The 49,799-nt window shown below is 44.4% G+C and carries 51 protein-coding genes and 1 pseudogene; 10 read left to right on the top strand and 42 right to left on the bottom strand.

Going from position 1 to position 49,799, the window contains the following annotated elements; genetic code table 11:
• Nucleotides 1-307: 307 nt before the first annotated feature.
• A complete protein-coding gene (locus tag ABC336_RS31920) occupies nucleotides 308-736 on the bottom strand; it encodes an Ada metal-binding domain-containing protein (RefSeq protein WP_413242762.1) in 429 nt (142 codons plus the stop codon).
• Nucleotides 737-865: 129 nt separating this feature from the next.
• Here ABC336_RS31920 and ABC336_RS31915 point away from each other — a divergent pair, with 129 nt between their 5' ends.
• Nucleotides 866-1,828 carry an arsenic resistance protein gene (locus tag ABC336_RS31915; protein ID WP_413242671.1) on the top strand — a complete coding sequence of 321 codons (963 nt, stop codon included), beginning with the start codon at nucleotides 866-868 and terminating at the stop codon, nucleotides 1,826-1,828.
• Nucleotides 1,829-2,002: 174 nt separating this feature from the next.
• Here ABC336_RS31915 and ABC336_RS31910 read toward each other — a convergent pair whose 3' ends face one another.
• The 6 genes from ABC336_RS31910 to ABC336_RS31885 are packed head-to-tail and all read right to left on the bottom strand — an operon-like array spanning nucleotide 2,003 to nucleotide 5,965.
• Nucleotides 2,003-2,434, bottom strand: a complete 432-nt coding sequence (locus tag ABC336_RS31910; protein ID WP_413242670.1) for a protein-tyrosine phosphatase family protein — start codon at nucleotides 2,432-2,434, stop codon at nucleotides 2,003-2,005.
• Nucleotides 2,435-2,447: 13 nt separating this feature from the next.
• On the bottom strand, nucleotides 2,448-2,912 hold the full coding sequence (locus ABC336_RS31905) for an ArsI/CadI family heavy metal resistance metalloenzyme (RefSeq protein WP_413242399.1): 465 nt from the start codon (nucleotides 2,910-2,912) through the stop codon (nucleotides 2,448-2,450).
• 23 nt (nucleotides 2,913-2,935) lie between these two features.
• The gene (gene trxB / locus ABC336_RS31900) at nucleotides 2,936-3,883 is read right to left on the bottom strand and encodes a thioredoxin-disulfide reductase (RefSeq protein WP_413242669.1); all 948 of its coding nucleotides are present in this window, start codon (nucleotides 3,881-3,883) and stop codon (nucleotides 2,936-2,938) included.
• A gap of 17 nt (nucleotides 3,884-3,900) precedes the next feature.
• A complete protein-coding gene (gene arsC, locus ABC336_RS31895; protein WP_020616230.1) occupies nucleotides 3,901-4,320 on the bottom strand; it encodes an arsenate reductase (thioredoxin) in 420 nt (139 codons plus the stop codon).
• Between the two features lie 24 nt (nucleotides 4,321-4,344).
• The gene (locus ABC336_RS31890) at nucleotides 4,345-5,637 is read right to left on the bottom strand and encodes an arsenic transporter (RefSeq protein WP_413242668.1); all 1,293 of its coding nucleotides are present in this window, start codon (nucleotides 5,635-5,637) and stop codon (nucleotides 4,345-4,347) included.
• 16 nt (nucleotides 5,638-5,653) lie between these two features.
• The gene (locus ABC336_RS31885) at nucleotides 5,654-5,965 is read right to left on the bottom strand and encodes an ArsR/SmtB family transcription factor (RefSeq protein ID WP_413242667.1); all 312 of its coding nucleotides are present in this window, start codon (nucleotides 5,963-5,965) and stop codon (nucleotides 5,654-5,656) included.
• 238 nt (nucleotides 5,966-6,203) lie between these two features.
• Between ABC336_RS31885 and ABC336_RS31880 the strand changes: the two genes are divergently transcribed.
• Nucleotides 6,204-6,797, top strand: coding sequence for a response regulator transcription factor (locus ABC336_RS31880; protein WP_413242666.1), 594 nt, complete (start codon nucleotides 6,204-6,206; stop codon nucleotides 6,795-6,797).
• A gap of 132 nt (nucleotides 6,798-6,929) precedes the next feature.
• Here ABC336_RS31880 and ABC336_RS31875 read toward each other — a convergent pair whose 3' ends face one another.
• The 13 genes from ABC336_RS31875 to ABC336_RS31815 all read right to left on the bottom strand — a co-directional run bounded on the left by ABC336_RS31875 (nucleotide 6,930) and on the right by ABC336_RS31815 (nucleotide 19,901).
• Nucleotides 6,930-7,256, bottom strand: coding sequence for an ArsR/SmtB family transcription factor (locus tag ABC336_RS31875; protein WP_413242665.1), 327 nt, complete (start codon nucleotides 7,254-7,256; stop codon nucleotides 6,930-6,932).
• A gap of 599 nt (nucleotides 7,257-7,855) precedes the next feature.
• A complete protein-coding gene (locus ABC336_RS31870) occupies nucleotides 7,856-8,332 on the bottom strand; it encodes a C40 family peptidase (RefSeq protein WP_413242761.1) in 477 nt (158 codons plus the stop codon).
• A gap of 141 nt (nucleotides 8,333-8,473) precedes the next feature.
• Nucleotides 8,474-9,124 carry a response regulator gene (locus ABC336_RS31865; protein WP_413242760.1) on the bottom strand — a complete coding sequence of 217 codons (651 nt, stop codon included), beginning with the start codon at nucleotides 9,122-9,124 and terminating at the stop codon, nucleotides 8,474-8,476.
• A gap of 12 nt (nucleotides 9,125-9,136) precedes the next feature.
• Nucleotides 9,137-10,204 (bottom strand): flavin-containing monooxygenase, encoded by a 1,068-nt coding sequence (locus tag ABC336_RS31860; RefSeq protein ID WP_413242759.1) that lies wholly within the window; start codon nucleotides 10,202-10,204, stop codon nucleotides 9,137-9,139.
• A 259-nt stretch (nucleotides 10,205-10,463) separates the two neighbouring features.
• Nucleotides 10,464-11,123, bottom strand: a complete 660-nt coding sequence (locus tag ABC336_RS31855) for a M56 family metallopeptidase (protein ID WP_413242758.1) — start codon at nucleotides 11,121-11,123, stop codon at nucleotides 10,464-10,466.
• On the bottom strand, nucleotides 11,120-11,542 hold the full coding sequence (locus ABC336_RS31850) for a BlaI/MecI/CopY family transcriptional regulator (RefSeq protein ID WP_413242757.1): 423 nt from the start codon (nucleotides 11,540-11,542) through the stop codon (nucleotides 11,120-11,122). The genes ABC336_RS31855 and ABC336_RS31850 overlap by 4 nt, the downstream gene beginning before the upstream one ends.
• A 24-nt stretch (nucleotides 11,543-11,566) precedes the next feature.
• Complete coding sequence (locus ABC336_RS31845; RefSeq protein ID WP_413242756.1) at nucleotides 11,567-11,983, bottom strand: disulfide oxidoreductase; 417 nt, start codon at nucleotides 11,981-11,983, stop codon at nucleotides 11,567-11,569.
• Between the two features lie 16 nt (nucleotides 11,984-11,999).
• Nucleotides 12,000-12,680, bottom strand: coding sequence for a DsbA family protein (locus ABC336_RS31840; RefSeq protein ID WP_413242755.1), 681 nt, complete (start codon nucleotides 12,678-12,680; stop codon nucleotides 12,000-12,002).
• Nucleotides 12,681-12,706: 26 nt separating this feature from the next.
• Complete coding sequence (locus tag ABC336_RS31835) at nucleotides 12,707-13,789, bottom strand: copper resistance D family protein (protein WP_413242754.1); 1,083 nt, start codon at nucleotides 13,787-13,789, stop codon at nucleotides 12,707-12,709.
• A 2-nt stretch (nucleotides 13,790-13,791) separates the two neighbouring features.
• Nucleotides 13,792-14,424 (bottom strand): copper resistance CopC family protein, encoded by a 633-nt coding sequence (locus ABC336_RS31830; RefSeq protein WP_413242753.1) that lies wholly within the window; start codon nucleotides 14,422-14,424, stop codon nucleotides 13,792-13,794.
• Nucleotides 14,425-14,638: 214 nt separating this feature from the next.
• Complete coding sequence (locus ABC336_RS31825; protein WP_413242752.1) at nucleotides 14,639-16,774, bottom strand: heavy metal translocating P-type ATPase; 2,136 nt, start codon at nucleotides 16,772-16,774, stop codon at nucleotides 14,639-14,641.
• Between the two features lie 192 nt (nucleotides 16,775-16,966).
• Entirely contained in the window at nucleotides 16,967-19,555 is a 2,589-nt protein-coding gene (locus tag ABC336_RS31820; protein WP_413242751.1) for a heavy metal translocating P-type ATPase, read from the bottom strand.
• Nucleotides 19,533-19,901: an ArsR/SmtB family transcription factor gene (locus tag ABC336_RS31815; protein WP_413242770.1), complete on the bottom strand. Its 369-nt coding sequence runs from the start codon at nucleotides 19,899-19,901 to the stop codon at nucleotides 19,533-19,535. Before ABC336_RS31815 ends, ABC336_RS31820 begins: the two co-directional genes overlap by 23 nt.
• 253 nt (nucleotides 19,902-20,154) lie before the next feature.
• Between ABC336_RS31815 and ABC336_RS31810 the strand changes: the two genes are divergently transcribed.
• Genes ABC336_RS31810 through ABC336_RS31800 form a run of 3 tightly spaced genes read left to right on the top strand, consistent with a single transcriptional unit; the run spans nucleotide 20,155 to nucleotide 22,651 of the window.
• Nucleotides 20,155-20,889, top strand: a complete 735-nt coding sequence (locus ABC336_RS31810) for a metal ABC transporter ATP-binding protein (protein WP_413242769.1) — start codon at nucleotides 20,155-20,157, stop codon at nucleotides 20,887-20,889.
• 2 nt (nucleotides 20,890-20,891) lie between these two features.
• The gene (locus ABC336_RS31805) at nucleotides 20,892-21,734 is read left to right on the top strand and encodes an iron chelate uptake ABC transporter family permease subunit (protein ID WP_413242750.1); all 843 of its coding nucleotides are present in this window, start codon (nucleotides 20,892-20,894) and stop codon (nucleotides 21,732-21,734) included.
• The gene (locus tag ABC336_RS31800; protein ID WP_413242749.1) at nucleotides 21,731-22,651 is read left to right on the top strand and encodes a metal ABC transporter substrate-binding protein; all 921 of its coding nucleotides are present in this window, start codon (nucleotides 21,731-21,733) and stop codon (nucleotides 22,649-22,651) included. The genes ABC336_RS31805 and ABC336_RS31800 overlap by 4 nt, the downstream gene beginning before the upstream one ends.
• 100 nt (nucleotides 22,652-22,751) lie before the next feature.
• On the opposite strand, the gene ABC336_RS31795 is transcribed toward ABC336_RS31800, so the two are convergent.
• The 11 genes from ABC336_RS31795 to ABC336_RS31745 form a co-directional block, all read right to left on the bottom strand.
• Complete coding sequence (locus ABC336_RS31795; protein WP_413242768.1) at nucleotides 22,752-23,459, bottom strand: cytochrome c biogenesis CcdA family protein; 708 nt, start codon at nucleotides 23,457-23,459, stop codon at nucleotides 22,752-22,754.
• A gap of 71 nt (nucleotides 23,460-23,530) precedes the next feature.
• Nucleotides 23,531-23,989, bottom strand: a complete 459-nt coding sequence (gene lspA, locus ABC336_RS31790; RefSeq protein ID WP_413242748.1) for a signal peptidase II — start codon at nucleotides 23,987-23,989, stop codon at nucleotides 23,531-23,533.
• Between the two features lie 82 nt (nucleotides 23,990-24,071).
• Nucleotides 24,072-24,788, bottom strand: coding sequence for a response regulator transcription factor (locus tag ABC336_RS31785; RefSeq protein ID WP_413242747.1), 717 nt, complete (start codon nucleotides 24,786-24,788; stop codon nucleotides 24,072-24,074).
• A gap of 327 nt (nucleotides 24,789-25,115) precedes the next feature.
• On the bottom strand, nucleotides 25,116-26,051 hold the full coding sequence (locus ABC336_RS31780; protein WP_413242746.1) for a F510_1955 family glycosylhydrolase: 936 nt from the start codon (nucleotides 26,049-26,051) through the stop codon (nucleotides 25,116-25,118).
• Between the two features lie 96 nt (nucleotides 26,052-26,147).
• Nucleotides 26,148-26,723, bottom strand: a complete 576-nt coding sequence (locus ABC336_RS31775) for a YdhK family protein (protein ID WP_413242745.1) — start codon at nucleotides 26,721-26,723, stop codon at nucleotides 26,148-26,150.
• A 157-nt stretch (nucleotides 26,724-26,880) separates the two neighbouring features.
• Complete coding sequence (locus ABC336_RS31770) at nucleotides 26,881-27,342, bottom strand: C40 family peptidase (RefSeq protein ID WP_413242744.1); 462 nt, start codon at nucleotides 27,340-27,342, stop codon at nucleotides 26,881-26,883.
• Between the two features lie 169 nt (nucleotides 27,343-27,511).
• Complete coding sequence (locus ABC336_RS31765) at nucleotides 27,512-28,585, bottom strand: sensor histidine kinase (RefSeq protein ID WP_413242743.1); 1,074 nt, start codon at nucleotides 28,583-28,585, stop codon at nucleotides 27,512-27,514.
• Nucleotides 28,582-29,274 (bottom strand): response regulator transcription factor, encoded by a 693-nt coding sequence (locus ABC336_RS31760; RefSeq protein WP_413242742.1) that lies wholly within the window; start codon nucleotides 29,272-29,274, stop codon nucleotides 28,582-28,584. The genes ABC336_RS31765 and ABC336_RS31760 overlap by 4 nt, the downstream gene beginning before the upstream one ends.
• Nucleotides 29,275-29,408: 134 nt before the next feature.
• On the bottom strand, nucleotides 29,409-30,035 hold the full coding sequence (locus ABC336_RS31755) for a nitrite reductase (protein WP_413242741.1): 627 nt from the start codon (nucleotides 30,033-30,035) through the stop codon (nucleotides 29,409-29,411).
• Between the two features lie 40 nt (nucleotides 30,036-30,075).
• Nucleotides 30,076-32,502 carry a heavy metal translocating P-type ATPase gene (locus ABC336_RS31750; protein WP_413242767.1) on the bottom strand — a complete coding sequence of 809 codons (2,427 nt, stop codon included), beginning with the start codon at nucleotides 32,500-32,502 and terminating at the stop codon, nucleotides 30,076-30,078.
• Between the two features lie 45 nt (nucleotides 32,503-32,547).
• Entirely contained in the window at nucleotides 32,548-32,748 is a 201-nt protein-coding gene (locus ABC336_RS31745; RefSeq protein ID WP_413242740.1) for a cation transporter, read from the bottom strand.
• A 137-nt stretch (nucleotides 32,749-32,885) separates the two neighbouring features.
• Between ABC336_RS31745 and ABC336_RS31740 the strand changes: the two genes are divergently transcribed.
• Complete coding sequence (locus ABC336_RS31740) at nucleotides 32,886-33,215, top strand: four-helix bundle copper-binding protein (RefSeq protein WP_413242739.1); 330 nt, start codon at nucleotides 32,886-32,888, stop codon at nucleotides 33,213-33,215.
• A gap of 48 nt (nucleotides 33,216-33,263) precedes the next feature.
• Here ABC336_RS31740 and ABC336_RS31735 read toward each other — a convergent pair whose 3' ends face one another.
• Complete coding sequence (locus tag ABC336_RS31735; RefSeq protein WP_413242738.1) at nucleotides 33,264-33,593, bottom strand: metal-sensitive transcriptional regulator; 330 nt, start codon at nucleotides 33,591-33,593, stop codon at nucleotides 33,264-33,266.
• Nucleotides 33,594-33,688: 95 nt separating this feature from the next.
• Between ABC336_RS31735 and ABC336_RS31730 the strand changes: the two genes are divergently transcribed.
• Nucleotides 33,689-34,864, top strand: coding sequence for a GDSL-type esterase/lipase family protein (locus ABC336_RS31730; RefSeq protein WP_413242737.1), 1,176 nt, complete (start codon nucleotides 33,689-33,691; stop codon nucleotides 34,862-34,864).
• A 568-nt stretch (nucleotides 34,865-35,432) separates the two neighbouring features.
• Here ABC336_RS31730 and ABC336_RS31725 read toward each other — a convergent pair.
• The 6 genes from ABC336_RS31725 to ABC336_RS31700 all read right to left on the bottom strand — a co-directional run bounded on the left by ABC336_RS31725 (nucleotide 35,433) and on the right by ABC336_RS31700 (nucleotide 40,064).
• Complete coding sequence (locus ABC336_RS31725) at nucleotides 35,433-35,819, bottom strand: HAD family hydrolase (protein ID WP_413242736.1); 387 nt, start codon at nucleotides 35,817-35,819, stop codon at nucleotides 35,433-35,435.
• An 825-nt stretch (nucleotides 35,820-36,644) separates the two neighbouring features.
• Nucleotides 36,645-37,184, bottom strand: coding sequence for a copper amine oxidase N-terminal domain-containing protein (locus tag ABC336_RS31720; protein ID WP_413242735.1), 540 nt, complete (start codon nucleotides 37,182-37,184; stop codon nucleotides 36,645-36,647).
• Between the two features lie 178 nt (nucleotides 37,185-37,362).
• A complete protein-coding gene (locus tag ABC336_RS31715; protein WP_413242734.1) occupies nucleotides 37,363-37,800 on the bottom strand; it encodes an AbrB/MazE/SpoVT family DNA-binding domain-containing protein in 438 nt (145 codons plus the stop codon).
• Nucleotides 37,801-37,980: 180 nt separating this feature from the next.
• Entirely contained in the window at nucleotides 37,981-38,592 is a 612-nt protein-coding gene (locus ABC336_RS31710; protein WP_413242733.1) for a recombinase family protein, read from the bottom strand.
• 215 nt (nucleotides 38,593-38,807) lie between these two features.
• Nucleotides 38,808-39,467 (bottom strand): hypothetical protein, encoded by a 660-nt coding sequence (locus tag ABC336_RS31705; RefSeq protein WP_413242732.1) that lies wholly within the window; start codon nucleotides 39,465-39,467, stop codon nucleotides 38,808-38,810.
• 48 nt (nucleotides 39,468-39,515) lie between these two features.
• Nucleotides 39,516-40,064 carry a matrixin family metalloprotease gene (locus ABC336_RS31700; protein ID WP_413242731.1) on the bottom strand — a complete coding sequence of 183 codons (549 nt, stop codon included), beginning with the start codon at nucleotides 40,062-40,064 and terminating at the stop codon, nucleotides 39,516-39,518.
• Nucleotides 40,065-40,399: 335 nt separating this feature from the next.
• Between ABC336_RS31700 and ABC336_RS31695 the strand changes: the two genes are divergently transcribed.
• Nucleotides 40,400-40,945: an RNA polymerase sigma factor gene (locus tag ABC336_RS31695; RefSeq protein WP_413242730.1), complete on the top strand. Its 546-nt coding sequence runs from the start codon at nucleotides 40,400-40,402 to the stop codon at nucleotides 40,943-40,945.
• A 114-nt stretch (nucleotides 40,946-41,059) separates the two neighbouring features.
• Here the strand turns inward: ABC336_RS31695 and ABC336_RS31690 are convergent, their stop codons facing one another.
• The 3 genes from ABC336_RS31690 to ABC336_RS31680 form a co-directional block, all read right to left on the bottom strand.
• Nucleotides 41,060-41,956 carry a hypothetical protein gene (locus ABC336_RS31690; RefSeq protein ID WP_413242729.1) on the bottom strand — a complete coding sequence of 299 codons (897 nt, stop codon included), beginning with the start codon at nucleotides 41,954-41,956 and terminating at the stop codon, nucleotides 41,060-41,062.
• A gap of 362 nt (nucleotides 41,957-42,318) precedes the next feature.
• Nucleotides 42,319-42,681: a hypothetical protein gene (locus ABC336_RS31685; protein ID WP_413242728.1), complete on the bottom strand. Its 363-nt coding sequence runs from the start codon at nucleotides 42,679-42,681 to the stop codon at nucleotides 42,319-42,321.
• Between the two features lie 148 nt (nucleotides 42,682-42,829).
• Nucleotides 42,830-43,309 (bottom strand): M23 family metallopeptidase, encoded by a 480-nt coding sequence (locus ABC336_RS31680; protein WP_413242727.1) that lies wholly within the window; start codon nucleotides 43,307-43,309, stop codon nucleotides 42,830-42,832.
• Between the two features lie 342 nt (nucleotides 43,310-43,651).
• Between ABC336_RS31680 and ABC336_RS31960 the strand changes: the two are divergent.
• A pseudogene (locus tag ABC336_RS31960) lies at nucleotides 43,652-45,714 on the top strand (copper-translocating P-type ATPase).
• A 37-nt stretch (nucleotides 45,715-45,751) separates the two neighbouring features.
• The gene (locus ABC336_RS31660; RefSeq protein ID WP_413242725.1) at nucleotides 45,752-47,929 is read left to right on the top strand and encodes a spermidine synthase family protein; all 2,178 of its coding nucleotides are present in this window, start codon (nucleotides 45,752-45,754) and stop codon (nucleotides 47,927-47,929) included.
• A gap of 32 nt (nucleotides 47,930-47,961) precedes the next feature.
• On the opposite strand, the gene ABC336_RS31655 is transcribed toward ABC336_RS31660, so the two are convergent.
• On the bottom strand, nucleotides 47,962-49,566 hold the full coding sequence (locus tag ABC336_RS31655; protein ID WP_413242724.1) for a multicopper oxidase family protein: 1,605 nt from the start codon (nucleotides 49,564-49,566) through the stop codon (nucleotides 47,962-47,964).
• Between the last annotated feature and the right edge of the window lie 233 nt (nucleotides 49,567-49,799).

Here is a 49,799-nt window from a genome sequence, read left to right as displayed (position 1 = left end):
CATTTAGTTGTAATATGCAAGTAATTTCGAGTAAATCCCATGTCAATGTCATATACTCATTATTTTCATGGGCATATGAATCGAATCTTCTCAGGAAAATAGTTGTAAAATACAAGTGTTATTGGCATAAAGTTTACCCCTGTGACATACGACACGAACCAGATTTGCCATCCTTTCGTATCGGCAAGTAATTTAAAAAAGGCCTGATGTGGTTTTGCGCCGTATCAGCAGCTGCAATCATGGCTTGGGTTTAGTGGTCCATTTAGTTGTAATATGCAAGTAATTTCGAGTAAATCCCATGTCAATGTCATATACTCATTATTTTCATGGGCATATGAATCGAATCTTCTCTGTAGCCGATCTCATAAGCGATTTGTGTCGTAGACAACTCCTGTATCCGTAATAAGTTCTTTGCTCTTTCAATCCGAACATCATGCAGATATTGCAATGGACTGATCCCTAGTAGTTCTTTGAAGGTCCGTTGGATATGAGAAGAGTTTCTCTCCAGTATTTCCGCCATGCTTTGCAACGTTATTTTTAGCTCATAATGGGAATGGATATAGTCTTTCGTTTTTTCTCGCTCCTGATCATAGAATAGAACGACATTTTTAGGGTTTGGCGTTCGGGATGTACAGGAAGGTCTGCAAAACGTCCCAGTCGTAATTAAGGCATAAAAGAACTGGGGGTCATATTGAGCATTGCAAGAAATGATGGCCTGCCACTCTTCATTTGTCAAGCTTCTACCCTCCCTTTTCAATTGAACCTCAAGATTATGAAAGCTTCTGCCTTGCCAGACCTATAAACTAAATCTCATACCGGTTAGTTGTGCACAGCTGCCTCTATCCCAACTGAAAGAGGTTTGAACATGAGCTTACTCGAAAAGTATCAAACGTTTCTAATTTTGCTGGCGGTTGGGCTCGGGCTCTTACTGGGTCAACTGCCATTCATAGGGCACCATGCTGAAAATTTGATTATACCATGTCTGGTCTTCATGTTGTACGGCTTGTTTTTAAACATCCCACTTCACCAATTTAAAGCGGCTTTTCGTAACATCAAATTTCTGGGTCTAAGTAGCATACTAAATTTTTTGTGGACGCCTTTGCTCGCCTGGTTTCTCGGGTGGATCTTCCTGGCCGACCATCCAGCATTGTGGATTGGCTTTATCATGCTCATGGTCACTCCTTGTACAGACTGGTACTTAATGTTCACAGGAATTGCCAAAGGCAATGTAGCTCTGTCGGCTTCCATCCTGCCCGTTAATTTAGTCTTACAGGTACTGCTGCTCCCCGTTTATTTAATGATTTTTGCTGGGACTATCCAGACCATTCCGTTAGCTACCCTGACCGAGAGTGTGCTCGTCGTCCTCGTGATCCCATTTGTACTGGCCCATACTACGCGCTTCCTCTTGAGAAACAAAGAGTCAATACTGAACAACAAATTGGGGCCGTTTTTCTCGTCTGCACAAATCATCTTTCTATGCCTGGCCATTTTGGCCATGTTTGCATCGCAGGGTTCAATTCTAGTTGACAATGTGGGAGCCATCTATGTTTTGATTCTCCCGGTTCTATTGTACTTTGGCATTAATTTTATCGTAGGCTTACTGACAGGAAAATTGTTTAGGTTACCATCAGCGGATGCAATCAGTTTAAATTTAACTATTGTTGCACGAAATTCGCCAGTTGCTTTAGCTATAGCAGTAACGGCTTTTCCTGACCAACCCTTGATATCATTAGCCTTAGTCGTCGGACCATTAATTGAATTGCCGGTACTTGCTGTGATCACTCAAGGTCTCTTATCTTTGTATCATAATAAAAAACAGAAGGCGTAAACAGGCTAGCCCCTGAGGCGCTAGACGGCTTGTCAAGAACGGAAAGCTTGTTGCTCGCAGTGAGCTGCAGCCTCGTTCAGCAAAAGCATTATAAAGCTACTTAGGCATTTAAAAAACTTATGAGAAAAAAGAAAAATGGCCGCGTCTTAAGACGACGGCCACCTCACCCTGCCTTTAGGACTCAAACAACTTTTGTAATGCTTCCCGTTGAGGTTCGCGAATCTGAATGACAGGCCGAATCTCTTTTGCGATACGCTCTGCTTCTTCGATGGAAGAGGCTTTTCCTAACGCTATTAATGTGCCTATTGAGACAGCACCTGTACGGCCCTTTCCACCACCGCAATGAAATCCGACCTTCTTGCCTTCCCGATAAGCCGTCACAACCTGATTAATGGCCTCTTGAAACAAATCTTCTTGCGGTGTTTCCGCGTTGTCTCCAATACCAACCCTGATCCATGTCGCATCCGTTTCCGGGTAGGCGCATTCGGTTGCTTCTTCACGAAGATCGACAATAACTTCACACTTTTCATCCAAAACCATATCTTTAACGTCGGCCGCGCCACCCATGAAAATCCGATCCTCTATTAGTGCATGATACGTCTTCATCGTAAATACTCCTTTACTTCTTCTGAAATGATGTGAATTCAACCGATACAGGGGCCGCAGGGGGAGCGCAACAAAGGGACAGGTCCCGAGGATCCCCTGCAGACTCAAACTCAGAATCCTCTTTGGTGTAAAAGATCTCCCACGCGTTTCCATCAGGATCATAGACCCACACTTTGTCTTGAACAGCATAACAACACGTTGTGTTCATCTCATCAATAGTCAATAGTTCCGATTGCCGGAGACGTTCTCCCATCGCGAGAACATCTTCGGTAGTATTCACTTGGAAACCCAGGTGGTTTAATACACCATTTTTCTCAAACGGTCGGACATTCAAAGAGAAATGTAAAGCTGGTTCATCCAATTCAAATTTGGCATAGTTATCTTTGATCTTTACAGGTTCTACCCCAAAGAAGTTTCGATAGAAGGTTAGCGACTTTTCCAGATCCGTACAATTCACAGCCACATGCATGCGTTGAATCATAACCGTGTTTCCTCCCTTGTTTAGAGTGTTATACTCCAGTCATGTACACGATTGCCCTCCAGAAATTTCTCGACATCCAGCGCAGCCATGCAGCCCGATCCGGCTGCGGTGATCGCTTGGCGATACGTATGATCCTGGACGTCCCCACAAGCAAATACACCGGCTATATTCGTTTCTGTCGTCCCTGGCTTAACGAGGATGTATCCTGTTTCATCTGTCTGTAGCTCATCACCCAGGAAGCCTGTGTTCGGGGTATGGCCAATCGCAACGAATATGCCGTCCGTTTGAATGACTTTCTCTTCACCGGTAGTGGCATCCTGTCCTTTTAAACCAACCACGCCGTGTTCGCCAGCGAGCACTTCGACTGGGATGGTGTTTAATGCCCACTCAATTTTAGGGTTGGCTCGTGCGCGATCTTGCATAATCTTTGAAGCGCGCATCTCATTTCGACGGTGGACGACGGTTACCTTAGCGGCAAACTTTGTTAGAAAGTTGGCTTCCTCCATGGCAGAGTCACCACCGCCAATGACAACAATCTCTTTCCCTCTAAAGAAGAAACCGTCGCAGGTTGCGCATGTGCTAACGCCGCGGCCAATATTTTCTTTCTCTCCCGGAATGCCAAGGAGTTTTGCTGAAGCACCGGTGGAGATGATTAACGATTCTGTTTGCAAATCACCCATGCCGTCTACCGAGAGGGTAAACGGTCGATTCGTAAAGTCAACGCTGGTCACCCATCCCCGATGAAACTCAGCACCGAATCGTTCCGCTTGTTTACGCATATTATTCATAAGTTCAGGCCCCATGATTCCATCAGGAAACCCCGGGAAATTCTCGACCTCGGTCGTAAGGGTCAATTGTCCGCCTGGTTCAGGCCCCTCAATCACAATGGGCTCAAGATTGGCACGGGCCAGATAAATGGCAGCCGTCAAACCGGCTGGTCCTGTTCCGATAATTACTGCTTTATGCATCGCGAACCCTCCCTACTTTATTCTCCTTCAGCAGCAAATCGCTGGATACGTGCCTCAATCTGGTCTCGAACTCGTTGAAACACTGCCCATTTCTCCTCGTCCGTGCCGGTTGCTTTAGCGGGGTCATCGAATCCCCAATGATATCGTGTCACATGCGGAGGGGTCATCGGACATTTGTCGTTTGCATCGCCACAAAGCGTAATAACGACGTCTGCTTTATTCAAAATCTCCGGATCAATCACATCCGAGGTTTGCTGGCTTATATCGACGCCCTTCTCTGCCATGGCTTTAACCGCCTTGGGGTTTAATCCGTGTGCTTCAATACCTGCGCTATAAACGTCATATTCTTCACCGAGATGTTGATGTCCAAAACCTTCTGCCATCTGACTGCGGCACGAATTACCAGTACAAAGAAAGTAAACGATTTTTTTATTCATGTGAAAGTCTCCTCTTGAATGAATTTAGTTGATGATCCAAAGCCATAACGACAAAGCGGTCAAAGTAATGAACAAGGTAGGCACGGTTAAGATGATGCCAACTCTAAAGTAATATCCCCATGTTATTTTCACGCCTTTGCGTGAGAGCACATGCAGCCATAACAGGGTAGCTAATGAACCGATGGGCGTGATTTTTGGTCCGAGATCCGAACCAATGACATTGGCGTAAATCAAGGCTTCTCGAATGATCCCCTCTGTTCCTGTCCCTTGGATTGCAAGCGCGTTGATCATCACAGTTGGCATGTTGTTCATGAAGGAAGAGAGCACGGCGGCAATAAAGCCCATGCCGATCGTAGTCACATACAAGCCTTGGTCGGCGACTTGTTCAATGATCTGACCTAACTGATCGGTGAGACCTACATTGCGCAAGCCATAAACAACGACGTACATACCAATGGAGAAAACAACGACAGACCATGGCGCCTCTTTGATGATCTTTGTTGTGGCAACTGCCTTACTCCCCCGAGCTGCGATGATAAAAAGTATCGAGACGACCATGGCAACGATCGAGACGGGGACGTGAATAAATTCACTGACGAGATAGGCAACCAATAACACAGCTAGAATGATCCAGGATAAGCGAAAGAGTTGGTGATCTTTAATCGCTTCCCGAGGGGCTCGTAAATGCTTCACATCATAGTTTTTCGGAATGCTTTTTCGGAAGAAAAGATACAAGACGATAATACTTGCCGCTATAGAGAACAGATTCGGAACAATCATGCGCGTCGCATACTGTACAAAACCGATGCCAAAATAATCGGCAGAGACAATATTGACCAGGTTACTGACGATGAGCGGCAGTGATGCCGTGTCGGCGATAAATCCGCTGGCCATAATAAACGGTAAGATCATCCGCTCGTCAAACTTTAGCGCCCTTACCATCGATAATACGATCGGTGTTAGGATAAGAGCTGCACCGTCGTTCGCAAAGAAAGCAGCAACCAATGCGCCAAGCAGAACGACATAAATAAACATCAAGGTGCCATTGCCTCGGGCTAGCCTGGCCATATGTAGGGCAGACCATTCAAAAAAACCAATTTCGTCGAGAATAAGTGAGATGAGAATGATGGCTACAAAGGCCAGCGTCGCATTCCATACAATCAATGTCACATCCTGGACATCACTGAAACTAACGACACCAAAGAGCAGGGCAAGAACGGCACCACCTGCTGCAGACCAGCCAATGTTCAATCCTTTTGGCTGCCAGATGACGAAAATTAACGTCACAACAAACAATATCGACGCAATGATTAACATAAGTCCTCCTTAACAGCTAACAGCTTTCTGACTGAAATTGCATGGCTTGGTGTTTCATCGATGGAACATCATTTAAAATGTCGGATATATAAGGTTTGTTATCACGGTTTATGGCATAGTAAATCCACTGGCCTCGCCGTGTTTCGCGGACCAAATTACCGGTCTTTAACTTACGTAAATGCTGGCTAATATTAGGTTGTGTGGACTCTAATGCAGCTGCAATGTCACAGACACACATCTCTTTTTCTTTGAGTAGCGCTAGTATCATTAATCGCGTTTTGTCAGACAACAGTTTCAGTTCTTCAACCATAGCAGCATAACTAAGCATGGTACTCCCCTCCTATCCCATATATCGCTTCTAATTTCACCTTTATTATACTCATATAATTATATAAGTAAAGGTTTATATGTAAATCGGAGATGAACAATTTTTAAACGGACAGGATGCACACCTAATTGGTGAGCCGTTCGAGAAAAAGGCTTAAAAGATAATTAACTTGTCATTCATATAATAACATGTTTATATATTGATATAAGATATTTCAAGAAAGGCGGTCTGAATCATCATGCTAAAGGTACTCTTGGTTGAAGATGATTTGTACTTCTCCTCCTTCGTTCAACAAGTGTTAGAACGTGAAGGCCTTTATGATGTTGAGATTGCTAAAACGGTTGAAGATTCCTGTCAAAAGATGATTGAAAACAAGTATGATCTTATCATTTTGAATATAACGATTGGCGGAGGGAGAATGGGTCTTGATATGCTAAGGTCTCTTCGGTATCGAAGCTTGAGCGTCCCTGTTTTAATTCTTTCCATGTATGACCGGGAACCGGAGGTAATTGAGGGGCTAATAGCGGGAGCAAATGATTATTTAGCGAAGCCTTTTAGCGTGACGGAGTTGCTCGGAAAGATTTCGAACCTCAATTCAAGGTCCGTTTGTTTTAAGCAACCTAAATGGGCTTCTAAAACTGGATCAACCCGTGGGATAGTTATTCATCCCGAGTTGCCTGCAATTGAAATCAAAGGGGTCACTGCTCCTCTGCGGCCGATTGAATACGAATTGTTCATAAAACTCGCGAGGCAACAGGGGGTCATCTTATCCCAGGAACATTTACTACATAGTGTTTGGAATAGTGATTTTATGGCGGGAACAGAAATATAGAGATTCATATTAGCTCATTAAGCCGTCGCTTGGCTCACTTTCAGGAAGCTATTCGTATTGTATTTTTTCGCGGCGGTTATCGCTTTATGTGCAATGGACCGTGGTGTCATATAAGACACAAGAGCAGTTAAATTAGTCGCATGCGGTTGCTGCAAGTTGCTGGTCCAGCCATTCCAGCTTTTCGGCTTGAGAAGGAATGCTTTCAAGTACGTCCTTCACGTAAGGTTTTTCTTCGAGGCTTAGGGAGTAATACACCCATTTGCCTCTCCGATATTCGTTTAGAAGTCCGCCGGCCTTCATTTTCCTCAAATGCTGGCTTATGCTAGGCTGTGACATCTGCATAATATCGACAAGATTACAGACGCAAAGCTCTCTTTCCTTAAGTAACCCCAGAATGGTTAATCTTGATTTATCGCCAAGGAGTTTGAATGTCTCAGCCATTGTATCCAAAGAATCCATGTGGAACACCTCCCTAAAGTACATAATTATATAATCTAATTATAATATATTGTAAACCATTAAATCTAATTACATCTGGATAGGCCTCACAAACGTGCCATAAATTAAGTTAGATCTCCCCCGTCATTTAAAAGAACGGTGATCAGGTATGTCTTAGATGATTATTTGCACGACACCAGCATCTGTGGCAATCACCTCAATAATTAGTGCAACCGTTTATTTATTGTCCATAATCCCGGTCACAGGCGGATAGCGCAAAAACACTAATTGCTATGAGAATTAACACTAATTTGTTTTTCGTTTTGTATGACACCTCATAGTTTCAGTACAATAGCGTGGGACCTCCCCTTTTTTTTTGCAGGGCCATCTACGGTGCTATCTATAAATAAATCTTTGTTCCTGGACCCTGATAACGTCCTCTGGACATGTTATGCAAGAATATAATACGAAGGCAGTTCACTTTTGCTTTCTCACCAGTATACAACAAACCCAGTAACTGCGCGGTACTGGGTTTGTTTTTACTCTCTATTCTTTTTGCCGATCTCTCAGTTAAGACACTACTTGCTCTTAAACAACAACAGCAGCTTGGCTTTTTTAATTCACTTTAGTTCCATCATCTTAATAAAGGTGCTTTCTGTAACGACTCGTCTTGCAGTTACGTATCGTTTCTCAAAGTAACTATCGCTCAGTCTACTGATTGTAACTCCTTTGCTTGAAGAAGAGTGCGCAAATTTTCCTTCCCCTATATAAATGCCAGCATGAGAGATTCCTTTTCCACTTGTGTTGAAGAATACGAGATCTCCATGCCGTAGGTCTTTTTTATTTACTTTATCCCCGACCTGAGCTTGTGTACTAGAGGTTCTTGGCAATTTGACGTCAAACTGATTGAAAATATGTAATATAAAACCGGAGCAATCGAATCCTTTAATTGATGTGCCTCCCCATTTATATGGAGTTCCAACGACTTCTTGAATGAGATCTGCAAGCTTTGTGGGCTCCGACTTCTCCGCGAGTGCACTCCCTCCACTAACCAAAAAGATCACGCAGGATAAAAAAACAACAAATTGCTTTCTCAAAAACAACTTCTCCTTTCACTGCCTTTTAGAATCCACGTCAAGGCAATTTTTATACTACGATACATAGTTTAATTCAACAAAAAGTGACCTGTTCCTCCAGCATACAGATTAGAATGCTTTCATAATCTAGTTAGTGGCGTTTCATCTGCCAAGCCACCCCTTTTCAAAGGCATAACGCGTCAACTGTACTCTATTAATCAATTGGAGTTTATGCATGATGTTTTTGAGATGGTTTTTGACGGTGTGTACAGAAATGCCCAAGATATCGGAGATATCCCTGTTAACTAAACCTTTTGTTACCAGACTAAGAATTTCGGTTTCACGTTGGGTTAATGGGTTAGTGCTAGAATCAGGACCCTCCCTTTGACTAAATTCCTTCATAATGTGAAAAGTAAGTTCTTTTGTCAGCTGCGCTTCATCAACAACGACCGCTTTCAAATACTCGAGCCATGACTCTGGTTTTAAATTTTTCATTAGATACCCCTGCGCGCCTTTTTTAAAAGCATCAAAGAAATGCGTTATGTCGTCAGAGACCGACATGATGACAATTTTCACAAAAGGGTACTTTTCCTTGATTCGTTTTGTTGCTTCCAACCCGTCCATTCCAGGCATTTGAATATCCATCAGAATTAGATCTGGCTTCCATCGCTCAGTTAGAACGATGGCTTCCATGCCGTTACCTCCTTCAGCTACGATATGGAATGAGGGTTCACTGTTCAATATGGCGCGTATCCCTTTCCTGGCTTGCACGCTATTATCGATGATGAGGACTTGAAAAATAGAACCTCTCATAACGACCCTTCCTCACTTTCCCTCTTGGACTTCTGCGGAATGAAGATGCTTCATCAAATAATTCGCATCGTCCCCGACCCCACCTATTAATGCGGACCCACGACGATGAAGCCAAGGCAGCCCGAGAAAATAAAGACCCTTTACTGGACTTATCCCTCGATCATGTAATGGTTTACCCTGATCATCGAGCGCTTCGGAAATATGAAGCCATTTATACTCTGCAATAAAGCCCGTAGCCCAAATGACATTGGCAACTTGAGCGCTGCTTCCGTCTATAAATGTGAAACGGTCATTATCCGCATGATTTGTCCTAGGCTTTAATTTGACTGCACCTTGAGCGGTTAGCTTTTTTAACTCTTTACCGAAAATAGGGTCAGGCCTTTGACTGAGCCTTTTTCCGATAGGTGATTGGATCGAGGCATCTAGTAAGCCTAATCTCTTAAACCACCAAAAGATACTTTTCCCCATTAAATCCAAAGGAAAATACTTGATTTTATGACCAACTGAGAGCAATACTTCATGTGTGTTAGCCAACTCAACCGCAATTTGTGCACCTGAGTTACCGCCTCCTACCACAAGAACAGGACCGGCCTTTAACTGGTTCGGATTATGATAGTTAGATGAGTGCAACTGACAGACGGAATCAGTGAGAGATGCCGCTAACTTCGGTACAAAAGGGGTCTGGAATGGACCGGTAGCAATAATAACTTGTTTAGCAGTATATCGGGATTGATTGGTTTCAATATAAAATTGATTATTTATCTTCTGTAATTTAACGACTTGAGTATTGAGGTGGACCGGTAACTCAAATGTTTCAACGTAATGTTTTAAATAATCAGCGATTTCATCCTTTGTAGCATAACCCTCCGGGCTGCCTTTCAAAAGTAAACCTGGTAACGAACTATACCAGCGTGGAGTAAATAACACCAAAGAGTCATAACGATTTCGCCATACCTCTCCAATCTCAGCTTCTTTACTTATCAGTAAAAAATCTTTTTTCTGTTGTTTCAGATGATAAGCCATAGACAATCCAGCTTGTCCGGCCCCAATGATTAAAATATCGATATAAATTTCCTTCATGCCGGTTCACTCTTTCTAAAAAGATTAAAGGGTTAGCATCACTAACCCTAAATTAAGGATTACATACAGTACCCGAATAAAAAAATCATCATAAATAACAACACAAGACTTGAAATAATGAGATTGAAGCGACTCGTGACTCGAATATCCAACTCTGAATTCAAGTTAATGAGTTGTTCGATACGGTAATTTACAGCGGTATCAGCAAAATGAATTGCGCTTCCAAATCGTAAAGGTTTGGATTGGCTTTTGACCAGCGCTAGTAAAACTCTTGCAATAGGTTCTTCACTTTCATACGTTTGATTGCGTAACGATCGGCCAATAGTTCCATCCATATTTCGTAATAGCGTGATAGATCTTTAATCAAAGGGATGAATACAAATCCTGTGCTTACTACTTTCCATATAACAGATTGAAGTGGATGGTGAGACCGACAATGGTATAGCTCATGGTACAGAATCGCACGAACTTCTTCATCCGAAAAGCGGCTCAGGACCCCAGTCGAAATGACGATACGACAGTTGAAGATACCGTATGCCATGGCTGCAAATGCTGATTCTTTGATGACGATAACCTGGGTTGAGGAGGCATCGAGCCGCCGCGTCCATAAGGCAGAGCGTTCTGGGTCAGCTACAGTTGAGAGGTAACGCGATAACTTATAATGAAGTATGAATTGTTCAATGAGGCTAAACACAACCACTGCACTAAAGAGAATCATCGCTATATTGAACAGATGCTCCATGATGAGATGTTCTGTAAAGAGGGTATGCACTACCGTTCTCCAGCCATTCGATCCCTCGGCAAAGTTGGGCATATCACTTAGCTGATGATTGATGCGCAACCCCATTTGAACCAAAACCCAACTCACCAATAAAAAGTTAAGCGTCAGCACCCATTTTAGTTTTAAAGGCATATTCATTTCTTTTTGAGCTCATTGAGCCGGTTTTCTAATTTTGTGATCAACTCCGGATTTGCCGAATCCAGTTGATCGATAAAATGATTGACGATCACAGGTCCAAAGTCTTCGATTAGCCCCTCTGCTACGACTCTCGTCTGCTCCAAAATGAATTGTTCTTCCGTTTGAATAGGGTAGAAAAAAGTTAATCGATTTCGGCCGCCGCCGGTTGTTTCTTTCCTCAGGATACCCTTATCCGCCAATCGAATCATAACGGTCATAACGGCGTTTAATGATATGGCAGCCCTATCGTTCAAGAGTTCATGCGTCTGCTTAATCGTCATCTTCTCGTGCTCCCACAACGTTTTCATGACTCTCGCTTCCAGTGATCCAAAAAAACGGTGTAAGCCCTCTTCATTGACGTTCAGCTTTTTTATTCTCATCTTTCGAACCCTCCGCACCACGATTTAGTTAGACGGTCTTCTTCCAATCACCAGTAAGACGGTAATAAGGACAAAGCCCATCCAAGCCAGGAACGGAATCGTTATAAAACCGAACCAGTTAATATATTGTACATTACAAGGTACACCTTGTGTACAAGGCTGAATGGCATCAAGCCACGGAAGCTTCTGTTTTAAGTAATGATAAGTGGAGACGCCAATGCCGATTATGGATAAAGGGAGAACATATTTCTTGCACTTGTCATCGTCAAAAAAGGCGGCCACGCCAAGGATAATGCTTAGCGGATACATGAGTATTCGTTGAAACCAGCATAACTCGCAAGGGATAAAACCTCGAATTTCACTGAAGTAAAGACTGCCCAATGTTGCAGTTACTGCAACGAGCCAGGCTAAGTAGAGATGGTACTGTCTTAACAGCTGCATAGGCTTGTCTCCCCTCTCATTCTGTTTCTTGCTCGATAGCTTGCTTAATGGCCTCATAATCAAACGGGTTGGCAATGACAATATTGTTTACCACAATGGTCGGTGTTTGTTGAATGCCAAATTTGTCAACTTGTAGCTGATCTTGATCAAGCTTGTCTTGAATTTCACTGGATTTCAGATCGTTCATGAATTTGTCCGCATCAAGATCGGAGACAGTAGCTTCCGCTACTTCAAGCACTTTGGACTCCGTCACCCACAGGTCATCGTGGCTCACTTGCGTCGGCTGCTCGTCAAACAAGGCTTTGTGGAAGTCCCAGAACTGCTCGGGATAGTCCAGGTAGATGACCTCGCTTGCTTGAGCAGCGAGTTTTGATTCTTCACCATGGAACAAGGTATTAATATAGGAGAACGAAGCGAGTCCGGTGTCAATGTAATCCTGCTTTAGTAGTGGCCATACCTGTTCTCCCCATGCTTTGCAAGATGGGCATTTGTAATCTCCAAATTCGACAATGGATACCTGGGCGTTCTCATCCCCTGCGAGCGGTTGACCTTCTATCGATGGTGCTTCGGCAAGCGGCTGCTCGCTACTGTCTTCTTCGGTATTGCCTGCTTGATTAATGGCGAAAATCGCTCCGAAGAGCACAATCACGATTAACGTATAGATAACAAGAGATCGGTTTTTACGATTGGATTTCATACTACACCTCCAAAGAAATTGTGTTGCTAAGAAACAATAAGCATTGCCCCATAGTAGAGAATGGCTGCACTGATAAGCGACCACATCACAGCAAATGCGGGTTGGCGATTCTTTATACTGATCGCTGCAGCGCTAAGAGGAACCAGGGCTGCAACAAACATGCTGATCGACATGGTATTCAGAGAAATTAGCAGGTCCGACTCCGGATCCAGTTGGCCGCCGCTAAACCACAAGTAAAGCGGTGATGCCGGCGATTCGTTAAGGGTATCCGAAACATCATGAGGGGCCGGCTGTTGGTTCATAAACCCTGTCACGGTAAAAATAAGGATCAGAATGAAACTCTCTGTTTTGGCCCAAATCTGCGGTCGGAACTGTGGATCCTTCTGTAATCGATGCTTTACCCAGAAGCCATTGGCAATCGCAAATAATGCCAGCGGGACAAGAAGAATATGCTTGATGAGCAGCGCTTGACCGTACGAAAGCTTCCAGGCGTTTACATACTCCGGTGCGATGCCGTTCGTGAGAACAAATCCAGAGGAAGCAATTACGAGCATACAAAGGATCGCCAAGGGGTGGTACCATCCCAGGAAGGATGTCCAATGCCTGGTGGGCTGTGGATGCCAACCAGCTAGTAGCAAGGGGCCGGCCCATAAAGCCACAGCCCATATATGCAAGGTTTGAGCGATGACTCCCCACGAACCGTACCACGAAGCGATATGGCTGGACCAACCTTGGGCCAGGATCAAGAGTACAAGGCAGAGCAGCATCCCTTTCAAAGCTTGAGGATGACCGGTTCGGCCATGTACATAAGCGAGGCACCCCAGGACAATGGAAGCCACCAAGGTGAAGATAAAGATCCTGCCCTCATTGAAGCTGAACAGCACTTGCTGGAACGTCAACAGCCAACCGACATCATCCCCAAAGAAAGAAACAATCCGCAAGATCGGGAAGAATGAAAAGAAACCAATGCCAAGTGATGCAAACAAGGCAAAGCGCGAGGAGAGATTAGACACGGGACGGTAGGCTTCAGGAACCAGATATAGCAGGACATACCCACAGCCGATAGCAAAGCTGAGATACAGGAACGGCTCTGCAAACCAAAACCACATGATTACTGGCGCCTCCTCATGCCGTTGGCAATGAAAACCAGTGCTAATGCAGTAATGGCTACAATCAACCACGGGACGACGGTAGTCGTAATTGTATTTGCGGTAACCGTTCTCGTATCATTAGCCTGCTCAGCTTCAACAGCTTCTGATCGTTCCGCAGCCGGCTCATCCACAACAGGTTCATTTGCGGGCTCCTCCACAGATGGGAGCGGATCCTCTTCGGGTTCTGCCGGAGTTGCTGGTTCTTCGGTAGTTCGAACGGTAAAACGGTACGATCCTTCGATTGGATGACCGTCACGGCCAACGATTTTCCACTCAACGGCATAATCACCCGCCTGTAATGGATTCTCGACCGTACCACTCATCCTATTATTGTTAACCAGGATCTGTCCGATCTCTACTTCATTCCCGTCGGAACGAATTAGTTTGAAATTGCTGAGGGGCTCTACTTCGGTGTTAAATATCATGCTGATCTCAGATAGACGATCTGTAATGACATCTCCATCTTCAGGTGTTGAAGATTCCAATCCGGTATGAGCCATTGCAACTTGCGAAAACAGCGTTAATGCGAGGCTGCATGTCATAACCATAACCATACAGCGAAACGCGGCGCGAACCCTCGTCCTCTTCTTCAAAACGAACCACACCTCATCTTAACTTTATTGCTAATTAAACTATTAATTGTAGTTTAATATGACGATTTAAGTATATCAAATCATAAAGAAAAGCTTAAGATGGAGATGTTTCAAATTAGGGAATATTTCGAAGCAATTCGAACCTACCAGTGCAGTGAAACGCAAAGAGGCTTCCGAAATCCGCAGTCAAATGCGTTCTTCGGAAGCCCTAGCTTTAGAGACCCGCTTTCGTTTTCAAGACACGCATTGCATTAACGACCGCCAGGACAGTAACGCCGACATCTGCGAATACCGCTTCCCACATCGATGCGACTCCGAAGGCACCCAATACGAGAAATAACCCTTTGACGCCCATGGCGAACATAATGTTCTGCCATACGATACGTCTGGTTCTTTTTGCAATCTGGATCGCTGAAGCCAGCTTGGATGGCTCATCCGTCATGATTACAATGTCCGCCGCTTCGATCGCTGCATCTGACCCCAGACCGCCCATCGCTATTCCGACATCCGCTCTAGCCAATACCGGCGTATCGTTGATTCCATCGCCAACGAAAGCAATCTTTTCTTTTTTGTTTTTCTGAAGGTCGAGTTTTTCGATCTCTTCTACCTTATGTTGCGGCAGCAGCTCGGCGTGAACCTCATCAATCCCGAGCTCCTGACCGACTTTGTCGCCCACAGCCTTTAAATCGCCGGTCAGCATGACGGACTTGCGGATGCCCAGCAACTTCAAAGCTTTAATCGCTTTTGCAGAATCGGGTTTGATTTCATCTGAGATGACTAGATACCCGGCATATTCACGATCAATTGCCACATACACAATGGTCCCTAGCTCATAAGAGGCGGCGAAGGAAATATTCTCCTGCTGCATGAGCTTTCTATTACCGGCCAACACTTCTTTTCCTTCCAGCTGAACCTGGATGCCGTGTCCGGAAACTTCATTGTATGCTGTAATTTTATTCTCATCCAGCTCTTCTCCATAGGCCGTACGGATCGACTGAGCAATCGGGTGATTGGAATGCATTTCGGCATAGGCGGCAAGCCGTAGTAGCTCGTCTTTGCTCATCTCGTTCTCGGGATGAATGCCGGTAACCGTGAACACCCCTTTGGTCAGCGTTCCGGTTTTGTCGAATACGACATACTTGACATCATTGAGTGCTTCAAGATAATTGCTGCCTTTGACAAGAATACCGTTGCGTGATGACGCCCCAATCCCACCGAAGAAACCGAGCGGTATGGACACAACAAGCGCACATGGACAGGAAATAACAAGAAAGACCAATGCCCGGTAAATCCAATCCGAAAAAGTAGCGGCTTCGAAGAGCAGCGGCGGAACAATTGCCATCAACGCGGCGATAATGACAACCACCGGCGTATAAACCCTTGCGAACTTTGTGATGAAATTTTCGGTCGGCGCTTTTTTACTGCTTGCGTTTTCGACCAGGTCCAAAATTTTAGATACAGTCGATTCGCCAAAGCCTTTCGTCACTTCAACTGTCAGTACGCCATTTTTGTTGATAAAACCGCTCAGCACGTCCTGACCCGGTTCGGCATCGCGAGGCACGGATTCTCCTGTTAGTGCAGAGGTATCCATCGCGGAGTACCCTTCCACTACTCTCCCATCAAGAGGAACGCGTTCTCCTGGCTTAATGACGATGAGCTGACCGACTTGCACGTCTTCAGGGTTAACCCGTTTTGTATCGTTTCCCGTCTTCAGGTTGGCATAGTCCGGTCTGATATCCATCAGTTCGCTGATGGATTTTCTCGACCGGTTGACAGCAATGCTCTGGAACAGCTCGCCCACTTGATAAAACAGCATGACTGCCACGCCTTCAGGATATTGTTGAATGGTAAAGGCACCGATTGTGGCAATACTCATCAAGAAATTTTCGTCGAATACTCTGCCGCGAGATATATTTCTGACTGATCGAAGCAAAATATCGCCGCCAATAATCAGATAGGCTGCAAGAAAAATGACGAGCTCCAGAGCTCCATCGAGCGGCCCCCACACGCCGGTAGCGAAAAATAAGGAACCAATAATCAAGCGGAAGACCATTTTTTTAGTACCGGTTGCGCCATGATCATGATTGTCAGCCGATGATTTGCGGTCCCCTTTGTGAATCATTTCAATATGCGGCTCCAGCTCTTTGATTCTTCGGCTTGCTTGATCAATAAGTTCACTCTCTTGGTCCTTTGGCATTTGCATGGTTAATGTCTTTGTGGCAAAACTAACCGAACAGTCTTCAACGCCATTCATTTTCTTAAGGTTGCTTTCAATCTTCATGGCGCAATTCGAGCAGTCCAGCCCCTCCAAGACGAATGAGCGCTCGACTGATTTTGAGGATGCTTCCATAATCAAACCACCATTCATTTATAAATATGATCACTTGTTCATGTATTTGATTATATCTTTATATTTTCCTATCGTCAATTCCCCAAATGGCTTTGCTTTAGTATGGGACCGTTTCATGCTCGATATACGAAAATGTGTTTAATAAAACAAATAACAGCCAAGAATCCTGCTTCTTGGCTGTTATTAATAATTTTAGCTGCGAACACGCAGTAAACGCATACTATTAAGAATAACGATTAACGCAGCGCCGGTATCGCTTATAACGGCGAGCCACAGCGTGAGAATATCCGGAAAAATCAGGATAAGCGCAACTGCTTTAATGATTAGCGAAAACCAAATGTTCTGTTTGATAATGCGCAGCGCCTTTTTGCTCAGCTTCACGGTGTGCGGCAGTTTCTCCAGATTATCGGCCATCAACACGATATCAGCAGTCTCCATCGCCGTATCTGTGCCTGCTCCTCCCATGGCAATACCCAGATTCGCAGTTGCAAGAGCCGGTGCATCGTTGATCCCGTCCCCCACCATGGCCACAAGATGACCTTCTCCTTGGAGCTGCTTGACGGCCTCAACTTTATCTTCGGGAAGCAAGTCAGCGAAGTACCGGGTGACCCCGGTCTGTGAAGCGACCGTCCGAGCTGTACCCTTGTTATCACCGGTCAGCATCACGATGTCCTTCACTCCGGTACGTTTCAAGGTATCAAGCGTGCCGGCTGAAGTAGCGCGTACGGTATCGGCTACCGCTATGACCCCGGCGATTTTGTGCTGGGTGCCTATGATGACAATCGTATGCCCATCCTCTTGGAGCGTGGATAGCCGAGATTCAACAGCCGACAGATCTGCGCCAAGCTCTCGAAATAGCTTCGCATTACCTGCGTAGTATTCCTCATCGTCAACACTTGCGACGACACCCTTTCCGACAAGATTTTTGAAGGTATCACCTTGCTTTGCACCAATTCCCTGCTGGTCTGCAAAGGCGACTACAGCTTTGGCAATCGGATGGGTAGAATAGGCTTCAAGCGTTCTGGCGATGGACAGCAGCTCTTTCTCGTTCGCTTCAAGAGGAATCACCTGCGTAACCTTCGGCTTCCCTTCAGTCAAGGTGCCTGTTTTGTCGAAAGCGATGGCGGATATACGGCCAGCAACTTCCAGAAAGGCACCGCCTTTGATTAAGACGCCATTGCGAGCGGCATTGCCGATGGCCGAGACGATCGCTACGGGTGTAGAAATAACCAAGGCGCATGGACATGCGACAACGAGCAGTTCCAATCCTCTGTAGAACCAATCTCCCCACGTACCGAATCCCAACAAAGGTGGAAGTACCATCACAAGCAAGGCAAATACAAAAACAATGGGCGTGTAAATGCGTGCAAATTTGTCAACGAAAGCTTCCGTAGGGGCTTTTTGCTCTTGCGCTTCTTCGACAAGATAAATGATTTTGGCCAGTGTCGTATCCTCAGCCAGCTTGGTTACGCGAATCGTCAGAGAACCATGCTCATTGATTGTTCCGGCATAAACCGAATCGCCTGGCTGCTTGTCGACGGGAATGGATTCCCCAGTAATCGGCGCCTGATTGATGCTGGACTCCCCATCGATAATCTCGCCGTCCAACGGAATTTTGTCGCCGGGTCTAATGACGATCAATTGACCTACGGACACGAATTCTACGTCAGTCTCTACCAGCTGCTCCCCTTTTTTCACCAAGGCAACTGGTGGTGCGAGATCAATCAGGCTCCGGATGGAATTTCTCGTTTTTTCAATCGATCTTGTTTGAAGCGCGTTGCCCAGCGAGAACAACCACACAACGGTCGCGCCCTCAAACCATTCTCCGATCAATACAGCCCCAATGACCGCCACTGTCATTAACACATTCATATCGAGCGATCGGCTCTGAACGGCGTAAAAGGCACTTCTAGCCGGTTTGTATCCGCCGATTACGATTGAGAGTGCATAGAGGAACGTCATCAGCGCGGGTTCCATGCCAGTAAACGATCCCCCAAAGCCAGCAAGCAAGAAAATGCCAGCGAGGATAACAGTATTCATCCCGGACTTTTGAGGCTTGATTTCTCTTGCTTGGCGTTTGGAAAGTAAAGAAGCCTCGAAGCCAATTTTCTTAACCTCCGCCACAATGTTATCTACCGGATTATCGTGATCAATCGTCATTTTTCCGGAAGAGAAATTGACGCTTACACTTCGTACGTCCGGAAACTGTTGCAGGTGATTTTCAATGGTTAATGCGCAGGAGCTGCAATCCATTCCTTCTACCCGATAAGTTCGAGATTTGGCATTACTCTCAAGTCTGTCGAGCCCATAGCCCAGTTTTTTCACGGTTTCCTGAAGTGGTTCAAGGATGGAGTCATCTAGTGAATACACTTGCATCTTACCTGTACTGTAGTGGACGCGAACCGAAGACACGCCAGCTATTTGTTTGACGGCTTTTTCGATGGTTGTCGCGCAAGCCGAGCAATCCATACCATGGACAAGAAATTCATGTTTTGGGTTGGTGTCTTTACCTGCCTCCGGATTAGCACTTGACTCGAGAGGGTTTTCCGTTTGACAGCAGGCATCCTCGCAGGAAGACGATGGCTTTACTTCTAGCATCGTGAACGGCTTTTTTATTTTGGCCTGAACCGGTTCTTGGCTGCAACATCCATCCTTACATGTCGAGTCGGCCTCAGGTGCCGTTAACAATGTCAGTTCGCGTTTGAACGAAGGCTTTGCTTGATCCGTGTTGCAGCATGAATCAGATTGACATTGCCCTTTATCTTGCTTTTGCTCCTTCATTCGCCTGTCTCCTTTGTGATGCTGAGCAGCAGTCCCATTCGTTATTTTTATCGCAAGCCGCGACTTCCTGCTCCACTTGATAAAACACCGCATCCATAACGGATAACAATTGCGCAATTTGCTCATTTCTCAAACTATAGTAAACGTATTTCCCATCCTGTCTGGAAGAGATAATTCCGCATCCCCTCAAACAAGCCAGGTGTTGAGAGATATTGGATTGATTGGCCTGCAAGTCCTGAACGATTTGGGAAACTGTTTTTTCTTGCGTTTTTATACAGTCTAGGATTTGGAGTCTTGTTTTGTCCCCGAAGCCGCGTATGAATTTTGCTTTTACATCACAGGCCATGAATTCCAACGATTCTTACCTCCGATCCAACATATGATTAAACTCTAATATGTCTAATATATTAGTCACCTCTAATTTGTGTGTCAAATATATTTTTATTTTGGGTAGTACTTGACAGAAATCCTAAAGCGGATTTATAGTTAGCTCAAAATGTTTCCCTAGGTAAAAACTTTGGCCTGTACCCATAACAATTTGCCACAAGAAACTTAAATCACTGCTTTACGATATGAGAAAAAGAGGCGATCAAGTGATGATTCAAGTGAGAAATCTTAATGTTGATTACTTTGGTAACCCTGCTCTGCAGGACATTGATATTGACATCCCACTCGGTTACTCAATCGGTATTATTGGACCGAACGGAGCAGGTAAATCCACCTTTATTAAAGCATTGCTCGGCGTAATCAAGAAACGAACCGGATCCATACTGGTCAACGGTTCTGATATCGTACGATCAAAAAAAAGTATTGCTTACGTTCCTCAGAAGAGTGAAGTCGATCTTACGTTCCCGATTACGGTTCGGGATACGATTCTGACAGGTACCTATCCTAAGCTCAAACCTTTTCATATCCCCGGCAAAAAAGAGAAGGACCTTGTCGATCAATGCATGGAAATGGTAGATATCGGAAATCTTGCGAAGAAACAAATCAGTAATCTATCGGGGGGGCAGCTTCAACGAGTTTTTATAGCCCGAGCTCTTTCCCAACAGGCAGACATTTTCTTTCTTGATGAACCGTTCGTAGGAATTGATTTGGTCAGCGAGAAAATTATTGTTGATCTGCTCAAAAAACTTCGAAAAGACGGGAAAACCATTCTTATCGTCCATCATGACCTGCATGAGGTCGAAGAGTATTTTGATAAAGTGTTGATTCTTAATAAACGATTGGTCGCGTTCGGTGAGGTTACAACCACCTTTACCAGTCAAAATATTCAGTCGGCCTATGGCTCCTCTTTAGGCAAGGTGCAAATTAAAGGATTGGGAGATGCTTAAGCATGATTGATTCGCTAGCGATCGCATTGAATGTGCCCGTATACGCGCTGAATGCAGGGTTATCCGCTATTATCCTAGGTGTTGTATCGGGGGTATTAGGAAGCTTTATCGTGCTCCGAAAAATGTCTTTGATGGGTGATGCATTGTCTCATGCCGTTTTGCCTGGCGTAGCTCTTTCATACATCCTGGGAATTAACCTCCTCCTGGGGGCTTCCTTATTTGGTTTATTAGCCGCCATTTTAATTCAATTTATAACGAATCGCAGCACAATTAAAAGCGACACGTCCATTGGCATTATTTTAAGTTCGTTTTTTGCACTTGGCATTGTTTTGATTACATTTGCTCAAAGTGGGTTGGATCTCACACACATTTTATTTGGCAATATTTTGGCCGTGCCCAAATCAGAATTAATGCAGTCGTTTATTATCATGCTCGTCGTTATTGCCGTCGTAGGCTTATTTTACAAGGAACTTTTAATCAGCTCATTTGACCCCGTAGTCTCAAAAGCATACGGCTTAAAGACCAATTTTTATCATTATCTTTTAATGATGCTCCTGTCCGTTGTAACGGTTTCCTCCCTTTCTCAGGTCGGTATCGTACTGGTTATCGCGATGCTGGTGATACCAGCCGCTACCTCCTATCTATGGACCAATAAATTGCTACACATGATTATGTTGGCTGCGTTTTATGGAGCATTGTCAGGTGTCACAGGCGTATTAGTCAGCTTCAATTACAATTTGCCGACAAGTGCAACGATCGTACTCGTAGGTGTAACTGGTTTCGGGATTTCTTTTATCATTTCGCCCAAAAATAATTTTTTCAAGAAAGGATTAAAAACACAATGAAAAATAAAACGGTGTGGTTCATCACAATGAGTATGCTGTTTTTATCCGCTTGCTCGAACGGTAACAACAGCACGGAATCCTCAGAGGGCAAATTAAAAATCGTGGCAACCTATTCGATTATTGCTGATATGGTGGAAAATATCGCTGGTGAGAATGCAGACGTCTATAGCATGGTGCCGATTGGTACAGACCCTCACATGTATGATCCGTTGCCGCAGGATACACAAAAAGTATCCGAAGCTGACCTGGTGTTCTACAACGGCCTTAATCTCGAAACCGGGAAAGGGTGGTTTCAGAACCTGTTAGAAGTAACAAATAAAAAAGAGGTCGCCTTTATGGTATCTGAAGAAGTGTCACCGATGTACCTAAGTGAGGAAGGAAAAGAATCAGAAGAGGATCCGCATGCTTGGCTTGACATTCAAAATGGGATTAAATATGTAGATGTCATCACTAAGCAACTGATTGAAGCTGATCCGGACAACACAGCTTACTATCAGCAGAATCAGGCGGATTACGTTGCACAGCTTGAAGAGACTGATCAATATGCTAAAGATGTCATTCAGAGCATACCTGAAGAAAAGCGTATTTTAGTAACCAGTGAAGGAGCTTTTAAGTACTTTGCAAAAGCCTATGGCTTTGAAGCCGCTTATATCTGGGAAATCAATACGGATAGTCAGGGTACTCCAGAACAAATGAATAGCATTATTAATATCATTAAGAACAATGATATCCCTGCCTTATTCGTGGAGACAAGTGTTAACCCTAAAACCATGGAGACTGTTTCTAATGAAACAGGTGTACCTATCCATTCAACCATTTTTACGGATTCATTGGCCAAAAAAGGTGAGGAAGGCGATACCTATATAAGTATGATTAAGTGGAATATAGATAAAGTGATGGAAGGCCTTTCTTCATAAAAAGGTAATCTGTGAATAAATAGATGCGTTCCAACGGTTTCTCTCGGAGCGCATCTTTGAACATTTTCCACAGGCAGAAAACGATTATTTTACTAGAATCTCAGCCTATCCACGAAGGCGCAAACTGGTTCAGCCATACGCTAAGGCGAAACATCTGGTCAGTAAACAATAGAATGCCCATCAGAATCATCACACCGCCGCCAATCTTCATAATGGTTGACGAATATTTCAGAATCCACCGGGTAGAGCCGATAAAAAACGCCAATACGAAAAACGGTATTGCAAAACCAAGGGCATAAGCAGTGGTCAACTCAAACCAGGTGCCTGGATTCGTAGCGGCCAGCAACAGTATAGCGCTGAGTATAGGTCCTACGCATGGTGACCAACCAGCCGAAAAACCAATGCCGAAGATCACAGAACCCAAATAGCTTTTTTTACCGAGCTGCACACCAATCTTCCGTTCCTTCATCAAAAACTTCGGCTGAAAGAAGCCGATCAGCACTAACCCCAGGATAACAATCATAATCGCCGAGATCTGCCGGATCAGCTGCTCATAATCCCTGAAAAAGTCGCCGAATGCACTCGTGCCATAGCTGAGCGTGTAGAAGACGATACAAAAGCCGATCATGAAGAAAAAGGTATGTACCATCGTGCGTATCCGAACCTCTCGAGTACGCCGTTCAGCTTTGAGATCCGCAACCGAAATGCCAGTAATATAGGAAAGATAAGATGGGTAGAGCGGTAAACAGCAAGGGGAGATGAACGAAAGGAACCCAGCCCCTAAGGCCAGCCAAATATTCAAATCCACAGGTAAATCCTCTCCTTCTATTTTAATAATAGCATCAAGACTTAATGTTTGGTTCTGCAACTCAGTTCGTGTCAGCTCCCCTCCATTCTTGATCCCATTATTGTGGCCAGCATAATGATAATGACACCGATCACGATAAAGATATCCGCTATATTAAAGATGGGGTAATTAATCCACTGAAAATCAAACATATCGACAACTTCTCCTCTAAATGCACGGTCAACAAAATTTCCCGATGCCCCGCCTATCACACACGCTAAGCCATATGATAAAAACTTTTTCTCTTGATGAACGCGCCGAAGAAAGATAGCCATCCCGATGATGACGATTGTAGTAAAAACAAGAAAAAATACCCGTTGATTTTGAAGAATGCCAAATGCCGCTCCCTTGTTCCGATGAGAAGTGAGGTGAAAGACGTCCGGTAATATTGGAATACTATCTCCTAATTTCATATAGTTAACAACTATCCATTTACTCAACTGATCAATCCCTAAAGCAAAAAAAGATAGTATAAAGTAATATCGCAACATCAAATTAGCCTCCGAGTTAACTCGATATAGATCCAAATTAATATACTATGTTTTGTAGTTTAATAATGCAAAATAAAAAGCCCTATTCAGGTAACTTTAACTTATAGCCGACGCCCCAAACGGTCATTATCATTTCAGCTGCGTCCGGAGAAACTCTTCCCAGTTTTTCTCGCAATCGCTTTACGTGTGTATCTACTGTCCGCGGATCCCCAATGTAGTCATATTTCCAGACTTCCTTCATCAATTCTTCTCGCGTACTTATCCTGTTTGGCACGCGGGCTAAGAAATGCAATAAATCAAATTCCATTGGCGTCAAGTTCACCTCGTACCCCTCTGCTTTAACTCGGTGTGCATCACGATCTATAACCAGGTGAGGAAAGATAATATTATCTTCATCCTTGTTTAATTTGGCCTGATAAGCGGTTACTGTCGCGCGGCTTAGAATGGCTTTAATCCGATATATGACTTCACGAGGACTAAAGGGCTTAGTGACATAATCATCCGCTCCTGCCTCAAATCCCTGGATGCGATTTATTTCCTCATTTTTTGCTGTGAGCATGATGACAGGCGTCCTCTTGACTTGTCTTAACCTGTAGCACACATCATTACCGTCAAGGCCGGGGAGCATGACATCAAGCAGAATCAAATCAATGTCGCATTCAATCGCCATTTGGAGCGCAGAATGACCGTCTGTTGCCTCCACGATTGAAAATCCTTCCTTCTCAAGATACATTCTGAGTAACTGTCGTATACGATCCTCGTCTTCGACGATTAGAATACGAGCAGTATTTATAATCATAGATTACACACCTCCTAAAAGATTCAAAGTGGCACCAAATCAATGGTAACATATGAGTACATGCTCATTCAATTAGGTCAAACCGAATTAAATGTGACAAGCCTGGGTTTTGGTACAAGCCCCCAAGCTATAAGCTGCTTTCGGTACACCTATCGGAGGCAGCTTATTTAGTCATCGTTGCGGCCAGTGTTGGTCGTAAAATTGAATATGCGGACAATTTGAGATTACTTGGTCTTTCTGTTTGAATGGATCGTAAGCTTGTTCACATAGTTATTTTATTAGTACTGGTCAACAGCCCCAAGGAAAACCTTGGAGCTGCATTTTTTATTATTCACTTGGGTGGTTTAGTGGTTGCCCTTGATTGGCGATCTTCATCCACGTAGCCCCCTGATCCTTGGAGAGATATACATCGCGACTAAAGGTAGTAAACACCAGCTCCTTTGCATCAATGGGACTGATGGCGATATAAGATGGTGCCTCCTCGATTAAATCCGGGATGTTTAATTCTTCTTCAAGTGCATTTCCAGACAACATTTTGAATATAACGCCCTCGTCTTCTTGATAGCTTCCGACATACAATTGACCGTCTAAGCTATACGAGATGGCTGTTACGGGAATGTCTGCAATTTTTTCAAACTGGTTGCCGTAATCGCTGGACACATATAAGGCTTCTTCCGTACCTACCGCGACAATCGCATCATCAGACGGGTGTACAGCAAGGGCAATCGGTTCTTCCGTCAGTCCATTCATTTCGCTTTGCATCCAATTCTCTGCTTCATCCTGTGTATAATACAAACCGATTGTTTCCAGCCTTACATTCGGTTCCGGATTGAAAACATAGATTGAATTGCTCATATACGAAGCGCTTAACAGATGGAAATCAATTTCCCCATATAAATCAAGATGCTCCAAGGTCTGCCCTTCATCAGTACTCTTTACGATACCAAGCGGATTTTTCAAATCTGAATCTAAGGACGGATGTCCGCTGCTGTAAAACCCACCGTCGACCATCGCGAAACCCATGTAATCATGTTTGTCTCCAGGAACTTCATCCCATGTTCCCTGAGAAAACATTTTCAATCCGTCATGAGCCGGAATATAAATCTGTTGCCCATCTGAAGTATAGCCTATGCCATGAATGTGGGGCAGGATAACAGGCTCATTCTCCTTACCTTGCGTGGAACATCCGGCTAAAAAAAGAGTGATCAGTACGATGAAGAATGTCCATTTCCGTATAACAAAATCATTTCTCGCTTGAACCATATGTCCTTTCAATTCCTCTCTTTGTTTTAACTTTCACCAATATTAAAAAACCATAAAAACACCCCACCTAGCGAGTGTTTTATGGTTTTCATTTTTCTATGGTAATGCCAACTCATCTTCCGTTACCCACTTATGGTTTTTCACTTCTTCCCCGGTTGTCGTTAAAATGAAATCAACCATGTAGGCCTCCGTTTGATCTGCGGAATCGATCGTCGCTGTAGCGCCTTCCATGCCGCTCATATGGTCAGCCTCCAGAATCACTTCATCGCCGGGCTTGAACGGTTCGCTGCCTGCATCTTTGATTTCTTCATGGACAACCCACTTATGATCCGTTACCCGTTCACCGCCGGTTGTAGGGGTGTAAGAAACAGTGTATACTGTCGTGTCATAAGCACCTACAATCGTAGCTACCGCATCTTTCATGCCGCTCATATGCGCATCTGTAATGACCGCCTCGCTTCCCACAGGGAAAGTCGGATTGGAGGCTTCTTGCAACCCTTCCGGAACCTCGCCTGAACTGGAATGATCCATGTCGGCATGACCGTTATGCCCACCATTTTGCATCCCATTGTTTACATTGTTCGGTTCATTTCCTACGTTGTTATTCGCATTACCGCATGCACTTAAGACCAATGTGGCCACGATACTTAGTAAAACCAACATTTTTTTCATTTCCTGTCGCTCCTTTATCGGAATGGATCTCTCAACTTCCAAAGTGTCCCCTAATTTTTTCTCATCATACAATGTGACTTCGCTTTATTATATCGTCCCCCTTCCCAATGAGAAGTGAGGACTGAAATTTCCCCAATAGGCTTGTCCAATTCTTGGACTAAATAAACTTACTCATTGATTTTTCTGCCACTGGACGCCGGGCGCTTACATACGTTTTAGCCCAATAACTTTGAGACAGGTTGCTAACAGTGACGCCTTTACTACTGGAGGAGTGCGCAAACTTTCCATCGCCGATATAAATTCCCGCGTGAGAGATTCCTTTGCCCGTAATATCAAAAAATACAAGGTCTCCTGGCTTTAAGTTCTTTTTAGCAACTGCAGAACCTACTTGAGCCTGTGTTTTAGATGTTCTTGGCAGTTCCACGTCAAACTGTTTGTAGATGTAGAGTATAAAACCGGAACAATCAAATCCTTTGGTGGTAGTACCACCCCACTTATATGGCGTTCCTTCTACTTCATTTACCGCTTTTGATAGCTTGCTCGTGCCAGCAGATACGGTCTCGAAACTAAACATAAAAAATATCACAACACTTAACACGGATAAAATAACTTTTTTCACTATTGTTCTCCTTTCGATGCCTGTGAGGCTAACCTTGGGGTTCCAGTGAATTCTCTCTAAGATTCATTATCGCTCCCTCTTCTATGCCCCATAAAATTTTTCGTCACCCTTTCATAGTTTGCTACATGCCTAATCTACCGTACACTTTTGAAGAACTTGTGTAGATCCATTAAATGATTTTGGGAAGTTGAATCGTAACGGTTGTTCCCTGCTCGCTTTCTACTTGAATAGATCCGCCATGAGCAGCAATGAGTTGTTTCACAATGGTTAAACCGAGTCCACTTCCCCCGGTTCTTCGGCTTCGTGATTTGTCTGTCCGGTAAAAACGCTCAAACACGTTTGGTAGGTCTTCCGGAGGAATCCCAACCCCCGAATCTTTTACCGCAATTTGAATTGTCGCATTTTCTTCTCCTGCCCAGATATACACTTCGCCATGATTGGGTGTAAATTTAAGCGAATTGCTTAGCAAATTCACCAAAACCTGAATCATCCGGTCATGATCAATGAAAACCCGAATATCTGGATCGACTGAATAATCCAAACGAATATGTTTCTCCCGATATGACGCATCGACTAGATGGACAGCCCGTTTAATGACCTCAACAAGGCGAACTTCCTTTCGCACTAATTGAAAACCAGGTGATTCAAGCTGGGTTAAATCCTCCAGTTCGGCGACCAATTCGGTTAAGCGCTCAATTTCTTCATAACAGGTATGAATGCGTGCCTGGGTCGGCTCCCAAATGCCGTCTTCAAGCGCCCGCATGTGGCTTTTCAGAGTTGTCAACGGCGTTCGCAATTCATGGGCAATATTTTCCGTCATCGTCACGCGTAGCTGTTCCTGGTGCTGTAGCTGCGCCGCCAAAGTATTGATGGATGCTCCCAACTCGGTCATTTCGTCTTTGCCAGAAAGAGAAACACGGGCATGCCACTGGCCAACTGTCATCTCTTCGGCCACATGCTTCATATGTACGAGTGGGGACGAGATCCGCTTCGCTACATAAAAACCAAGCACGATCGCCAGTACAATGGCCACCAAACAAGTCCAGAGAATCGTTTGCAATAGGGCTAACTCCAAATGGTAATTCAGCTCGATTAATTCATGATCCATGACAGTCGCTTGCGTTTGATACATCTGAAAATGATAGTGTGTAGTGAAAATAAGAATCACACTTGAAACGAGAACAATACCCGCAGCGATTCCTATAATAATGAATGCAAACCTCGTATAGAGTCTCCGATTCATGACGTTCCACCTGTAAATCGGTATCCGAAACCGTATACAGTCACAACATAAACCGGATTCTTCGGGTCGCTTTCAATTTTGTGGCGGAGATTTTTCACATGCTGGTCAATCGTACGGATATCGCCTCCAAAATCATGACCCAAAACGCGCTCAATCAGCTCGTCCCTTGAAAAGCATCGTTGTGGATATTTGGCCAGTAAAAGCAAAATTTTGTACTCGTTGGGTGTCAAGTTCACCAGCTCATCTGCGCGAAAGACTTGTTGCTTCAGGGAATCAATCATCAATTCGCCTTGATTAAACGATAAACGGTCGGCTAGCAGCACATCATCATCTGATCGCCGTAATATCGTTCGAACCCTTGCTACGACCTCTCTCGGGTCAAAAGGCTTTATAACATAATCGTCCGCACCTACCGCTAATCCTTCAATGCGATTACTTTGAGATACTTTAGCTGTGAGCATAAGGATGGGAACGGAATGAATTTCCCGGATGGCCTGACATACTTCTTCACCCTCCATATCGGGTAGCATTAAATCCAGAATCACAAAATCCACCGGTTGACTGCGGACACACTGAAGAGCTTCCTCCCCTGTCTCCACGTCAATCGTCCGGAATCCTTCGTTTTGTAAATAGGATCGGATAACCTCGCGAATATTTGCTTCGTCATCAACAATTAAGATGGTTTTCATGACGATCCCTGCCATTCCTTTATATTGTCACTCTTACACGATAAAAAGAGAAAAGGATGGGCGTGTGCCATCCTGTTCGAGGAACATGTTAGAAAGTATATCGTTCCTCTGATGTATCCATTTATTCTGAGCCTTCACTCTACCGATTCAACAATCTCACGCAACCGATCCAACGTCATTCGATCCGTGTAACGTGCATAGGTTTCTTTCTTTTTACCGTTTTGTTGAAAGTCACGAATTAAGATTAAAAGAATAGGATTAAGCTGATCGGCCGTCAATCCAGACAACAAGAGCTGCGCAAGCCGCGCTTTTAACCCTTTTGCTTCTCCACCTACATAAAGATCGAATGTATCCCTCATTTTCACCACAGCAATGTCTTTGAGCAGTGGCTCGCTTGTACCTAGCGCACACCCTGCATAACCGATCTTTAGGGGACTTGGAACGGGATGACCGACAACCACCTGATCCAGTGTTTTGGCAACGTCTAGTCCGGCTTCTTGCTCCCCACGACAAAAGTTGCAAGCTATGAGGTTTTTCGTGTAAAATCCGGCTTCCTGCACATCCAATCCTGCTTGACGCAATTGTTGTTTGACCTCTTCTATTCGCACTTCATCTACCGCTACATATAGCTGTTTGAAGGGTGTCATTTCAATTTGAGCGTCAATACCCACGATCTCGCCTATCAAGGCAAGCTGACGGGGCTGAAACAGTGTGCCGCCTACACCGAATCCAGGTGTGACGGCAAACTTTTTCAGTGCCATGTGAATGCTCTCCTCTCTTTTTAAATTTAGATCTATTTTGTTAAAGTTTTACCCGTTGGAGTCTCAAGGCGTTAAGAACAACCGACACAGAGCTGAAGGCCATCGCCGCACCCGCCACCCAAGGGGCAAGCAGTCCAATGGCAGCAATAGGGATACCCGCCGAATTATAAGCCAACGCCCAAAACAAGTTTTGGCGAATATTGCGCATTGTCTTACGACTCATAAAAATCGCATCCGGAATACTGTTTAGGTCGCCGCGCATCAAGGTAATATCGGCGGCTTCCATGGCGACATCGGTTCCTGTCCCAATTGCCATCCCAATATCGGCCATCGCGAGCGCCGGGGCGTCATTGATACCATCGCCTACCATCGCAACTTTCTTACCTTGTGCTTGCAACTTCTTCACTTCTTCAGCCTTACCTTCCGGCAGCACTTCGGCCAATACCTGTTCGATTCCGACTTGGCTAGCAATGGCTTGCGCGGTGCGCTCGTTGTCACCGGTAATCATGATGACTTCCAGTCCCTGACGCTTCAATCGTGCAATGGCCGCTTTCGATGTTTCCTTGATCGTATCTGCGACAGCCACCATACCGGCATATTGACCCTCAATCGCAATCAGCATGGCGGTTTTTCCGTTATGCTCCAACTGAGTCATATCCTCAAAAGCCTGTTCCGCGTCCACGTCGTATTTTGCCATCAAACGTCGCGTACCGGCAAGGATCTCCTTGCCTTCTACCACCGCACGAATCCCGTATCCCGGAATGGCTTCAAATTCACTGGGTTCAGGCAGTTCGATGCCGCGTTCTTTTATACCTTCGACAATGGCTTCGGCAAGCGGATGCTCCGAACTTTTCTCCGCAGAACCCACAAGTCGCATTAGATCGGCTTCCTCAATGCCTGCGGCAAGCACATCGGTCAATTCAGTTTCACCCTTGGTGATCGTTCCGGTTTTGTCCAAAATAATCGTCTCGATTTTATGCGTGGACTCCAAATGCTCGCCGCCTTTGAACAGTACGCCGCCTTCTGCGGCACGTCCAGAGCCAGCCATGATAGACGTTGGCGTGGCCAAGCCAAGCGCACACGGACACGCAATGACGAGGATCGCAATGGTTTTTTCTAGTGCACCGCCGAAATCGCCGGGCGTTACAAGGAAGTACCATACCGCAAAGGCAACAATCGCAATCACGACAACGATCGGAACGAAAATACCGGAAATCTGGTCGGCTACGCGTTGAATTGGCGCTTTGGAGCCCTGGGCTTCTTCCACCACTTTAATGATTTGAGCCAATGCTGTTTCCTTGCCGACTTTGGTTGCCTTCATTTTTAAGCGCCCGTTTTTGTTCACCGTTGCACCAATGACATGATCGCCCGGTCGTTTCTCAACCGGCAGACTCTCGCCCGTAAGCATGGATTCGTCTACTGCGGATGTGCCCTCCATGACTTCACCATCCACCGGCACTTTTTCGCCCGGCTTCACCAATACAACATCACCAGTCGTTACTTCATCAAACGGAATCGACATTTCTTGTCCATCTCGTATAACCAGCGCGGTTTTTGCCTGGAGTCCCATCAGCTTCTTAATCGCTTCGGAGGTCCGGCCTTTCGCTTTAGCTTCAAACCATTTCCCGAGTACGACCAACGTAATAAGAACGGCGCTTGTTTCAAAGTACAAGTCCGGATGTTGGTGCCCAGCGTGAGCAGAGCCTATATACTCGAAGGTTAGATAGATGCTGTAAAAATAAGCAGCCGACGTACCCAGTGCAATCAGCACGTCCATATTGGCACTTTTATTGCGCAACGCTTTATACGAGCCAACATAAAAAGGCTTCCCGATATAAAACTGTACCGGGGTTGCCAGGATTAGTTGAAACCATGGGTTCATAAAAAGATCCGGCATGTAAATCCATGTGGTAAACGAAAAGTGGGTCACCATCGACCATAACAATGGGAAAGAAAGGACGGCTGAAATCAAAAAATTACGGCGATAGCGGGCAATATCTTTTTGACGATGATCTTCTCCCCCGGCCTGCTCCTGTTTTGGCTGTGCCTTATACCCTAACTTTTCAATGCGTTGCTGCATATCCGACACCGCGACATCTGAAGCATTGTACTCCACATGTGCGGTTTCCATTGCAAAATTAACGGTAGCTTTTGTAACCCCCGGCATCTTGTTAAGGCTTTTTTCGATCTTGGTTGCACAAGCGGCGCAGGTCATGCCGGTCAGCTGTAAATCGATTTCGTCTTTCACTGTTCCATAGCCAAGCTTTTGAATATTCTGTTCCATTCGACTCATGTCCGTTTGAGAAGGATCAAAAGTTACTGTGGCTCGTTCCATTGCAAAATTCACATTCGCTTGTTTGATTCCCTCCATCTTACTCAACCCTTTTTCAATTCGGTTAGCGCAAGCGGCACACGTCATGCCTGTAATTTGCATGGAGCTTTGTTGTAAACTTTCCTGCTTTGACATCATCAATCACCTCGCATTTACCTTCATATTGTATAATCTTGTTGTTTATTCCACACCATAACCTTGTTCTTCGATGGTTTCTTTAATGGACGCAAGCGAAAGTTTGTTTTCATCATAGGAAACATCAACTGTGCCGTCACTAAGGTTTACTTTACTTTCCACCCCAACTTCTTTCAGGGCACTTTCAATGGAATTAACACAGTGACCACAAGACATGCCAGTTACGTTCAACGTTATATTTTTCATGTAAAATCTCTCCTATTCGTTTGTTCATTATACACTAGTAGTGTACCCCCCTATAGTATATATGTCAAGTGGATGATTTATATATAGTTAACTGGGGTATACTATACACGAACCTAAAAATAAGGAGTGAATAAACAATGCACGAACAATTCAAACAATGTATCGAAGAATGCCTGAAATGTATGCAAGAATGCAATCACTGTTTCGATGCTTGCCTCAAGGAAGACGACGTTAAGATGATGGCCGAGTGCATTCGTCTGGATCGCGAATGTGCGGATATCTGCGCCTTCGCCGCTGCTGCTATGTCTAGAAATAGTCCGTTCGCAAAAGAAATTTGCAAGTTGTGTGCTGAAATTTGTGAAGCTTGCGGAAACGAATGTGCCAAGCACGAACACCACGAACATTGCAAACGCTGTGCCGAAGCTTGTTTCCGTTGTGCGGAAGCATGTCGCAAAATGGCTGTATAAGTCCAGTAAAAAAGGGGGATTGCTTGTATAAGTATCCCCCTTTTCTGCTTATTTAATTAACTTGTTTACGGTAGTTAAAAGTTCATCTAGAACTTCGTGATCGCCTTCTTCAATTCGTTCAATCACACAGCTTTTCAAATGATGTTCCAGAAGCTGTTTCCCTAGACCGTTCAAGGCGGATTGAATGGATGCAATTTGATTCAGTACATCATCACAGTACGTATCTCGTTCGATCAGCCCTTTCACTCCGCGCACTTGCCCTTCAATACGATTCAGTCGATGAACCAAGCTGCGCTTTGTTTTTTCGGAATGATGACTTTTCCGCTCTGTAGAGGATGTATGGTCACATGAGGCGGCCTCAAGTATCGTATTATCCATTTGAATCAGCTCCTTTATATACAGATTAACATACCCCCTCTCCCTATGTAAAGTTGAGGGATTCCATATTTTCGATAAGAAAGGAGGCATCATGTATGTCTCAATGGCAAAGAGTGTGGTACGCAAGCCAAGCTTCATTTGATGACCGTTTTTTTGGTCAGACCTTATCACATGTTTCATTTGAAAATCAAACGATCCGTATGGTGGTACATCCTCATGCTTACGGTACGCTATGGCGTCTTAAGTTCTCCAATCTGTACGGGACTTATCCTTTAACTCTGGATAACGTGACGCTTGCAAGCCAACGAAATAATCAACTTATAGAAGATCAAACGATAGTCGATGTCACGTTTGAAGGAATGTCAAAGGTTGTTATTGCGGTAGGTGCGGAAGTATATAGTGACAATATAATGTTCCATGCTGACCCAAACGCTGATATTGCCATCAGCTTGTTTACCCCTATATATACTAATGCCTCCACATGGCATTTCTCTCCCGCTCGATCTACGTATATCGCAGAAGGAGAAAAGACAAAAGCAAATGATGCTGCCTTATTTGATACAACAATACACTCGTATTATTGGCTAACGGCTTTAGACGTCATGATGGAAGCCGATCCAGCCCTCTTCATTGCGATGGGCGACTCAATTACAGAGGGGTATGCTTCCAGCCTAAATACCAATAACCGTTGGCCAGATTTGTTACAACAAAGATTTCTTCAAGCCAATCCAAATCAACAGCTCACGATTCTAAATGCTGGACTAAGTGGAAACATGATACTTAGAGATGCAAGACATATTGAATTCGGCGCCTCACTAGGGTTAGCAAACGCAGGCGAACGGATGCTGGATCGCTTAGAAAGGGATGGGCTTTCGCAGCCAGGATTGAATGGCATTATTTTTCATGGCGGTATCAACGATATTTTCGGAGACATCACCGCAGAGCAACTAATCGAAGGCATAAAAGAATTAGCTGATCGGGTGAATAGAAAACAACAACAGATCAACATGGCCATAGCGACCATTACGCCCTTTGGTGGATCGGCCTATTTTACGAAGGAACGAGAACAAGTGCGCCAAAAAGTGAACCAATGGATTCGTGCAAACACTAATTTTGATCTGGTCATCGACCTAGATCAAACGCTGACTGATCCGCAAAATCCCTCCCAACTTCTTCACACCTACGATTACGGAGACAAAGCTCATCCGAATGACGAAGGGAATAGAGCCATAGCGAATGCTATACCATTGTCCTTTTTGAATAAGAACTAAAAAGAAGTAGGAGTCATATTGTGCCTCTAAGTGTTAAATGTTACTGATATCATAATTTAACCCATGGTTCGCCGCAGTTTCATAGAAAGAACTACACAACCAAGCTCGTCTATTTTTCGAACCATCCAAATCTGCTTCAATTCTTCGGCCTCCCTCTTATAAAATGGATAATATAATTGCTTCTGGCTCGCTTCATATAGAGGAATTGGACGCCATTGTCTCCCAAAGCCACACACGACAGGAAGCTGTTACGGTGAAGTATTTACTTAACAATCGCTTGCGGCAGGCTATCGGATAAGTCGATCTTGCGATCCCTTAAATCAGTTCTTAACGCTTGACACCAACGAAGAACGCGTTCGAATACCCTTTCGAACCATCGCCCACATCACATCATCCACAACGCGTTAAAGCTTCAGCTCCTGTCAAGAAAACTGTGTAAACAAAAAACGCGCCGGCAGCCGAGCTGCAGCGCGCATTTTGTTTACATTTAAGGGATTGGGTGCCGAAAGCCCGTTTACATCTGAATCGATGGCCACCGCCGATCGTTCAGCGCTGGCGACCAATCCGTTTACATCCAGCCAAGCAATTTGTATAGCTCTCGCGTATCGAACGTCCCCCGGTTACGCTTGAACAGTTCCACGATAGCAGCGGCTTCACCCGGTAGCAATGCCTTATACGGATCGAAGGTCTCTCCGTCCCGTTCCCAAATTCGTTTTACAAACACGGCGGCTCCGTAGACCTGATCCTCTGCGCTGCCATTGGTCAGCGTAAAGTTAAAGGGGAGTCCATCCAGTGCCGAAGAATCACCGACCGTCACATACAAGTCATTCCCTAGATTCGCGTGATCACGTCTCGATCCATTAAAGAGTTTTTCGCCATAGCTTCCCATTATCAAAAAATCAATTTCTTTCATCTCCGGTCTGTGACCGGGCTTGACCTCTACGACTAGAATCATATCCATCCCACCTCAATGCTGTATTTTCTCCATCATACCATCTGTGAAAGACAAGAAGTTGTCTCGAACGAATGTTCTTAAGAATGATTAGCGTGTTGCCCATTTTCGGTTCGCTACATGATTACGTTGTAATTGAATAACCAACCATTTTATGAAAACTTCCCGGTACAAACAGGACGATTGGGAACAACGAATGTAATTAAAATGGTTCACGGCGTGGAAGAGACCGGGAATAATACGTACAGCCAAGCCAGTTTTTCATATGTACAGCTACGTGCCAACAGTTCCGGCATTTCTTATGTGAACTGGGATGACACAATCCAATCCCCTGGCGGTGCAAATAATTTCAAATCATTCTCACCCATTCTGCTTTTCACCAGTTTGTCAGCCACGTAATTCATCGCTGACAGGCCAGATAAGAAAAAAAAGAACCCTCTCTCTGATTCTGATTCAGAGGGTTCTTTTTTTATTTATTTTCTTCTATCGGGAAAATATCTCCCATGTTATTCATCTCTTGCGTACCCAATTCGATAACATTTCCTTGTTGATCGCCTGACCCGCATGAGTTGAGATCTCATAGTACACCATGCTTGTTTGTCCCCGCAGCCTTGTTGCTACTTCTTCTGTTAAACCCTGTCCTGGAAGGAAAAATAATGGACTCTCATTGGATCCTTCCATTAAAATTTGCCTGACCAAACTCTCCATGCCGCATTCTCTCCAACTTCATAGCCACTTATAACACCAGCTTGTGAGAGAAAAAATATATATCGGATTGCCCTTCTGGGAAGTACACCAAAAGCGTACTGGTGTTTAATCCATTTGACTCTATAGTTGGCAGTAACGAGTTTGGGGCAGAGTCAGAGCAGCGGATCTAGCTTCATTTAAGTCCTCACTATTCAAATGATCTTTCATACTCTGATCAATCTTTGCAACGTAAACCGTGCGTTCCCCTTCATTCCATGCCACATCTAAGCCTAAATGCTCTGCTATGACGCGTAAAGGCACCATAACCCTACTTTGAACGATTGCAGGGGCAACATCGGTTTCTACCCGTTCAAGATTGACATATAACCTTATGACGCTCGTTGATGTGCGTACCCCCGTCACAATCTCAGGCGTGCCACCAATCATAACCGCTTGGTGTTCGGCATCCCAACGCACATCTAAATCGAGTGCCTCAGCGACGGCGCGAACAGGAACCATTACGCGATCGCCCGCAATCATAGGGGGAACTTCCGTCTCCACAATATTACCATTCATCATGATTTTGATTGTTCCATTTGCCTCGGTCTCAGGCGCTAAATAACCGAATATCCCAAACATCATGGCCAAAATAACAACAGATTTCCAAGTCTTGTTAAGCATCCAATCCCTCCCTTATATTCTTTGACGTCCCTAGCCTTATAAATGATTCATGATTTTACGTGCAAACTCATATAGTTTCAGAATTCTCCAGCCGCTCAGTCATTCCGTTTTGCACCAGTTTGTCATCCAAGCAATTCATCGCTAACAGGCCAGATAAAATTCCTAATTATAGGATCAGTCAATCTTCATGCAATCGCACTTCTCTCTTGAGCTGACTTATTCTGCCTTGAGAAACCCCAACCAATAAGGCTAACTCTTTTTGGCTTGCCTGGGGATTTTGTTCGATGATGGTGACAAACCTCTTCAAGGTATCCCCACTACGTCTACGCTTGGCCGGTGCCTGTGGCGTTTCGCTCTCAGGTATATGTCTTCTAGCTAGTTCATTCAAACAATTTGAGCAAATAAAACTATGGCGAAAAAAATTCAAATTTTCAGTCGAGGGGCAAAAGTAACAAGCTTGACCTCGGTATTTACGAAATTGAATTTTTTCGTTTTGATCGTCTACAAAGACTTCGAGAGGGTCACCTTCTTCTATCCCCAACACCCGTCTTAATTCTATCGGTAAGACAATTCGTCCCAACTCGTCAATTTTCCGAACGATCCCTGTGTTCTTCATTACTTCTCCCCTTTGTTTACGATTCAGCGGATCTCTCCCGTTAAAATGTAAACGTATCGCGTTTGTCTGTCCGGATCACAAAGGGATGTCTGTTTACATTTTAGCCTGCCGGTTTCATGATATTGCTTACATCATCTCGGATTACCACTGGTCATGTTTTCAGAACGATTGACTGCTACACTATTTCTTCAATCTTTCCTCATATTCCTTTACGCGGCGATAGAACGTCGTACGGCTCATGCCAAGTTTGAGCATGGCGGCTTTCGCGGTAAAATCCCCACCTTTCCATGAATCGTAGGACTGAATGAAATTCTGATCGATTTCATGTTTGGGACGTCCGAACTTCACTCCGTCAGCGCGGGCCACCTCAATCCCTTCCGCTTGCCGTTCACGATTCTTCTTCCTTTCTTGTTCAGCTACATAAGCCAGCATGCTCAAAAATTGGTCTTCAAGTAATTTCCCGATATCTCCCATCGTTTTGAATTTTCTTGAATCGAACAATTCCTGATTATCCAAGCAGACGATATCGGCATTCAGTTGACGGGTGATGTATTTCCATTCGCGTATGATGCCATCATAGTCCCGCCCAAGACGATCCAGGGCATCCAGGTAAATTAAATCCCCTTCTCGAATGAGTAGGCGCATCGCTTGATATTGCGGGCGTTCAAAATTTCTGCCGGTTAGTTTGTCCACGAATGTATACCGCTCGTCTACCCCAAGCTCCCTAAACTTCAAAATTTGACGCTGAGGATTTTGGTCTTTGGATGAAACCCTTCCATAAGCAATTTTCAAACCGTGATCCTCCTATAATTCGTTTCAAAAAGTGGTGTTTATTTTCGGAACATCCCTAAAGCAATTATAGGACTTTTTGAAACACTTTTACAGGCTTTTTTTCTGTATCCCAAAAAGCATGCTTTTCGGAACAAAAAAAGCAGCTCATAAAGCGCCGCTTTTTCTTACATGTTAATGTTATTCCACTGGTCTCAATGGCCAAATTTTTGCGAAGGTTATTTCAGATTATATTTTTCAACAATGTATGCAAAATATCTCTGATATTCTTCTTGAGAATGATCTTCACTTTCAGTAAATTTAACAGATGGATCAATTGCAGGTTGATCGCCGCTTAAATCAAATTTACCAAGGTTCGAGTTCATAACAACATAGTCACCTTCGCTATTTGCATGCAAAAAGACAATGTATTCTTTATCTTTTTGCATTTCAGCGTAATCATTTCTCGTTATTTTTTGTTCTTTTGTGGCCGGGTCGTTGTATCCAATGGTTTCAATTACACGAAATACATCACCTGATTGCAAATCTAAATCATCAGGTTTCTTTAAAATATCCGTTACGGTCAACTCAGTAAACGTATAAAAGTCCTGAATCTCTCCGTCGCTGAACGTTGTTGTTACATGGTCTCTATCAGCAAATTCTTTGGTGGGAATTGCTCTAATAATTAAGCCGGCTTTTTCATCCATCTCATCGGCACCGGAGTACCTAGTTTTAAGAACATCGAAACTTATGACATCCTCGGAAACCATACCGTGTTGCGCTGGACTACTAGTGCTAGACTTTGCATTGGATTGAGAAGTAAAATACCAAGATACTGCTACAATAACAGCGAGAGACAGCACATAAAAAAGTGCATTTCTTTTTAAATTCTGAATCATTTTGTACCCTCCTGTAAAATCATTTTAGTCTTAGAATGATTGGTTGTACTAAACGCCCCATTTTGCTTTTAACTGATTCATATCGTACTGCTGAACCCCTATATTCTGGAGCCATGGTTGCATAACTGAGTTTGTTAATTCGTTCGATGTGTGTGCCAAAGATAGGGAATGTCCGATTTCATGAATTGCTGCACTTAGTCTATATGAGTAGTTGTTTGGGAGGTTATTATTGTACAGAGCAACAGTGGTATACGCTCTAGTGCATGTTATACAGACTGGCGACCCACTAGCATTAAAGTAGCTAGCCAAACCCATTAATTCTGGATCTGTTGTAGTTCCCACATAATACTTATCGGGTGTTCCAGCCGAAGACGTAGTTTTACCAACGGCAACACGCGAAGAAATCCCCCCCCAACTAGCCCTTGCACTATCGTAAATCCCAGTATACCCATAGCTTGCAACAGAAGAATCATACCATGCGTTGAATTGAGCTGAGGAGCGTCCTCCTGCATTGTAATCCGCGCTGGTAACCGAAGCCAAGCTGAATGCCGTTACCAAAGCCAGCGACGCCATCGAAACTTTAACTTTTCTTTTCATTAAATTAGCCTCCTTTGAGTGTAATACCTGTACAGCACTCGGTGAATCGGCTTCTTGTTAACTTAAACGATTCATCCTTGAGAAATGTTGCTTAGGTTCCAAAAATATACAACCCCCAACCTCCTTTAGAAAAGATTTCACTTCAAAAACGAAGGTAACCTCCTAAGTAGGCTCCTATCTATATAACGAGTAAAAGTAGCAAATCCTGACCTTTTCTACCAATTTTTTATTCTTTGGGGTATACTAGATTTTGGAAAGGTCATTTATCCATCTCTCTTGATCCTGAAAATGATAAGAACCATTCAACAACAAATTGGGGAGGAGCGCGCCCATTAATGGAGAAGAAATGGTTTGATTTATTGAACAGGCCGTATGATGAATTGGAAAAAGACCAACAGGAAAGCATCTACAAAAGATACCGTACCTTCGTTTACAAAGACTTATATGCTCTGATTGCCGATCACGCACTCACTGAAGATTTGATTCACGAAAGTTTTTTAAAAGTCATACTAAAAGCACCTCATCTTCTATCCATTGAAAACATACCTGCTTGGATGAAGCGTGTTGCTTACACTACTGCCATTGACTTTATACGAAAGACCAACAGAGAAAAAGAACAGCTTGCCGCTATTGGCCCTCTCTATGAGGTATTTGAGGAAAACGCCGTGGAATCAGTCTTAGAAGAAAAGTGGAGACTAGAAGGGTTATATGAGGCTCTCAAAGAACTCGGAACTACTAACCGGCAAGTGCTTAATTTATTTTATGCGGAAGACAAAAGTTGTAAAGAAATCGGTGAAATCGTTGATATAACAGAGAACGCTACATACAAACGACTGTCAAGAGCTAGAGAGCATCTTCGAGAACTCATAACGCAAATGTGATTCCAAATATTCGATGGGTTTTGAAAAATACAAGGAGCCGTTTGCTCTAAAGTAAGCAGACGGCTTTTCTACTGTGAAAAGCATTCAAATCTAATACGCCATACATTCTCTGTATTACTTACTTATCACCCATCCTTTGATAAGGTAGGTTAAGTTCTCACTAAAATGCCAAAGCCATTGCTTTGTTAACAAGCGATTTTTTGCGGGAATATACTTGTTAATCATTTCGCTCGTTATTCTTCCATTAATAAAATAAGTTCCCCCCTTATGTTCGATTTGATTTTGTATTGTTTCATCAAGCATTAATTCGGCAGTACCGACTAATCCATTAAGAGGCAGCATTGTATTAGAATCGATGAATCCCCAAGCGTATTGCTCTGAAGTTAAAACGCCTACTCCCGACTCTTCTTTTAAAAGTTGCCATACCTGCTGGACGTGCATTTCAGCTACGATATCACCAAATTGTTTAGCAAGCGTAATTAGTCCGTTATGTTGAGTTTCTTCGACCGTTTGAACAAAAGGGATAATTAGTTGAGTAGAGACCGTGGAGGACAATGCTAAGGAATAAGTTTCTTGCCCATTGTTTATTTTCGGAACCTGGAGGTCTCTTATCAATGCAGATAGTAATCTCTCAGCGGCAGTATTATTGATAAAAAGACAACTTATGATTTCTTGTATTTTGTCCATTTGCAGTGCAACAATGTCTTCATTTATTAGATTTATTTTTCCTTGCGATTGCTCATCAAATTTCTGCTTGGTCTCAGTAAGGGTAATTCTATCAACGTCTAAAAAGTCAATTGACTCATAGTTATTTACGATTTCAGATAAAGGTAAATCGTAACCTTTGCCTACTCCTACAATTATGGCATTATTAAAATCATCGCTGAAAAATTTTGCACTCTGATAAAGCTTTTGAAGTTCTAATTTATGAGGTAACCAGTGTTGAACAATTGACTCTAGATTTGTATTCATTTCACGATAGAAATTTTGCAACACCTTATGTGCAACCATTACCCATACCTCCTTTTTTTATTCTATACGTTCCTCATTGTAACTAATTTAGAAAAGAGAAGTTCTTTTTCGACAAAACCTGTAATTATTCGACATATAGATTTTTTGTTTGGCAGGCTCTATTGCTTTCATTTTTTGCAACTGTCGGCGAGCTGCAGCCCGTTAATTGTTTATAAGTAAGTCAGTGAGATCCCAGAAGTTGTTTACATCTGGAGCTGTGGCCACCGCCGATCCGTCCGGAACAGGCGGTGGTTTTGTTTACAAGTTACTTCCCACCCGTAATAACTTAATTAAAAAGGTAAAAGGCGAGATAAGGCGCTGAATGATGACATTGAAACGAGATCGTAGCAAACATCCGATTCTTATTCTTGGGGAAGTGATCGGTAGCACTCTCCGAGTATCATTTCTGCTTCTATAGGTGTCCGCGGTGGATCACACTCGAATCCCGATCGCCGCATTGCATCTGCGAATCCAACGGCATTGAACATATCGGCTTCGACAAGAAATTCCCTTTGAATTTCCATCAACGCCCATTGCTTCGGGAAATCAATCCTTCCTTCAAGCACATGCACCAATATATCCGAACTGTTATGATCAGTAATGCGAATTTCCGGAAAGTCCTTCTTGTACTGCTGCACATACACATGGATGGCTTCTACGCTTTCCAGCGGATCGCCCCGATGGTAGCGCCCTCCCTTTTCAATGAACCGATAACCTAAATACATAGCAGCCTCCTATTGTTTACATTTGCAGCGCCTGCCGGCGAGCTGCAGCGCGTTTTTTGTTTACAAAAAACACATCGAGATCCAGGATGTTGTTTACTTATGAAGAGGTGGCCGCCGCTGATCCTTCCGGAGCGAGTCGTAGCCTTGTTTACAAGTTACTTCCGCCCGTGATAATTGGATTAAATGGCAAAAGGTAAGGCAACGGGTCGACAGAAGCGCCGTTCATACGAATTTCAAAATGCAGATGCGGTCCGGTTGAATTTCCCGTATTCCCGACGAGGCCGATGGATTCCCCAGCCCTAACTTGAACTCCCTTACGGATTCGCCCATGTTCCAGCATATGAGCGTAGAGGGTCTTCACCCCGTTTCCATGATCAATAATGACCGTATATCCATAGCTACCGTATTCGCCGCTAAATTCGACATATCCGGTAGAGAACGCCACAATGTTGGCCCCCGTTGAATCTCCGGCTGCGGCAATGTCTACACCGTTATGCATCCTTCCCCAGCGCATGCCGAACCCTGATGTACGGATTTCGGTATAATCCGCAAGGCGTTTTGTATGTTGGAGGGTATAACCAAACCGGATATTGTTTGCGATGGACCCAAGCGTTTTCGTTGAATGCACTGCCCATTCCGAAGCTAACGGAAGACGCCCCGGCCTATGTTGCCCAGAACCCGGTCAATGAAGAAGAACTTGTTTTTACAACGTTCAAAAAAGACGTTTTTCTATCCAACGATCAAGTCCTGAATTGGATAAAAATTGCCAATCAATCAACTAATCCAATAACGGTGAATCCGTTACATGCAGCCGTCCCCTTGAGGGATTGGCTGCATGTTTGCTTACGGCCAGTTACCCGTTTTTCTGAAATACTTATCACTACAGGTATAGGAATAAAAATTCATTTATTCGGGCAAAATAGTAGAAAATAGTTGAACAGGATACAATTGTTCATAGGAGGGCCCAATGATGAATCATCTTACCACTGACCATATTGCAAAAACCCATCATGGGCATCGCCACTCAGATCATTCTGATGGGCATCGCCAGGAAAAAAGCGCTCATCAAGAACATCAAAGCCATAACAAACATCATGGCCATATGGTAACAGAGTTTAAAAAACGCTTCTATATAACTTTGGCCGTCACGATTCCGATTGTACTTATTTCGCCGATGATTCAAATGTTTCTTAGTGTGGACTGGCGTTTTCCCGGCGATATGTTCGTATTGTTTGGGCTGTCATCATTTGTCTTTTTCTACGGTGGCTGGCCGTTTCTTATGGGTGCAAAAGACGAACTTATCCATAAAATCCAGGCATGATGACCTTGATAACTTTGGCGATCGTCGTTGCCTATGTTTACAGTTCTGCTGCAGTTCTCAGATTGGCGGAAAGTGAGTTTTTCTGGGAGCTTGCGACACTGATTTTTATTATGCTACTTGGACATTGGATTGAAATGCGCTCTGTCATGGGGGCGTCAAAAGCACTCGAAGAACTCGCTAAGCTCATGCCGTCAGAAGCGCATCTGATTGATAAACATGGAAACATTATCGATGTTGATGTGAGCAAATTGCAACAGGGAGATAAAGTACTTGTTAAACCCGGTGAAAAAGTACCGATTGATGGTGAGATTATAGAAGGAAGATCGACCATCGACGAATCGATGCTTACAGGGGAGTCGGTTCCGATTGAAAAAGGTGCAGGCGCGGAAGCGATTGGCGGTTCGATCAATGGAGAGGGATCACTGACTATAACCGTAAAGAAGACCGGTAAAGAAACATATTTATCGCAAGTGATCGACCTCGTGCGAAAAGCTCAGGAATCCAAGTCACGTACGCAAGACCTAGCCAACCGTGCAGCAAGATGGCTTTTATGGCGCTTTAGCGGCAGGCTTTGTTACGTTTATGCTATGGATATCCATTGGGTATCCTTTCGCATTTGCGATCGAGAGAACGGTAACAGTGCTGATTATCGCTTGTCCTCATGCGCTTGGGCTTGCCGCGCCGCTCGTTGTGGCGGTTTCGACTTCCATTGCGGCGAAGAAAGGATTGCTGATTCGCAACCGTGTCGCTTTTGAAGGCGCGCGCAATATTGATGCCGTTGTGTTTGACAAAACAGGCACGTTAACAAAAGGGGAGTTTGGCGTATCAAATGTTCTCCCAGCAGGAGACTACACGGAAAATGAAGTTCTAAGCTATGCCGCTGCAGTAGAAGCGCAATCCGAACATCCCCTTGCCCGCGGCATCATCGCGAAAGTTAAGGATGATGGGATTGATCTTATTAAAGTGGCCGATTTTGAATCTCTGACCGGAAGGGACTTCGCGGAACGGTTGAAGGAAAAGAAGTCATGGTTGTTAGCCCCGGTTTCGTAATCGAGCAGCATATTACTTTTGATGAGCTTCAATTTAATGAGTGGTCGAAAGAAGGAAAAACAGTCGTATTTACACTGATCAATGGCGAACTCGCCGGTATGATTGCCCTTGCTGATATCGTGCGCGAAACCGCGAAAGAAGCAGTAAGGGAATTGAAACATATGAATATCAAATCGATCATGCTGACGGGAGACAACAAAAAGGTAGCGCAATATGTAGGGGACCAACTTGGCTTGGATGAAATTTTCGCTGAAGTATTGCCTCATGAAAAATCGGATAAAATTGAACAGGTTCAAAAGGGTGAAGGTCTACGGACTGCGATGACAGGGGACGGTGTTAATGATGCACCGGCGCTTGCCAAAGCCGATCTCGGAATCGCGATCGGGACTGGTACAGACGTGGCAATTGAGACAGCGGACGTTGTTCTCGTCAAGAGCAACCCCAAAGATGTCATAAGCATTATGAAATTATCCAAGGCAACTTACCGTAAAATGATTCAAAATCTATGGTGGGCGACTGGATACAACATTGCTGCTATACCAATCGCCGCAGGTGCTTTGTATTCGTATGGAATTGTATTAAGCCCGGCTGTCGGTGCTGTCCTCATGTCAATGAGCACGATCATCGTCGCCATTAATGCAAAGCTTCTAAATATCGATTAGAGGAGCGATAGTTATTAACCGGACTGATCGGAAGGACATGTTGCTTACATTTTGTACTGCATTTGCCTTTATAGTTTATGAAGTCTATCTCTCGCGTTTTTTTTCGGCCATATTGGATTACACTTTTGTCTTTTTGGCGATTTCCTTGGCCACGCTCGGCATCGGACTCGGAGGCTATTTGGCTTATAAAGCGGGAAGGGGGCTTTATAACTTCCGTTATATCGGACTGGGCCTATTTGGGCTTTGCATCATCGTTTCGACCTTGGCTATGTACATGATGCCTTATGTGGGACTCTGGTTTTATTCGCCGATGGCCTTCATTCCTTTTTTAGCAGGTGGTTCATTGCTGGCCGCGATCATTCAGGAACAGCGTGAACATGTTCGCGCGATATATTTCTCTGACTTGAGCGGGGCCGGAATTGGCGCTGCTAGTTCGATATGGTTGATGAATGTCGTTACCCCGCTGCAAACGATAAGCTTGATATCGGCATTACTGGTTCTCGTCAGCTTTTCACTGAATTTCAGCTTCGTGAACAGATACCGGGTAAAAAAGCGTTATATGGTCAGCTTTGCGTTGATACTCTTTCTCTCAGCCCAGCCTTTCATAAGCGATCTTCCCTTTCGGACTTACGATACTAGCCCGTCGAATGTATTTGTGAATGAAACAGAGGCAGAAATCGTTTATTCGGAATGGAATTCTTTTGCACGTACTGATGTTTACGATGCAGGGGACGGGGACTTGCTCTATATTACGATAGACGGCGGAGCGGTATCCCCAATGTCCAAATTCACCGGCGACTTGAAGAAGGTTCAGTATTTGCAAACGACAACGGGCTACTTAGCTTTTCAAGATATAGCGAATGAACGGGCTTTGATTATTGGCGCCGGAGGAGGGCAAGAGGTGTTAACCGCACAACTGGCGGGGTTTGAACAGATTGAAGCGGTCGATATTAATGCTGGCAGTTTTCGCGCCGTACAGGCGCTCTCCTCCATTTCCGGAGACGTCTTTCACCAACCGGGTGTGACGGCAATCGTATCCGATGGAAGAAATTATATCCGAAAAACGGGAAACATGTACGATTTGATTTATTTATCGTTGGTTAAGAAGGCATCAGAGAATGGGATGGGGTTGGCATTAACCGAAAACTATATTTTTACGGAAGAAGCCGTTCACGAGTACATGAATAAATTAAAACCGAACGGAAGACTTGCTTTTTTATTGCATGACGAGTCTGAATTGATGAAAGTTATCGCCGCGGCAGAAAAATCGCTTGAAAAGTTGGGGATTCCTGACGACCAACGATTCAATCACATTGCCGTGATCGGTACGTATCAGCATCTTGGTCATAAAGTATGGGGGATGGGGGGAACCAAAATCACACGGCCGCTTTTGCTTGTAAACAGGCACGCTTTCTCATTAAGGGACGTTCGGCGTCTTCAAGCTGAAGCGGAATCTATTCAACAAATCCCGATTCAACTTCCATACGTGAACAATCAGTTGTCGTTCTTGCCCGCGATGGCAGCTGAACACCCCCCCTCCCTATCCATGAATCGCGACGATAAGCCATTTTTTTATAATAAAACGGGTGAAATGCCTCGCTCACTTTTTTGGGTAGCGGCGGTACCTGTATTAATCGTTTTGATGCTGATTCGAAGAACGAACTTCGCCTATGGAGGCGCTGCTTATTTTTCCGGTATTGCTATGGGATTTATTATGATTGAAACAACGCTTATCCAACGGTTGATCCTACCATTAGGCCACCCGACATTATCGTTTGTACTCGTGCTTGGGGTTTTACTGCTCGCTGGCGGGGTTGGCAGCCTGCTTTCAGCGAAATGGGTTACAACACAGTCCAAACGATATACACCGCTTTTGTGGGTTGCCGTTCTTGCAATCGGAATCCATGCTGGCTTGTCTTGGTACGATGGTCAAACTTATTATTGGCCTTTGGTTTACCGGGTCGCGGCAGCTGTGCTGTTTTTGATTCCTCTCGGCTTTTTTATGGGAATGCCATTTCCGTATGGGTTAAACCGGATGACAGGGCGGCAAATAGCAGCAAGCTGGGCCATTAATGGACTGATGACGGTCGTCGGCTCTCTTCTATCTGTCCTGATCTCTCTGTCCATGGGATTTACGGTCGCGATGGCGGTCGGCTCAGGTATATACGCATTGTTGTATATTATACAACCTCGACTTGCTTTTTCTCGATCATAAGTAAGGACACCCACAAGGGTGTCCTTAGCTAATTATTCAGGCTTGTTTCCGGCATTCGGATCCGGTACAAAGTCGGGTTTGAAATCCGCATACATCAGTTCCGTGACCATACCGTCAGATGCATGATGCAAGTCATGGCAATGGAACATCCAATTGCCCTCATTGTCTGCCTCGAAGGCCACGACGTATTCTTCCCCAGGCTTTAAATTTATTGTGTCCTTTATAATAGGAGAGCCTTCTAACGGTTTACCGTCTTTGCTTAATACTTGGAAAAAATGCCCATGAAGATGCATCGGATGGTCATCTTTTTCCGAGTTATTGATGAGTCGGACTTTCACGGTATCGCCCTTCTTCACGTGAATCGGATCGGTATTCGGATATGTCTTTCCATTGATCGTATAGACCGTTTTTCCATTTTCAGTTTTTGTGCCCAGATCCATCGTATAGTCCAACGTGTATTGTTGATCTAGTGTAAAACTCATTTTACGGGCTTCACCGTAACGACTGATGTCTACTGCAGGCAGTTGAACGGACTCGTTCGGTTGATCGGAGCCTACCGCTGCTCCTTCGTAAGCGATGGTCGCTTTCATTCCTTTTACGGCTTGATTTTCGCCATGTCCTTCAATGAGCCATTGGCCGGGGTTATTGGCTTCGAATTCGATATCGTAACGCTCTCCGGGAGCTATTGTGATGACGTTATCTTGTACAATGCCTGGACTGTTAATCGGTTGACCATCCACAGCGGTGACTTTAAATTCATGACCGTGCAAATGGATTTGATGCGACATATATCCTGCATTGACAAGGCGGATGCGCACATCTTCGCCTTCTTTCACTGCCAATGGGTCAATGAGGGAGCCGGATTTACCATTGATCGTATACAAGTCATACATGCTCATATCATGTCCCATATCCATGGAATCGTCAATATTCATGTTACCATGATCCATGTCGGACATGTCCATATTCCCAGAGTTCATATCCGACATATCCATACCGGACATGTCCATACCCGAGCTCATCCATTCGTCCAGCACGAGCGTATAATCCCTATCTACCGAATTACCCTCTTTCGGTTCCACGATAAAGGACCCATATAAGCCCCGGTCCAGTTGATTCACGCCGTCTTGATGGGAGTGATACCAGTAGGTGCCCGGAAATTCTGCTTTAAATTCGTACGTGAATGACTCGCCTGGCTGAACGGCATTTTGTGTCACACCGGGGATGCCATCCATGTTATTCGGAACCGGAATTCCGTGCCAATGAATGGTGACAGGTTCGGGCAATTCGTTAATCAAATTAATTTCCACAGTTTCCCCTTGTTGCACACGAAGTTCTGGGCCGGGAACGGAATTGTTAAAGGTCCAGACCGGAAATGTATTGCCAGGAGCAATTTCCTGATTGCTTATTTTTGCCGTGAGGGTAAACTCTTTACCGGTTAACCTTTCAACCCTGCCAGTTTGGCCAGACGCCTCCTCTTGGCTTGATGATTCGTTGCTTGGCGGAGATTCGCCGTCCATAGTCATGTTCGAGTGATTCATACCGTCCATAGAACCACCGGAGTTGAAACATCCTGTTAATAAAATCGCTAATGCGCTGGTAATTGCAGCGCTTTTGAGCTTCCATTTATTTTTCATTGTGATCTCCCCTCATGTGGATTAAGTTGTACGAACTTATCGTAAACGATGAATGTGTAGATCTTGTGAGCAACTTTAATTGAAGAGCACCCGTTAACCATATTGTCATAAATGGCCCTCTGCTCCCCTGCTTGCGAAAATTTGAGACAGTGAAGTTCTAAATAGACTACAATTCGCAGTGAAAAGGAAGTGAATGCGGTTAAAATCAAGAAACTTAATTTGCAGCAATCGGG

The organism is Paenibacillus jepli (assembly GCF_047238105.1).
In the GTDB taxonomy this organism is placed as follows: domain Bacteria; phylum Bacillota; class Bacilli; order Paenibacillales; family Paenibacillaceae; genus Paenibacillus_D.
The sequence above is the reverse complement of the archived record's forward strand: the minus strand, read 5'-3'. Positions and strand labels throughout refer to the sequence as shown.

What these genes read in the sequence shown, in the direction of transcription:
- ABC336_RS31915 (WP_413242671.1), top strand. Translation starts at nt 866, where the DNA reads ATGAGCTTACTCGAAAAGTATCAAACGTTTCTAATTTTGCTGGCGGTT.
- ABC336_RS31910 (WP_413242670.1), bottom strand. Translation starts at nt 2,434, where the DNA reads ATGAAGACGTATCATGCACTAATAGAGGATCGGATTTTCATGGGTGGC.
- trxB (WP_413242669.1), bottom strand. Translation starts at nt 3,883, where the DNA reads ATGCATAAAGCAGTAATTATCGGAACAGGACCAGCCGGTTTGACGGCT.
- arsC (WP_020616230.1), bottom strand. Translation starts at nt 4,320, where the DNA reads ATGAATAAAAAAATCGTTTACTTTCTTTGTACTGGTAATTCGTGCCGC.
- ABC336_RS31890 (WP_413242668.1), bottom strand. Translation starts at nt 5,637, where the DNA reads ATGTTAATCATTGCGTCGATATTGTTTGTTGTGACGTTAATTTTCGTC.
- ABC336_RS31885 (WP_413242667.1), bottom strand. Translation starts at nt 5,965, where the DNA reads ATGCTTAGTTATGCTGCTATGGTTGAAGAACTGAAACTGTTGTCTGAC.
- ABC336_RS31880 (WP_413242666.1), top strand. Translation starts at nt 6,204, where the DNA reads ATGCTAAAGGTACTCTTGGTTGAAGATGATTTGTACTTCTCCTCCTTC.
- ABC336_RS31875 (WP_413242665.1), bottom strand. Translation starts at nt 7,256, where the DNA reads ATGGATTCTTTGGATACAATGGCTGAGACATTCAAACTCCTTGGCGAT.
- ABC336_RS31865 (WP_413242760.1), bottom strand. Translation starts at nt 9,124, where the DNA reads ATGAGAGGTTCTATTTTTCAAGTCCTCATCATCGATAATAGCGTGCAA.
- ABC336_RS31860 (WP_413242759.1), bottom strand. Translation starts at nt 10,204, where the DNA reads ATGAAGGAAATTTATATCGATATTTTAATCATTGGGGCCGGACAAGCT.
- ABC336_RS31855 (WP_413242758.1), bottom strand. Translation starts at nt 11,123, where the DNA reads ATGAATATGCCTTTAAAACTAAAATGGGTGCTGACGCTTAACTTTTTA.
- ABC336_RS31850 (WP_413242757.1), bottom strand. Translation starts at nt 11,542, where the DNA reads ATGAGAATAAAAAAGCTGAACGTCAATGAAGAGGGCTTACACCGTTTT.
- ABC336_RS31845 (WP_413242756.1), bottom strand. Translation starts at nt 11,983, where the DNA reads ATGCAGCTGTTAAGACAGTACCATCTCTACTTAGCCTGGCTCGTTGCA.
- ABC336_RS31840 (WP_413242755.1), bottom strand. Translation starts at nt 12,680, where the DNA reads ATGAAATCCAATCGTAAAAACCGATCTCTTGTTATCTATACGTTAATC.
- ABC336_RS31835 (WP_413242754.1), bottom strand. Translation starts at nt 13,789, where the DNA reads ATGTGGTTTTGGTTTGCAGAGCCGTTCCTGTATCTCAGCTTTGCTATC.
- ABC336_RS31825 (WP_413242752.1), bottom strand. Translation starts at nt 16,774, where the DNA reads ATGGAAGCATCCTCAAAATCAGTCGAGCGCTCATTCGTCTTGGAGGGG.
- ABC336_RS31820 (WP_413242751.1), bottom strand. Translation starts at nt 19,555, where the DNA reads ATGAAGGAGCAAAAGCAAGATAAAGGGCAATGTCAATCTGATTCATGC.
- ABC336_RS31815 (WP_413242770.1), bottom strand. Translation starts at nt 19,901, where the DNA reads ATGGCCTGTGATGTAAAAGCAAAATTCATACGCGGCTTCGGGGACAAA.
- ABC336_RS31805 (WP_413242750.1), top strand. Translation starts at nt 20,892, where the DNA reads ATGATTGATTCGCTAGCGATCGCATTGAATGTGCCCGTATACGCGCTG.
- ABC336_RS31800 (WP_413242749.1), top strand. Translation starts at nt 21,731, where the DNA reads ATGAAAAATAAAACGGTGTGGTTCATCACAATGAGTATGCTGTTTTTA.
- lspA (WP_413242748.1), bottom strand. Translation starts at nt 23,989, where the DNA reads ATGTTGCGATATTACTTTATACTATCTTTTTTTGCTTTAGGGATTGAT.
- ABC336_RS31785 (WP_413242747.1), bottom strand. Translation starts at nt 24,788, where the DNA reads ATGATTATAAATACTGCTCGTATTCTAATCGTCGAAGACGAGGATCGT.
- ABC336_RS31780 (WP_413242746.1), bottom strand. Translation starts at nt 26,051, where the DNA reads ATGGTTCAAGCGAGAAATGATTTTGTTATACGGAAATGGACATTCTTC.
- ABC336_RS31775 (WP_413242745.1), bottom strand. Translation starts at nt 26,723, where the DNA reads ATGAAAAAAATGTTGGTTTTACTAAGTATCGTGGCCACATTGGTCTTA.
- ABC336_RS31765 (WP_413242743.1), bottom strand. Translation starts at nt 28,585, where the DNA reads ATGAATCGGAGACTCTATACGAGGTTTGCATTCATTATTATAGGAATC.
- ABC336_RS31760 (WP_413242742.1), bottom strand. Translation starts at nt 29,274, where the DNA reads ATGAAAACCATCTTAATTGTTGATGACGAAGCAAATATTCGCGAGGTT.
- ABC336_RS31755 (WP_413242741.1), bottom strand. Translation starts at nt 30,035, where the DNA reads ATGGCACTGAAAAAGTTTGCCGTCACACCTGGATTCGGTGTAGGCGGC.
- ABC336_RS31750 (WP_413242767.1), bottom strand. Translation starts at nt 32,502, where the DNA reads ATGTCAAAGCAGGAAAGTTTACAACAAAGCTCCATGCAAATTACAGGC.
- ABC336_RS31745 (WP_413242740.1), bottom strand. Translation starts at nt 32,748, where the DNA reads ATGAAAAATATAACGTTGAACGTAACTGGCATGTCTTGTGGTCACTGT.
- ABC336_RS31740 (WP_413242739.1), top strand. Translation starts at nt 32,886, where the DNA reads ATGCACGAACAATTCAAACAATGTATCGAAGAATGCCTGAAATGTATG.
- ABC336_RS31735 (WP_413242738.1), bottom strand. Translation starts at nt 33,593, where the DNA reads ATGGATAATACGATACTTGAGGCCGCCTCATGTGACCATACATCCTCT.
- ABC336_RS31730 (WP_413242737.1), top strand. Translation starts at nt 33,689, where the DNA reads ATGTCTCAATGGCAAAGAGTGTGGTACGCAAGCCAAGCTTCATTTGAT.
- ABC336_RS31725 (WP_413242736.1), bottom strand. Translation starts at nt 35,819, where the DNA reads ATGATTCTAGTCGTAGAGGTCAAGCCCGGTCACAGACCGGAGATGAAA.
- ABC336_RS31720 (WP_413242735.1), bottom strand. Translation starts at nt 37,184, where the DNA reads ATGCTTAACAAGACTTGGAAATCTGTTGTTATTTTGGCCATGATGTTT.
- ABC336_RS31715 (WP_413242734.1), bottom strand. Translation starts at nt 37,800, where the DNA reads ATGAAGAACACAGGGATCGTTCGGAAAATTGACGAGTTGGGACGAATT.
- ABC336_RS31705 (WP_413242732.1), bottom strand. Translation starts at nt 39,467, where the DNA reads ATGATTCAGAATTTAAAAAGAAATGCACTTTTTTATGTGCTGTCTCTC.
- ABC336_RS31700 (WP_413242731.1), bottom strand. Translation starts at nt 40,064, where the DNA reads ATGAAAAGAAAAGTTAAAGTTTCGATGGCGTCGCTGGCTTTGGTAACG.
- ABC336_RS31695 (WP_413242730.1), top strand. Translation starts at nt 40,400, where the DNA reads ATGGAGAAGAAATGGTTTGATTTATTGAACAGGCCGTATGATGAATTG.
- ABC336_RS31690 (WP_413242729.1), bottom strand. Translation starts at nt 41,956, where the DNA reads ATGGTTGCACATAAGGTGTTGCAAAATTTCTATCGTGAAATGAATACA.
- ABC336_RS31685 (WP_413242728.1), bottom strand. Translation starts at nt 42,681, where the DNA reads ATGTATTTAGGTTATCGGTTCATTGAAAAGGGAGGGCGCTACCATCGG.
- ABC336_RS31660 (WP_413242725.1), top strand. Translation starts at nt 45,752, where the DNA reads ATGTTGCTTACATTTTGTACTGCATTTGCCTTTATAGTTTATGAAGTC.
- ABC336_RS31655 (WP_413242724.1), bottom strand. Translation starts at nt 49,566, where the DNA reads ATGAAAAATAAATGGAAGCTCAAAAGCGCTGCAATTACCAGCGCATTA.